Here is a 55,139-nt window from a genome sequence, read left to right as displayed (position 1 = left end):
CCGGTAGCCGCTGCCGAGCGAAACGTTGGCGTTGGCGCGAAGCTGCAGGACCAGTTTGCGCGGAAGCAGGGTCAGATCGTCATTGCCAGATACGGCCCCTTCTCCATTCAAGGCTTCCTGGTCTCTCAAAAAATCGGTGGCGGTGTCTGGCACCTGGTACAGGTCGCGCTCGTGCACCCATTGGATGAAGGCCTCGACATTCTCCTCGCAAGGGATGACGTCATCTCCTCCTTCGACGAGCTCGACCACGGCGTTGAACACGCTGCCGATCGTGGCGATGAAATCGCGAATGTAATTGGTGAAATCCCCGTCATAGACGGAGAACATGCAAATATTGTCGCCGACAATGACAAAGCGCGCGAAGTGCACCGTGCCGACATTGTTCAATCCGGCAAATATCGCATCCTTGTTTTGCGCGATCGCCAGCGCGGCTTCCGCTCGTCCGATCGGCGACTTAACCTTGAGCGGCATGATCAGATTCATCATGCACTGGACATTGTCACCGTGCTGAAACGACAAATGGGGGCCACCGGGCAGAGGCTTCACCGGCGTCAACCGCGCCCAGAGAGGCACCAAGGTCCATGACGCCACGCGCTTGAACACGAGCGTCTTGGGCAACCAGTCCACAACACGATCGAGCAAACCTTCGTCACCTGGCATCAACCTACCTCCACCTGAAGGGACACCCGCCGCGCATTTCACGCGAGACTTCATAGGCGCCCAGGCGAGCCTCGAGGATGGGATCCGCGGAGACCTCGATGCCGGGCACGAGACGGCAGGGATTGAAACTGATGCGTTCGCCATCCGCTTCCTGATCCTCCGCCACCTTGATAAGCGTGAGGGTACCCATGACGACCCGGATTCGTGTCCCCGGCCAGGGCTTTGTCGGATCGTCGAGCGCATCGCCCGCTTCGCCGATTGTCATCATCAGCATGAATCGGGCCGGCCATCGCCGCAGGCGGTTTTTGAGCTCCTCGAACAGATATTTGTCGCGCGGCACGGCTTTGGGATCGGTGTTGCGAACGCCTGCAACCGGCTGCCAGGAAAAGCGAACGGGGCGCCGAGCTCCGTCGGAACCTGTCACCCAGAAGGTATGGACAGCGTGATAGCTCGCGCGGGCATAGCTCACCGGGGCGCCGATCAGACTGACCTGGAATATTCCCAACTGGGCGAACCGGTGCCGATTAGCGTAACGGAGCGCTCCCGCATCGACACTCACGGTTTCGTTCGGGTACGGGTTGCGAGGAGGCACCTTAAGCTGCAGAAGGTCCCCAAGCTTCCGCCACCAGGCTCGTCTTTCATACTTCTCGAGCTTCGCGACGTCGGCGAACTCGAAAAAGTCTTCGACATTGCGGACGAAGAATTCGCCCAGCGTCGTGGCGATCAGGTCAGTTCCCCTGCCGTCCGGCAGGTGGAAGCGTGTCGCCATTCCCCGAACATCGGACCATCCATCATGCTGCTCCAGCCCTCCCAATCCGTTGGAGAATCTCACCGACACGGGAACGGGCTGTCCCTTGAAGTGCTCTGCGATGCAATAGGTGCGCGCCACGTCCGACGCCACGAACTCGCCCTTCACGCCGATGCCGATGGTGTGAACCGGCCTCTTCCCGGGGACCGGCTCCGGCAGATTGTCGATGATGGCCTGGACGAGTCGCTTTGCTACCGATGCATCGACCATGCCCCCTCCACTATGGACGGACCGCCGAGGATGCTGTTGGTGCATCCGGCGCGTTAGCGTTGTCGATCGAATTCAGCCCGTGCCCTGCACCAACACGTTACATTCGATCGCCGGCCAGATATGTGACGTAGTTCACAAAGTTAGCCGAATGAAGCGTCGCGTAATTCGAATCGAATAGCAGGGGTTCGACATCCCCGATGGTGCTCGCGCGCACTTATGAAGTGATCCGAGCCGAACAACGCATGAGCCACCACCGTGTCGGCTGTCTGCGGGAGACCGGACACGATTCGTTGCGTTGACCGCCGGATTTGACCAACTGCGGACTCATTTGCTCGCTTCACTTGAGCGGCTCCTGTCGTCGATCGGAAAGACGATCAGACATAGAAGCACGCCACATTATCGGCGTTGCGCCAGGTCCCGATCCAGGCTCCCTGAAAGCGCGCAATCTCGGGCGGCACGTCTGGCGCCGGCGTCTCCATGTCGAACTCGTCCGGCAACGGAACGATGGATTCTGGGTCGACGGTGAGAGGCTGGGCCAGAGCGTTTTGCATGAACATCAAGAACACTATCAAAAGAACAGCAGAAGCTCTGCGCATATTGTGCTCGAAACCCTATCGAATGCTGCGAAGTGATCGCGCTGTGAATACAGTGCGCCTAGCGACGCGCTCCCATCATGAGACGGTCGCCAAACCGCGCCACACCCCGATCTACCGAAATGTCCGCCCCCTCCGTTCTCGACCACGTGTCCTGCCGAAGCTCAGACTAGGGCCCGAACTCATGAAGCGCAATCTCTGCTTGTGGCCCGATGGCGAAGTTCGGTTGGGCACAGATATCGTCTGCTGATCGGGGGAGACCGGAAGTGACACGTCGCCAGTCAAACTGGCGCTGTTGACCCTGAACGAACCTCACGCTGCTTTGGCCAGGTGCAGAATCCAAGACATTGGAGCTTGACCGTTGGAATTTCAGAAAAATGCAACATGCGGTGTCGGTTCGGCGGGCCTTCAATCGTCTTTAAGCAGGGACTATCGCCGTTTGCGCCACTCGCTGGGGATTGGCATCCCAACAGAAGGAAAGGATGATGAGCAAGATGATTTTTGTGAGCCTGCCGGTCACCGACCTCAAGGCCTCCATGGCTTTCTACCAATCCATCGGTTTCAAGAACAATCCTCAGCTCACCGACGAGACGGCTGCGTGCATGGTGTGGAGTGAAGCAATCAAGTTCATGCTGCTCACCCATGCCAAATGGCGCACCTTTACGAGCCGCCCCATCCCACCAAAGACGTCGAGCGAAGTGATGCTGGCTCTGTCGTGCGACAGCCGCGACGCTGTCGATGCGATGAATCGCGCAGCCGCCGCAAATGGCGGTACCGCCGATATCAATCCAGTAGAGGACCATGGCTTCATGTACGCCCGCGACCTCGCTGATCCCGACGGCCATGCTTTGGGAGCGATGTGGATGGACACGTCCGCGATTGCTTCGGCCGACAAGGCGGGCTGATCGAGGTCACCCGATCCTCCTCTCGAAAAAAGAAATAACGCTGGCGCTGGTCGTTCCGTGCAGAACGGCGGCATGCATTGTCGGCGGCGGCAAAAGCCGGTTCAGCGCGGAGAGCGGCGACAACAACGGGCCTTTGACGCAATCGCCGCAGCGGTCCTGTCGGCATTCGGAAGCGGCGTTCGGAAAGCAGCAGGATACCGCCCCTTTCGCCCTCCTGCCCGCCGCATGGCTCGTCGTAGTGAACCATTTCGAAACCAAGGCAACGGATACTTTAGTTCCTTCTGATTGTGATTTCTGCCGTTCCGTTCACAATGGGAACGGTCGCAAGAGCCGAACGCAGGTAAGGTGGGCGAATGACCGAGGGATCGAACCGCGAGCGCGTGCTGGATTTCCTCAACGTCCTGTATTCCGGCGACGTCGAGGGCGCGCTGGAGCGCTGCACCGACGACGTCGAATCCCTCGCCAACGCCCCGATCGACATCCTGCCGCATATGGGCCATCGCCGCGGCAAGGCTGAGCTGCGCGAGATGTGGAATGCGGTGCGCGCACGCTATTCCGAGCTGCGCTGCGAGGTGCCGATGCTGGTCAGCGAGGGCGACAAGGCAGCCGCTTTCATCCGCGTGTTCTTCCGCAAGAGCATCAACCAGCGCATGGTGCAGTTCGACATCGCCGGCTTCTACACGCTGCGCGACGGCAAGATCAGCCATATCAGGGAAATCATCGATACCTTCGACCTGGTCCAGCAACTGCTCGAACGCGACGTCGCCGCGATCCTGACCGGCCGGCGCGCGGAGCCGATCTAGCGATTGCGAGCTGTCATTCCGGGGCGCCCGAAGTGCGAATCCGGAATCTCGAGATTCCGGGTTCGCACGCGCCCCGGAATGACAAGCCCTCAGTTTCTTCTGCGCCACATCGACAGCACTGACGAGAACCCCGCCATAATTTCGCAACAGAGCGAACGCATTCTAGGCGCGAGTTGGAATGCGGGCGGGCAATGATTCCGAAAATGCGATGTGGCTGGGCGCGGCTGCCAGTGCTGGTGGCCGGTGTAAGTTCGGCATGGATGCTGGCGGCAACGGCACAAACGCCGCCAACCAGCGACGAGCCGGAGATGCAGGAGGCCGAAGAGGCCGAGGCGGCACCCAGCGTCAACGATCCCGACATCATGAAGGACATCGACGTCGACAAGCTCGACTGGAGCCAGCTCAATGTCGATGCATCGACCCTCAGCGACTTGGTAGCGAAAGGAAGCGCCGCGAGGGCTGCGGCCAACGCGGAAGCTTCATGGTCCGCCAATGAAAGGCCGAACGGCACCGCCGCGGTGTCGGTCAAGCAATCGATCTCGCCGTTCTGGGATACGCGCATCGGCGCCGACATGACGGTTACACGGCAAGGCATCGCGACCACGTCCGAACAGCTTTCGGAAAGGCTCGCCAATGGCGGCAGCCTGCCGGAATCCTCGGGCACCGCCTGGGCGGCGATCACGGCGCCCGGCGTGGCCTCGATCTGGGACAAGACCGCGGTCGAAGCCCGCGTCGATCCCGGCTCCGAGCAGAGCAAGCTCGGGACCTCCTTGAGCAAATCGCTGCTGCTCAGCGAACAATATTCGCTGACGCTCAAGAACGACTACAACCTGATCCAGCAGGGCATCGTGCCGGTGCCCGGCATCATCAGCCATCCGGTGCGCAGCTATGAGACCGACCAGTCGGCGCGGCTCAGCATCGCCGATACCGGCACCAGCCTGATCGCCGGCCAGACGCTGTCGACCTCGGACGACAAGTGGCTGCGCAAGCTTGGCGCCGAGCAGAAGCTGTTGGACGGCGTCACCATCTCCGGCTCGATCGGCGAAACGCCCTCCGGCGCCGCGAGCAAGAGCCTCAGCGCCGGCTTCAAACGTAGCTGGTAGCAGCGAATCGGGCTGATTTGACAGGGTTTTCGAACCCAAATGGTTAACGCGCGAGAATGATCGACCATTGCCGCAGATTGGCCCAGATGCGGCCAAAATCGGCGGGACAGATGGACCCGCTCCACTTCGTCGTGCGGGGGACGTCCGCGCTCGCCTGAAAGCGAAACAGAGGAATAGCCGATGAACGCCACCATTCGTCCGGAACAGATTGATGAGACCCCGGAAGTAGACAACGATCTCGCTGCCGTATCGGAAGTCGAGGCCGGCATCCGCGATTTCGTTCGCAACGACATCGCCTATCTGCGCCGGCCCGCCGTGGCGCCCGACGCTGTGCCACTCGACGCCAACGCGGAAGCGACCGTCAACAACGTCAACTCGCTGATCCAGCGCGTCGCCGGCACGTCGCTTGCGGAAATCGAGAAGCTGATTTCCGAACTCGAAAGCCTCCGCGACCTGCTGCATGCCGAAGGCCAGCGTGTCCAGCGCGAGATCTCGGGCTACGCCCAGCTCAGCCAGGCTGCGATGAAGTCGACGCGCATGATCGCCGACAACGTCACGCAGTGGAAGCGCGCTGCCGACGGCCTGCGCAACGCCTAACTCGATCGTTGCAAAAATCTAACACTCCGCCGCCTTCCGCACGGAAGCGCGGCGGTTTTGTTTGGCTGTGTTCGATCTGAACCCTATAAGCACAGTCGCGTCCCAGGACGGATGTCTTCACGCGACAGCAGGCACCATTTTCAAGGACACAGCGGCGATGCAAAACGTTCAGAACGTTCAGCCAGACAACATGGATTCAATGCCGCTGCGGCAATCGTCCCACAGCATGGGCACGATCGTGATCCGCTTCGTCGGATTGCTGACGCTTGCGGTGGTGGCGATGACGCTGATCTGGAGTCGCTGAATCTTTCTCGATTCAGCGTCTGCGTTTTCGATCCGAAAACTAGTGACGGACGAACGCGGTATCTTCGATCGTGTAGACACCGTCCGCGTAGGATTTCACCACCATGCCGGCGGTCAGCATCACCGCCAGCGTGACGGTTGCGAAGACAAAGCCGACGAATTTCAGGCCGCTGTGATCTGCCATTTTCATCCCCTCGGTACTTCCCCTGAGACGCATTTGGCAGGCAGAAAGTTCAAAATGCGTTAGCGAAAATTCGGTTTCGTGGTGCCATGGATTACGAAGCACTAACGAAACAATTCGCTAACCATGTTTCGCTGGATGGGCCGAATTGATCTTAGGCCACGATTCTCAGGAACCCGCATTCCGTCGTGGCACGAAGGCGGTGGCGAGGAACGAGAACACCACTTCGCCGCGCTGATTGATGCCGGTATTGCGGGCCTGAAGGATGCCCCATCCCGGGCGCTTCTCCGAGGTCCGCTTGGTTTCGACCTGGTTGGAAAAGCTGACGATATCGCCCGCCAGCACCGGCCTGATCCAGCGCAGTTCGCGAAAACCCGGCGACGGCCCCCACACAGCGACCTTCTCCCCGCGTGCGAGAGCCTCGGTCGTCAATCGCTTGCCGTCGGCGACGAGGAGCTTCATGCATACCGCTGCGACGTGCCAGCCCGATGCAGCCAGTCCGCCGAACAGGGATTTGCGCCCCTCCTCCTCGTCGAGGTGAAAGCGCTGCGGATCGAACTGCGCGGCGAACCGCTTGATGTCGTCGGCGGTAAAGGTGAACGAGCCAAACTCGCGTTTCGCGCCGATCTCGATGTCCTCGAAGAAACGCATCGCTACGCCGCTCCTGCTTCAAGGCGCCGGCGCACGATGATCGGGGACTCCATCTCGCACAGCACCACGCCGGCCGCGTTACGGATCGTACCCTTGAAGGTCACGATGCCGGTCTCGGGCCGGCTGCGGGAAATCCTGGCCTCCGCCACGCTCACATCCAGCGTCAGGTCGTCGCCCGGACGCAGCGGCGCCAGCCAGCGCATCTCGTTGACGCCGGGCGAGCCGAGCGAGGCGGTGCGGCCGATAAAGCCGTCGAACAGCATCCGCATCATGAGCGAGCCGAGATGCCAGCCCGAACCGGACAGCCCCTTCAGCATCGATGCTTTGGCGGCGGCCTCGTCCAAATGCATCGGTTGCGGGTCGTACTCGGCGGCGAAGGCCAGTATCTCCTCGCGCGTGACGTGGCGCGGTCCGAACGTGCCGAAATGGCCGAGCGTGAAATCTTCGAATGTGAGTGTGTTCATGGATTGAGGATCGTGGTGGAGAAGCCCGATTGTGGCCGTTATTTGCGGCAATCTCAACCCGCCCACCCGCATGGCTCATTCGCCACGGGCGAGTACCGCCCGAGGGCGATCTCACCCGACTTGCTCGAAGCAATTTTCGGGGCTAGCGGTGTGCCGTCTGGAATCAGGCTTGTGACTCGCCGGAGAACGATCGATGTTGGATTTTCAGGATCTGTTTCAGTGGGATCGCTTCATCACCCCCACGATCATCAAGACTTTCTACTGGCTGGTCATCGGCTTGGTCGTGCTGTTCGGCCTGTCCGGGATCTTCTCGGCACTTGCGGCGATGGCGATCAGCCCGTTCGGCGGATTCATCCTGCTGCTGTCCTCGATCGCCGGCGTCGTGGTCGGCGTGGTGTTTTCGCGCATCGCCGCGGAATTCATCCTGATCGTCTTCCGCATCAACGAGCATCTCGGCGCGATCCGCGATCAAGGCGGGATGCGGTAACCTCATGTCCCGGACGCGGTGCAGCGTGTAACGCTGCTCCGCTCAGCCGGTACCCACGCCGGGTGTGGGCCCCGGCTCTGCAGCGCACCGCTAACGCGCTGCGCAGCGTCCGGGCACGCACACCGACTGCTCAAGTATTAAACCTGAAATGCATCACATCGCCGTCGGAGACGACATATTCCTTGCCTTCCAGGCGGAGCTTGCCGGCGTCGCGGGCGCCGGCTTCGCCGTTCAGCCCGACGTAATCGGCATAGGCGATGGTCTCGGCCCTGATAAAGCCCTTTTCGAAATCGGTATGGATCACACCGGCGGCCGCCGGCGCCTTGGTGCCGCGGTGGATGGTCCAGGCGCGGGCTTCCTTCGGGCCGACCGTGAAATAAGTGATGAGGTCGAGCAACTGGTAGCCGGCACGGATCAGGCGGTCGAGGCCAGCCTCTTCCAGGCCGAGCGTCTCCAGGAAATCGGCGCGCTCGTCGCGTGACAGCGTCGCGATCTCGGATTCGATCTTGGCCGAGATCACCACCGCCACCGCACCTTCCTTCATGGCGTGGTCGAACACCTGCTTCGAAAAGCTGTTGCCTTCCTTGGCCGAACCTTCCTCGACGTTGCAGACATACAGCACCGGCTTCGAGGTCAGGAGACCGAGCATGCCGAAGGCGCGCTCCTCCTCCGGCTTGCGCTCCAGCGCCCGGGCCGGTTTGCCCTCGCGCAGCAGCACGAGCGTGCGGTTGATGAGATCGAGCTGTTCCTTGGCGTCCTTGTCGTTGCCCTTGGCCTTCTTGGTGAGATTGTCGACGCGCTTCTCCAGGCTGTCGAGATCGGCGAGCATCAGTTCGGTTTCGATGGTCTCGATGTCGGCCAATGGCGCGATCTTGCCTTCGACATGGGTGATGTCGGAATCCTCAAAGCACCGCACCACATGCGCGACCGCATCGACCTCGCGGATGGTGGCAAGAAACTGGTTGCCGAGGCCTTCGCCCTTCGAAGCGCCGCGCACCAGCCCTGCGATATCGACGAAGGTCAGCCGCGTCGGAATGATCTGCGCCGAACCTGCGATCGCTGACAGCTTGTCGAGCCTGGGATCAGGCACGGCGACTTCGCCGACATTCGGCTCGATGGTGCAGAACGGATAATTCGCCGCCTGCGCCGCTGCCGTCTCGGTCAGCGCGTTGAACAGCGTCGACTTGCCGACATTGGGCAGGCCAACGATACCGCATTTGAATCCCATCGTGTCCTCAAAACCCTTTCGTCGTCATGGCCGGGCTTGTCCCGGCCATCCACGTCTTGGTTCTCGCTAGTTCGGAGAAAGACGTGGATGCCCAGGACAAGCCCGGGCATGACGGAGTGTGTGTTTCCCACTTGTGCGAGCGAGAGTTCAGCCCTGCTTCTCTCCGCCACACTTGTCAAAAATTCCCTTGGCCTGCAGCGCCAGATGCACCTTGTTCTGGAACGAGGAGTCGTGCCCTGCGGCCAGCAAACCGGCGTTGTCGGCCACCGCCGCGCACAAGGCTTCCACCCAGGCGCGGTCGCTCTTGGCGAAATCCGAGAGCACGTGGCTGTGCACCAGCTCCTTGATGCCGGGATGGCCGATCCCGAGCCGCACCCGGCGATAGTCGTTGCCGATATGCGAGGTGATCGAGCGCAGCCCGTTGTGGCCGGCGATACCGCCGCCGACCTTGACGCGGACTTTCGCGGGCGGCAATTCGAGCTCGTCCTGAAACACGGTGATGTCGGAGGCGCCGAGCTTGAAGAAATTCGCGGCTTCCTGAACCGCGCGCCCGGATTCGTTCATATAGGTGGTCGGCCGAAGCAGGACGACCTTCTCGCGATCGAGCGTGCCTTCGGACGTCTCGCCCTGAAAACGGCGGCGCCACGGTGCGAAACCGTGACGCCGTGCAATTTCATCGACGGCCATGAATCCGATGTTGTGCCGGTTGTTCGCGTATTTCGAACCGGGATTACCTAGGCCAACAAACAGGCGCATGGCGCGGCATCCTGCCGCTGACTACTTCTTCTTGTCGCCACCCGCCGGCGCCTTGGCGGCCGCCGCCGGAGCTGCAGCACCTGCCGCAGGCGCGGCAGCAGCCGGAGCCGCACCCGCCGCCGGAGCAGCCGTGCCAGCGGCCGCGGCAGCCGCCGCAGCCTTCTGCTCTTCGGCGTAGCCGGACGGCGGCACGATGGTCACCAGCGTTGCATCCTCACGCGACAGCGACTTCACGCCGGTCGGTAGCTTGATCTCCGACAGATGCAGCGAGTGGCTGATTTCCAGCGCGCCGACATCGGCCTCGACGTACTGCGGAATGTTGTCGACCGAGCACTCAAGTTCGAGGGCGTGGGTGACGATGTTGACGGTGCCGCCGCGCTTGACGCCGGGCGAGATTTCGCCGTTCACGACATGCAGCGGCACGCTGACGCGGATGGTCGCGCCTTCGCCGAGCCGCAGGAAGTCGACATGGAGCGGGAAGTCCTTCACCGGATCGAGGTGGAAGTCGCGCGGAATCACGCGGTGCTTCTTGCCCTCGAGATCGATGTCGTAAATCGTGGTCAGGAAGCGGCCGGCCAGGATGCGCTGGCGCAGTTCCTTATCGTCGACCGAGATGGTCACGGGGGCCTGGTTATTGCCGTAGATCACTCCGGGCACTCTCCCGGCGCGACGCTCTGCCCGGGCGGCCCCCTTGCCGCTCTTCGGACGCGCGGTCGCCTTCAATTCCTTGACGGTCGCCATCGTGCTAAGTCCTTGTTTTCCAAAAAGTTAAAGGCCGCATCGCGGCCCGTTGGCGTCCCACAGCAAGCCTCCAGGGGTGCGGGGGCTGCGGACGTGGCCGGCTTTTAGCCCCAAAGGGGCGAAATGACAAGGAAATGAAGGGATTTTTCTTGGTTGTTACCCTCCCCTGGAAGGGGAGGGGCGGATCGCATCGAGCGTAGCGAAATGCGAGACGGGGTGGGGTGATCTCTCCACTCGGGCACTGTTCACGTGGAGGGACCGTCACCCCACCCCGTCACGCGCTTCGCGCGCGTCGACCCTCCCCCTCCAGGGAGGGTGGACAAATCCCCTACCCGTCCGCCATGCTGCCGGCGGCCGGCGCGATGCCGAGCTTGGCTTCCAAAACAGCGATCCGGCTTTTCAGCGCCTCATTTTCCTCGCGGGCGAGGCGGGCCATGTCCTTGACCGCATCGAACTCCTCGCGCTTGACGACATCGAGGTCGCGCAGAATGCGTTCGGCCTGGTTGCGCATGACCGTATCGACCTCGCGCTTGACGCCCTGGGCGGCGCCGGCGGCGTCGTTCATCAAACGGCCGATCTCGTCGAAAAACCGATTGCTGGTCTGGGTCATCTGGAACGCTCCGGTCGCTGCAAATTGATCGTCACGACAAGACAATGGCAATCCCTGCAGCGCGGTTCAAGGCCATCGTGGTGGCCGTTTGCCTTGTCATATCAATCTTTCCTTGCAATCGTATCAAACGCCCAGCCAGACATCAGAATCACCAAGCAAAAAGAAGCGCCCATGATCGACCAACAGATCGATATTGCGACCAAGGACGGCAAGACCACGACTTTCATTACCCATCCCGAGCGCGGCGGTCCTTTCCCGGTCATCATCTTCTACATGGACGCGCCGGCCATTCGCGAAGAACTACGCGACATGGCGCGGCGGCTCGGCACGTCGGGCTACTACGTGATGCTGCCGAATATGTATTACCGCTCCGGCGTCATGGAGCTGGGGCCGATCCCGCCGGATCCCGAGGCGCCCGAGCGCAAGCGGATGTTCGGCTTCATGAACTCCATCAACATTCCCATGGTGATGGAGGACACCAAGGCGCTGCTCGCCTTCGCCGAGACCCAAGAAGCAGCGAATACGAAGATCGTCGGCACCGTCGGCTACTGCATGAGCGGCCGCTACGCGGTCAATGCGGCCACGCATTTTCCGGATCGTGTGAAGGCGGCGGCTTCCATTTACGGCACGCATCTCGCGACCGACCAACCAGACAGCCCGCATCTGGCTGCGTCGAAGACCAAGGCCGAACTCTATTTCGCCTGCGCCGAGACCGACATCTATGCGCCGCAGGAGATTATCGACGAGGTCATCGAGGGCATGAAGGGATCGAACAACGAGGTCGAGATCTATCCCGGCACCCATCACGGCTTCGCTTTTCCGAAGCGCCCGGTCTATCACCGCGACGCCGCGGAGCGGCATTGGGAGCGGCTATTGGCGCTCTTTCGCCGCAACCTCGTGCAGTAGACCTCTCGCCCGATGCCCTTTCTCACCATAACCTTCCCGGAAATCGATCCCGTCGCCATCTCGATCGGACCGTTCGCGATCCGATGGTACGCACTAGCCTATATCTGCGGCATCGTGATCGGATGGATCTACGCGCGAGCGCTGATCAGGAGCGAGAAATCATGGGGCGGGCCGGCACCGATCGCGCCGGTGCAGCTCGATGACTTCATCCTGTGGGTCACGCTCGGCATCATCATCGGCGGCCGCACCGGCTACGTGCTGTTCTACAACCCGGCCTTCTTCCTGCAGAATCCGGCCGCCGTTCTCAAGCTGTGGGAAGGCGGCATGTCCTTCCATGGCGGCTTTCTCGGCTGCGTCGCTGCGGTGATGCTGTTCGCGCTCAAGAACAATATCTCCATCCTGTCGCTTGGGGACATCACGACCGCCGTCGCCCCGATCGGAATATTCCTCGGGCGCCTCGCCAACTTCATCAAGGGCGAACTGTGGGGCCGGCCGGCGGATGCCAGCGTGCCCTGGGCCATGGTGTTCCCCGACGGCGGGCCGCTGCCGCGGCACCCGAGCCAGCTCTACGAGGCCGGCCTCGAGGGCATCCTGCTGTTTGCGGTGCTGGCTATCATGATCCGGATGGGCGCGTTGAAACGTCCCGGCCTGATCCTCGGCAGCTTCATCACGATTTATGCGCTTGCGCGCATCACCAGCGAGTTCTTCCGCGAACCCGATCCCCAGCTCGGATTTTTGTGGGGCGGGCTGACCATGGGTATGCTTTTGTCGGTACCAATGATCATTGCCGGGACCATCCTTATCATAATGGCATGGCGGCGCGAGACGCCGCGGCAAATAGAGAAGTCGATCTAAGGCAGGCCCTGTGACCGAATTTTCGCCGTTACAGTCGGAGATCCATAGACTGATCAGATCGTCAGGACCGATGCCGGTCTGGCGATACATGGAGCTGTGCCTGATGCATCCCGAGCACGGCTACTACGTGTCGCGCGATCCATTGGGCCGCGAGGGCGATTTCACCACAGCGCCCGAGGTCAGCCAGATGTTCGGCGAGCTGCTCGGCCTATGGGCGGCTTCGGTGTGGAAGGCGATCGGTTCGCCGCCGATGCTGCGGCTGGTCGAACTCGGTCCCGGCCGCGGCACCATGATGTCGGACGCGCTCCGTGCTGTCAGGGTGCTGCCGCCGCTCTATCAATCGGTCCACATCCATCTCATCGAGATCAATCCGGTGCTGCGCGAGAAGCAGCAGGCGACGCTATCCGGCGCCCACAACATCACTTGGCATGACAATATCGACGACGTGCCCGAGGGCCCCGCGGTCATTCTCGCCAACGAATATTTCGACGTGCTGCCGATCCATCAGGTGGTCAAGCGCGAGACCGGCTGGCACGAGCGCGTCGTCGACCTCGACGCCAACGGCAAGCTGGTATTCGCGGCCTCCGACGAGCCGATACCGCGCTTCGAGGTGCTGCTGCCGCCGCTGGTGCGCGCGGCTCCGATCGGCGCCGTGTTCGAATGGCGGCCGGATACCGAGATGATGAAGATCGCCGCGCGGGTGCGCGACCAGGATGGTGCGGCCCTGATCATCGATTATGGCCATCTGCGCAGCGACGCCGGCGACACCTTCCAGGCGATCGCCCGCCACAGCTTTGCCGATCCCCTGAAAAATCCCGGGCAGGCCGACGTCACTGCCCATGTCGATTTCCAGGCGCTGGCGCGCGCGGCGGAAGACGTCGGCGCGCGCGTCCATGGCCCGGTGACGCAGGGCGAATTCCTCAAGCGGCTCGGCATCGAGACCCGGGCCGTCACGCTGATGGCAAAAACCACGCCGGAAGTTTCCGCCGACATTTCCGCCGCGCTGAAACGCCTGACCGACAGCGGCCGCGGCGGCATGGGATCGATGTTCAAGGTGCTTGCGGTCACTGAACCAAATCTCACCTCGGTCGCGGGCCTCAGCGACGAACCGCCGGAAGCCGGAGACGAAAGCACATGACGTTCGGATCGTCGCTGCTCGCAGCCATTCCCGGGCTGCGCCACGCCTTCTTCACCCGCGAGGGCGGGGTATCGGGCGGAATCTACGAGGGCCTCAATGGGGGGCTAGGCTCCAAGGACGATCCGGCAAATGTCGCAGAAAACCGCCGGCGGATGGCCGTGTGGATGGGCGTTGCGCCCGAGCAACTTCTCAGCGTGCACCAGATCCATTCGCCGGATGCCGTGGTGGCGACCGGACCATGGCAAGGCGACAAACCGCGCGCCGACGCGCTCGTCACCCGCACCGAAGGCATCGCGATCGGCGTCACCACCGCGGATTGCGGTCCGATCCTTTTCGCTGACCCCGCCGCACGCGTGATCGGCGCCGCGCATGCCGGTTGGAAGGGCGCGCTGACCGGCATCCTTGAATCCACCATCGACGCGATGGAAAAGCTCGGCGCCGACCGCACCCGTGTCGTTGCCGCCATCGGCCCGTTGATCCGCCAGCACTCCTACGAAGTCGGCAGTGAGCTCGTTGAGCGCTTCATGGATGCCGATGCCGAGAATGGCGTGTTCTTCATCCCGTCGGTGCGTGCGGGTCATTCGATGTTTGATCTTCCCGGCTTCATCCGCATGCGGCTGGAGAATGCCGGCATCCTCATGATCGACGACCTCGGCGTCGATACCTATTCCGACGAGCGCTTCTACAGCTACCGCCGCTCGGTGCACCGCAATGAGCCGGACTACGGCCGCCACGTCCACGCGATCGCGCTGGCGAGCGAGTAAGCGCCTACTTCACCTTCAACACCACCTTGCCCCGCGCCTGGCCGGTTTCGAGATGGCCGAGCGCCGCGGCAATTGCTCGCATGGACCAATCCTGCGGGGCTGAAGAATTCTGGCAACAACAAGGTGAATCAGGGCGAGCGGGTCGCGATCTTTTTGGTGAGCAGGTACGCCCGCTGCCCTAGACCTTAACACATTTTAACGATATCGCAGGGAGCAATGAGGGACATCCTGATCGCTTCGTGCCTGCGAGCCCCGCGCGCCATGATCGCCGCGGCGCTGTTGGTCGTTTCCTGCGCGCTCGGTGGCTGCGCCGGCGGCGGCGCGGCCAGCGGCTCGTACGCCATGGCAACGAGCGCGGGTGGTGGCGCCACCGTGGCATTCGAATCAATCGACGGGCCGCCGCCGCAGGTGTTCGACCGCATGGTCAGCGTGCTCGACAGCGAATCGAAGCTGCGCAACCTCTCGATCGTCTCCCGCGAAGGCGGAGCTTCCTATCGCGTGCGCAGCTATCTCTCGGCGCAGGTGGTTCGTGGCAAGACCATGATCGCCTGGGTCTGGGACGTCTATGACAACAACCAGCAGCGCGCACTGCGCCTTTCTGGCGAAGAACCAGCCGGCAAGGCCGGCCGTGACGCCTGGGCGGCGGCCGACGACCTCGTCTTGCGGAAAATCGCGCAGGCCGGCCTTAGCGGTCTGTCAGGCATGATCAATGGCACGCCGGACGCGGCGCCCGCTCCGGCCCCGGAGCGCCGCGGGCCCGCGGTCGCGAGTGCGGATGAGATCATGCTCGCCCAGGATGCGGCTGGCGTCACCGCGCTGGGTTTCAGCGCCCAATAATCGGCCCCGTAAAGTCCGGTATCGGCCGATTTTTGACCGGGAAAACGACGTCAATGGGTTGCCAGCCGAGCCACCCGCCTGATATCTCCTCGCTCACAAAACGCGCTGGTTCCCGAGGATTTCTCGATATGCTGAACGTCGTATCCAGCAAGGCGCGAGGAGAAGCGTTGATGGCGGCCAAGAACGGCTCGATCAAGCTGGTCGCTGGCAATTCCAACCCCGCGCTGGCCCAGGAAATCGCGAACTGGCTGCACCTGCCGCTGACCAAGGCGACGGTCCGCCGGTTTGCGGACATGGAAATCTTCGTCGAAATTCAGGAAAACGTCCGCGGCTCCGACGCGTTCATCATCCAGTCGACCTCGTATCCGGCCAACGACCATCTGATGGAACTGTTGATCATCACCGATGCGCTGCGCCGGTCGTCCGCGCGCCGCATTACGGCGGTGATCCCGTATTTCGGCTATGCTAGGCAGGACCGCAAGGTCGGCTCGCGCGCGCCGATCTCGGCCAAGCTGGTCGCCAACATGATCACCCAGGCCGGCATCGACCGGGTGATGACACTCGACCTGCACGCCGGCCAGATCCAGGGCTTCTTCGACATCCCGACCGACAATCTCTTCGCCTCGCCGGTCATGGTGCGCGACATCAAGGAGCGCTTTGATCTCAGCAACGTCATGGTGGTATCGCCCGACGTTGGCGGCGTGGTGCGCGCGCGCGGGCTGGCCAAGCGCATCAATACCCCGCTCGCCATTATCGACAAGCGCCGCGAGCGCGCCGGCGAATCCGAAGTAATGAACGTGATCGGCGACTGCGCCGGCTTCACCTGCATCCTGATCGACGACATCGTCGATTCCGGCGGCACGCTGGTGAACGCGGCCGATGCGCTGATCGCCAATGGCGCCAAGGAAGTTTACGCCTATATCAGCCACGGCGTGCTCTCGGGCGGCGCTGCCGCGCGCATCGCCTCTTCGAAGCTGAAAGAGCTCGTGATCACCGACTCGATCCTGCCGACGGACGCGGTCAACAAGGCCGCCAACATCCGCACGCTGTCGATCGCCCCCTTGATCGCCGAAGCGATCAGCCGCACCGCCGCGGAAGAATCGGTGTCGAGTCTTTTCGATTAAGACAGACCCTGTAGGCGGGCAAAGGCGCGTACGCGCCGTGCCCACCGCGCAAATGTCAGACCTCATCCTGAGGAGCGCGAAGCGCGTCTCGAAGGATAAATGGCACCAGCGGGGCCGCATGGTTCGAGACGGCGCTAAAGCGCCTCCTCACCATAGGGTTTAGTAGACGTGCCTTGCTATTCGAACCCCGGTCGCGGCACCAAATTCATCAGCATATTGGCGTAGCCGCCGTCGACCATGATCTCCTCGCCGTTGATATAGGAGGCGCGGTCGCTCGCAAGAAACAGGATCGCGTCGGCCATGTCCTGCGGCATTCCGATTCGGCGCAACGGCACCACGGCGGAGCGCCGCTCGGTGACCCCTGGCGTATCGTAGAATGACTGGCTCATCGGCGTGATCACCATGCCGGGACTGACGACATTGCTGCGGATGCCGTGCGGGCCCCACTCATTGGCAAGCTGCCGCGACAGCATGATCACGCCGGCCTTGCTGACACTGTAGGCGCCGCTCTGCCCCTGCGCGTTACTGCCGGCAATCGAGGCCACATGAACGAGGCTGCCGCGGCCACGCGCGCGCATCTGCCGCCCGAACACCTGCGCGCAGACGAAATAGCCGGTGAGATTGACCGTGAGAACGGCGTTCCATTCGGCGAGCGTCAGGCTGTCGAGGGCGCCGGGCCGCAGCACCGCGGCGGTGTTCACCAGCACGTCGCATGGTCCCAACGATTTCTCGATGCTCGCAGCGGCGACGTTGACGCTCTCCACGTCAGAAGTATCGCAGCGGGCGATGACGTGATCGGTGCCGAGCTTGCCAAGCTCGGCACGCGTCACCTCAAGCCCACGCTCATCGAGATCGATCGCGGCGATGCGAGCGCCAGCCTGGGCAAAACTGAGGGCAACGGCGCGACCAATTCCGCCTCCCCCGCCCGTCACCACACAGGTCCGACCTGACAGGCCGAGCCAATCAGAAGATTCCCGCGAGCCGTTGACCATCGATAACTCCAATCGAGAGTTCATTCGTCATTGCGAGCCACCGGGTCGCGCGAATGCGCGCCCGATGACAGGCTCCGCGAAGCAATCCATCGAGCCGCAAGGAAGAATGGATTGCTTCGTCACTTCGTTCCTCGCAATGACGGGTTGAGCTACCCCACAATCCCCGCCGCCACTTGTCCGCGCAGCCGCTCCAAACTGTGCAGCGTGTTGGCGCAGGCTTCGGCGACCTCGATGCCCTTGATGACGAAATGCTTGCGGAAGAATTCGTGGTGCACGGCGCTGTCGTGGAATTGCTGCGGCGTCAACACCGCGGAGAATACCGGCACCTCGGTTCTGAGCTGCACGTCCATCAGCGCCTTGATCACGGTATCGGCGACGAATTCGTGGCGATAGATGCCACCGTCGACCACGAGCCCTGCCGCAACGATCGCGGTGTAGCGTCGCGTCTTGGCGAGCAGTTGCGCATGCAGGGGTATCTCGAACGAGCCCGGCACCTCGAACAGATCGACCTGCGCGCGCGTGATGTGGCGCGCCTCGATCTCTTCGAGGAAGGCGATGCGGCATTCCTCGACGACGTCGCGATGCCAGGACGACTGCACAAAGGCGATGCGCTGCGGCTTGACGAAACGCGGATGCACCGGTGCCGGCGGACGCTCAGGCACGTCAGGAACGTGATGGGCTTCGGCTGCTTGGGATTGGACTTCAGGCTCTTGCAACATCTGATTCATGGCTTTCCTCTTTCAGGACCAGAATCAGGGCATACGGAACGACGTCGGCCCACGCGCAAAACGTGCGCTGGCCGCCGCAAACCGTTCTCTTTCATCCGGACTGTAACCGTCGGCTTCGGATTCACACCGAATCTGCTGACCCTTCTGCTCAGGAGAGCCGAAGGCGCTCGCGGGCTTGGGCTACGTCACCCTTACCGCCGGTGGGGATTTTCACCCCGCCCTGAGAACATCGGCCGCCCGGAATGGACGACCTGTCCCAAGGATATGACCAACGCCGGGCAATCAGCAAGCGCCTTTGGCATGGGGAATCGGCATGTGCCCATGCCGCCGGAACAGGGCGCGACAAGCGTGATCCGCGGACGGCCTTACTCCGCGCGGTCCTGCAACCGTCATGGATGGTGCGACGCCAGAGAAGAGGCCTTAACTCGCGATTTGCGAACGGTCTGAAGACGGGTCGATGCACGGCGAAACATTCACGAATCCTTAAAGCCGACCTCCTAGACGTGTCTATCGTGCCCAACTCCAGATTGCCCCGGGCGACGCAAATGGAGCAAGCGTGATAGACGCCGCTGACGTTGTCGGCACGGATGCAGCAAGCCCCGCTTGTCGGGTCCGGCCAACGCCCGTTCTTCAGACCAATGTCCTGGTTGCGATGGCCATCGCACTCGGCTCGTTGCTGGCGGGCGCGATCTACACCTGGTTCGTCGGCGAGGACGTCAACTGGGATTGGCAGAACTACCACGAGTACAATGTCTGGGCCGTCATCACCGGCCGCTATGGCATCGATGCGCTGCCGCCCGGCTTCCAGACCTATTTCAATCCGACGGTCTACTTCCCGGTCTACTATCTGCGCCATTTGCTGCCCCTGCCCTACGGCCTGATGATCATCGGCGCGGTGCACGGCCTCAATCTGCTGCTGATCTATTTTCTTATCCGCGTCCTGCTGCGCGAGGCCGCGACGGTGAGCGCGATCGGCGCAGCGATCCTGGTTGCCGCGGTCGGGCCGATGACGCTTTCGGAAGTGGGCACGAGCTTCTCCGACATTCTCACCGCGCTTCCAGTTGTTGCAGGCTGCATCCTGATCCTGTCGGCGGATCGACGTTGCGGACGTTACGTTCTCGCAGGATTGTTGGTCGGCGCCGCCGTCGGCCTGAAGCTGACCAATGTCGTCTATGCGCTCGGCGCAGCCGCCGCCGTGCTCGCCGCCAGCCGACCGCTGCCGGCAACGTTCTGGCTCGCACTTGGCGGCGCCATCGGCGCGGTAGCGACCGGCGGCCCCTGGGGCGTCATGCTCTGGCGCGAGATGGGCAATCCGATCTTCCCGCTTTTCAACGCCGTGTTCCAGTCCCCCGAACTGATGCCGATGAACATCATGGACTGGCAGTTCTTGCCGCGCGGCATGCTGGATGCGCTGGCCTATCCGTTCTACTGGCTGGTCGGCGACAACAGGAGCTCGGAATATCCGTTTCGCGACGCGCGATTTGCGGCCGCGACGCTGCTCCTCGTTTTCGCTATCGGGAGATCCCTCGTCAGCCGCGTTACGATCTTCACGCAACGCGATATCCAGTTCCTGCTGTTCTTCATCGTCTCTTATGCAGCATGGCTCGCGGTGTTTTCGATTCAGCGCTACGCGATCGTGCTAGAGCTCCTGTGCGCGCCGCTAATCGTCCTGTTGATTTTCCGCGCACTGGCCGGGCCGCCGGGAGCACTCGCGCAAGGCGCATCGTCGCTGCGCGTCGATTCCGTAATGGTGGCAACAGCCCTCTTGATCGCATTATGGACCCAGCCGGGCGACTGGTTCCGTCGCCCCTGGTCCAATCCATTCAACCCCGCCATTCCCCAAGAGCTCCACCAGCCTGCAGACTATCTCATTATCGACAAGCCGATTGCCTACATCGCCCCGCTGCTGCCGGCACAGTCGCGCTTCTACCAGATCGCCGACATCGCCCTGCCCATCATGCCCGACGGCAGGTTCGACCGCCGCATTCGTGCCGGACTGAAATCTCCGTTGCCGGGCGGCGTATGGGAATTGCACATGCGGGGCAAACCGATCCGCGAACATTTGCTGGAGCGGTATGGTTTCCGGGTCGATGCTGCAAAGCCGTGCGTTGAAATCGAGGGCGCGCAGCTTGGGACCGCGATTGAAGCATGTCCGCTAACCGCGCGCGAGAGATAGGACCGGCGGCGGTTTCGCGGAAGCCGGTCGTCCCCGGTAAGAATTAACCAGAAATTAACCATTGTGGCAGACTGGCCCTATTTCGGCGGCGCGCCGGACTCCGGCGCGCTCGAATCCGATTCCGGTTTGTTCTCACATTAATAACTTTGGCCACGATCAACTGTGGACGACGCGGCTTTGGCCTGTGGACGGACTCAGGGGTCAGTTGCGCGGATTCCGCAAATCACATCACTTGAGCTTCGGCAGCCCCGGGATGATCCGCGACCGGGGGATTGCAGCCGGCGGCGGCGCATCAGTTCAACGCGTGCCGTGCTCCGTGTGTGTATCAGAAGAATTCAAGAAACAGGGTCGAGACGGCATGTCCCTCCTCGAAGGCACCATTGATTCCCGGAACAACCCGCTCGCGGTGGTCGAGGACATTGCCGCCAGTAACAATTGGCCATTCGAGCGCTCCGGCGAAGATGAAGTCACCATTGTCTCCAAGGGCAACTGGACAGACTACCAACTCTCCTTCACCTGGATGGCGGAGATCGAGGCCCTGCATTTGGCCTCCGCCTTTGACATGAAGATTCCGCCGGCGCGCCGCCCGGAAGTGCAGCGGCTGATCGCGGCGATCAACGAGCAATTATGGATCGGCCATTTCGACATCTGGAACCACACCGGCATGATCATGTACCGGCAGGCGCTGGTGCTGCCGGGCGGGCTGACTGCATCGACCGCGCAATGCGAGGTTATGCTGGCCGGCGCGATTCACGCCTGCGAGCGCTATTACCCCGCGTTCCAGTTCGTGGTCTGGGCCGGAAAGAGCGCCGCTGAGGCCATGACCGCCGCGATGTTCGATACCGAGGGCGAGGCGTAGCGTTTCCCGTGGTCCAGGCCAAGCGAAGCGCGAGCCGGGACCATACGCCGTGACAGCAATTGTCTCGTGCGGCGCTTGTTGCAAATATCCCGATCCACTAGAACCGCCTGTGGTTATGGGTTCCCGCTTTCGCGGGGACGACGGCACCTGTGGTGGCACCTATGGCTAACACCAACGCACTTCAAAACCTCCAGGGCACGATCGCGCTGGCCGGCGCCGGCAAGATGGGCGGCGCCATGCTGACGGGATGGCTGGCCGGCGGCCTCGATGCCAGGCGCGTCGTGGTGATCGAGCCGCAGCCGTCCCCCGAGATCAGCGCGCTCGCGGCCAAGGGCATTCGCCTCAATCCGAGCGACGCCGGCCCCGCCGACACGCTGGTAGTGGCGGTGAAGCCGCAGACGTTCCGCGAAGCAGGGCCGGCGCTGAAAAACCTCGTGGGAGCGTCCACGCTTGTCGTGTCGATCATGGCCGGCACGACGATTGCCGTGCTGGAAGAAGTCTGCGGCGGCATGGTGGTTCGCGCGATGCCGAACACGCCGGCCGCGATCAGCCGCGGCATCACGGTTGCGGTATCAGCGAAAACTGTCAGCGCCGCCCAACGCGCCACGGCAGATGCGTTGCTGCGCGCCATCGGCGCGGTCGAATGGATCGATGACGAAGACCTGATGGATGCGGTGACCGCGGTATCAGGCTCCGGCCCGGCTTACGTCTTCCTGCTTGCCGAAGAACTCGCGCGCGCCGGCGTCGAGGCCGGCCTGCCGGCGGAGCTTGCCACCAAGCTCGCGCGCGAAACCGTCGCCGGGTCCGGCGAATTGCTGCATCGCTCCGAGCTTGCCTCGGCCACGCTGCGCCAGAACGTCACCTCGCCCGGCGGCACCACGGCGGCCGCGCTGGAAGTGTTGATGGCCAAGGACGGCCTGCAGCCGCTGATGATCCGCGCGATTGCCGCAGCGACAAAGCGCTCGAAGGAATTGGCGAAGTAATGTTGCCATCATCCTCATGGTGAGGAGGCGCCTTAGCGCCGTCTCGAACCATGAGGCCCGCGGCCATCCTTCGAGACGCGCTACGCGCTCCTCAGGATGAGGTTGAGTGTGCGGCAGCTATCCGGGCTTTAGTCGCTTGGTAAAACTCGCGGCATTGACGAGGCCGCGGGCGTGGCGGCCGTCGCCGATCTTGCGGTCGCCCTCGAAGGCTTCGACCTCGAAGCGGATGACGCGGCGCTCGACGGCTGCGACCCTTCCCGTGACGCGCACCGTCGCGCCGACGAGCGACGCACCGAGATGGCGGATATCGACCTCGGTGACGACCGTAATCCAGCCCGGCTGAAGATGGCTGCGGATGGCGTCGCTCGAGGCCATCTCCATTTCCAGGATCATCATCGGCGTCGCATAGACCATCGGCATGCCCTGCATGCCCGACCGTACGCTCGGGTGGCACGACCAACGTCCGCTCGGCGCTCATGCCGACTTTGATGAAATCGCGTGCGTCCATTGGGCTTTCAACGATCGCCGTCATTCCGGGATGGTGCGTTAGCACCAGACCCGGAATCTCGAGATCCCGGGTTCGCTACGCGACCCGGGATGACCTTTCAGGTCACTTCTTCGCCGCAGCGGCGCGCTCCACAAACGTCTTGCCGCCCTTCATCTTATGCGTGAGCGGCGCCTCGTTGATCTGGATCACGACGGCTTCCGCATCGACGCCGAGATTTTTCACCAGCGCCTGGGTGATGTCGCGCATCATGCCGACTTTCTGTTCCTCGGTGCGGCCGGCGGCCATGCTGATGGTGATCTCAGGCATTCGCGTCTCTCCCGTTCTGTTTCCTGTCATGGCCGGACTTGTTCCGGCCATCCACGACTTCTTCTATCAAACAAGACGTGGATGCCCGGGACAAGCCCGAGCATGACGCCTGGAACGAATGGCTATCCCCACTTCACGTCATGGCGCGCGAGCACCTCGCGCACTTTTGCAACGATCTCGCCTTCGGCGCAGGAAAACTGCGCAGGCCGCGTCTCGCGCCATTCCTGGTTCGAGGCGATGGCGGCAGCCGCCTTGGCGCCTTCGATCAGGTCCTTGATCTGAATTTCGCCGCGCGCCTTCTCGTCCGAGCCCTGGATGATCACGCAAGGCGAATTGCGGCGATCGGCATATTTGAGCTGGTTGCCCATGTTCTTGGGGTTGCCGAGATAGAGCTCGGCGCGGAGGTTCGCATTGCGGAGCTCGGCGACCATCTTCTGGTAGTCGGCGACACGATCGCGGTCGAACACGGTAACCACGACCGGGCCAAACTCCGGTCGTGTGTCGAGCTTGCCAAGCATCGTCAGCGCAGCCTGCAGGCGGGACACGCCGATCGAAAAGCCCGTCGCCGGCACCGGCTCGCCGCGGAAGCGCGAGACGAGACCGTCATAACGGCCACCGCCGCCGACCGAGCCGAAGCGCACGGGGCGGCCTTTTTCGTCCTTGGTGTCGAGCAGCAGTTCGACCTCGTAGACGGGGCCGGTGTAGTACTCGAGGCCGCGCACGACGGAGGGATCGATCACGATACGCTCCGACCCATAACCTGACGCCGAAACAAGTCTGCTGATTGCGTCGAGTTCGTCGCGGCCTTCCTGCCCGATCTTGCTGTCGCGCAGTCGCGCATCGATCTGCGCGCCCTTCTCCATCGCGGCTATGACCAAATCGATGTCATCCTGCCTCAGACCAGCGCCCTTGGTGAAGTCGCCCGACTCATCCTTGCGGCCGTCACCGAGCAGTTGCTGCACGCCTGAAATGCCGAGCCGATCGAGCTTGTCGATCGCACGCATCACCGTCAGCCATTGCCCGTCATCCGCAATGCCGAGCGCGTCGCGCACCCCGTCCAGCACCTTGCGGTTGTTGACCTTCACCACATACGAGCCGCGGGGAATGCCGAGCGCTTCCATTGCATCGGCCGCCATCATGCACATCTCGGCGTCCGCCGCCGGCGAGGCGCTCCCAACGGTATCCGCATCGAACTGCATGAACTGGCGGAAGCGGCCGGGGCCCGGCTTCTCGTTGCGGAATACGTAGCCGAAGCGATAGGAGCGATACGGTTTCGGCAGCGCGTCGAAATTCTCCGCCACATAGCGCGCCAGCGGCGCGGTTAAGTCGTAGCGCAGCGAAATCCACTGCTCGTCGTCGTCCTGGAACGAGAACACGCCCTCGTTCGGCCGGTCCTGGTCGGGCAGGAATTTACCGAGCGCGTCGGTGAACTCCATCGCCGGCGTTTCCACCGGCTCGAAGCCGTACCGCTCATAGACCTCGCGGATCCTCTCGACCATTTGGCGCGTGGCCGCGATCGCGGCCGGGCCACGATCTTCCAGTCCACGCGGCAGCCGCGCCTTCAGTTTCTGGGGTTTTTTGGGTTTTTCAGGCATGGGCGGCTAGGTACCAGCCGGGGCCCGGCAGGGCAACCCGGACCCCATGCACCATGTCCTTGGACTTCTCTAAGGGGTTTCGAGCCTCACCCCGACCCAGAGCGGGCGAGGGAGCGGAGATTTCGCCATGCGCAAATTACGCCGCAGCCGCCTTCCCCTTCGGCTGCACTTCCGCGGTGTAATCCGCCATCAACTGCTCGGAGATCTTGCCGGGCGTGAACTTCCAGTTGGCGATCTCGGAGACCGGCGTCACTTCAGCAGCGGTGCCGGTGATGAAACACTCGGTGAAACCGTCGAGTTCATCGGGCATGATGCGGCGCTCGATCACCTCGATGCCGCGGCGCCTGGCGAGATCGATCGCGGTGGCGCGGGTGATGCCGGCGAGGAAGCAGTCGGCGATCGGCGTATGGATTTTGCCGTCCTTGATGAAGAAGATGTTGGCGCCGGTGCACTCGGCGACGCGGCCCTGCCAGTCCAGCATCATGGCATCGGCGTAGCCGGCGCGCTCCGCCTTGTGCTTACTGATGGTGCAGATCATGTAGAGGCCGGACGCCTTCGCCAGCGCCGGAGTTGTCGCCGGATCGGGCCGCCGATATTCGGCCATGCACATCCGGATGCCCTTCAGCTTCTCGGCGGGATCGAAATAGCTCGGCCAGTCCCAGGCGGCGATGGCGAGATGGATGGTGTTGGTCGGCGCCGAGACGCCCATCTTCTCCGAACCGCGCCAGGGCGATCGGCCGCAGATAGGCATCGGGAAGATTGTTCTTGTCGATCACGAGCTGTTTGGCGGCATCGATCTCGGCCACCGAATAGGGAATCTCGAAATCGAGGATATTGGCCGAATTCTTCAGCCGCTCGGAATGCTCCGTGCTCTTGAAGACCTTGCCGCCATAGGCACGCTCGCCCTCGAACACGCAGCTCGCATAATGGAGGCCATGAGTCAGGATATGCACGTTGGCATCGGCCCACGGCACCAGCCGGCCATCGTACCAGATGACGCCATCGATCTTGTGGAATGAAATTCCCATGGCTTCTCTCCCGGTTTAGCGCCTTTTCAATTGGCCGCGCGTCAGCGTCGCGCGACTCGATGAGACGCGTGCTGTCGAGCGCTAAAGTGATCTATCAAGCTAACGGCCGGATAATTCCGCCGCCGGTCACATGACCTTTCGGATCCAGTCGTGCGGGTCCGCCGCGCGACCGTACTGGATGTCGACCAGCTTCTTGCGCAGCCCCATGGCGACAGGCCCGGCGACGCCGCCGTTGATCTGGAAATCGCCGCTCGCCGAGCACACCTTGCCGATCGGCGAGATGACAGCCGCCGTGCCGCAGGCGAAGGCCTCTTTGAGCTTTCCGCTGGCGACATCCCTGCGCCACTGCTCGATCGTATAGGCCTCCTCGCGCACGGGCGTGCCCGAATCCTTTGCGAGGGCGATAATCGAATCGCGGGTGATGCCCGGCAGGATGGTGCCGAGCGGCGGCGTCGAGAGCGAGCCGTCCTCGAACACAAAGAAGACGTTCATGCCGCCGAGCTCCTCGATGTAGCGACGCTCGATCGCATCGAGGAAGACGACCTGGTCGCAGCCATGCTCGATCGCCTCAGCCTGCGCGCGCAGGCTCGCGGCGTAATTGCCGCCGCACTTCACGGCGCCGGTGCCGCCGATCGCAGCGCGCGTATAATTCTCCGACACCCAGATCGATACCGGTGCGGGTCCGCCCTTGAAATAGGAGCCGACCGGCGAAGCGATGACGGCAAAGATGTATTCGGCGGAAGGCTTCACGCCGAGAAAGACCTCGCTCGCGATCATGAAAGGCCGCAAATAGAGGCTGCCTTCGCCGCCCGGTATCCAGGCGCTGTCGATGCGCACGAGCTGCTCGACCGCTTCGATGAAGACAGGCTCGGGCAGCGGCGCCATGGCCATGCGCTCGGCCGAACTGCGGAAGCGCCTTGCATTGGCGTCGGGGCGGAACAGATTCACGCCATTGTCGCGCTTGTAGGCCTTGAGACCTTCGAAAATCTCCTGCGCGTAGTGCAGGACCGCCGTGGCGGGATCGAGCGGAAAATTCGCGCGAGCCTCGATACGCGCGTCATGCCAGCCCTTGGCATGGTTGTAGCGGACGATCGCCATGTGATCGGTGAAAATCCGGCCGAAGCCCGGGTCGACGAGCTTTGCCGCGCGCTCCCTCTCAGGCGTCGGATTCGCTGCTGGCTGGATTTCGAATTTCAAACTCATTCCCCTGCTTCCCGCTGGTCGAAATCGGCGCGCTTTGGCGCCGGCCTGCCCTCCCTGGGCCTGCTGGCTTGATAGGTCCGGGCTTCCATCTCCACCGGCCTTGCGGCCGGTTTCCGTCGCCGTCATGCCGGTTGAGGACATGCTTTTGCGGAATGCCGAAGTCCAGTATGTTTGCCGAAATGCCGCTCGACAATCGCACGGTAGTCCAATTTGCGGCCGTTGCCGCCATCGCTGGCTTTTTTCGGCTGCCTGACACGTCACCAGTTATAAACGACTTAAAGTTTCGTCGTGGCTGGCAGTTTTGTAACATTGAACCCAAGATATGTCAACATGACTGACATAAATTTCTCAAGGGGCGCCGCCCACCCTGATTCGCATGGAAATGCGGGCACGTCCCCTGCCCCGCGCGAGATGCGCTGGGACATCATCGAACTGCTGTTCTTCGCCTATCGCGACTTCGTCGGCGACGCCGACCACGAGCTCGAGGCGTTCGGATTCGGCCGCGCCCATCACCGCGTGATGCATTTCGTCTACCGCTACCCCGGCCTCAAAGTGGCCGACCTCCTGGACGTCTTGCGGATCACCAAGCAGTCTCTCGGCCGGGTGCTCAAACAGTTGCTCGATGAGGGCTACATCATCCAGAAAACCGGCAATAACGACCGCCGACAGCGCCTTCTTTACGCCACCCCGAAGGGCGAAGCGTTGGTGGCAAAGCTCGCAGGGCTGCAGACCGATCGCATCACCCGGGCGCTGCGGGACATCAATCCCGACGGCGTCGCGGCGATCGGCCAGTTCCTGCGTGCGATGATCGATCGCGACGACCCCGACAAGGTGTTGGAGGCGATCTTCGGGACCGGCAGCAAGAAGCCGAGGGAGTGACCGTGCCGCAAGCAGCAACCATCGCGACAGCCACCGCGCGCGCGCCGCGGCAACTGGCCGACGACGCCCCGCATCTGCTCCTGGTCGATGACGACCGCCGCATCCGCGATCTATTGTCGCGGTTTCTCTCCGGCGAGGGCTATCGTGTCACGACCGCGTCGAGCGCCACCGACGCACGCGCCAAGCTGCTCGGCCTGCATTTCGATCTCCTGATCCTCGACGTCATGATGCCCGGCGAAACCGGCTTCGACCTGGCGCGGTTCATCCGCACCTCGTCCGCGGTGCCGATCATCATGCTGACGGCGCGCCATGAGGCGGAAGCACGGATCGAGGGGCTGCAGATCGGCGCCGATGACTATGTCGCAAAACCGTTCGAGCCGCGCGAACTGGTCTTGCGGATCGGCAACATCCTCAAGCGCTCGGCGCCGCCGCCGGTGGAAGCGCTCGAACAGATCGCATTCGGCCCTTACATTTTTCATCTCGACCGCGGCGAACTGCGCCAGGGCGAGGAGATCATTCACCTGACCGACCGCGAACGCGAAATGCTGCGCATTCTGGCTGCGAGCCCCGGCGAAACCGTGCCGCGCGCGGCGCTGACCGGCGGCGGTACGGTCAATGAGCGCGCCGTCGACGTGCAGATCAACCGCCTGCGCCGCAAGATCGAACAGGATCCCGCCAATCCGCTGTTCCTGCAGGCGGTGCGCGGCATCGGCTACCGCCTGGTCGCGTCGCCCTGAGCAACTGATGAGCACGCTCGATACCGGCCTGACCTTCATCCGCAATGCGTCGCAACGCGTCTCCAAGGCCAATGGCTGGATGGGGAACGCGTTCAAAGGCTGGATGCCGACCGGCCTCTATGCGCGGGCGCTGCTGATTATGATCGTGCCGATGGTGATCCTGCAGACGGTGGTCGCGTTCGTGTTCATGGAGCGCCACTGGAACACGGTGACGCGGCGCCTGTCGGCTGCCGTGGTGCAGGACATCGCCAGCCTGATCGACGTCTACAAGGCATTTCCGCAGGACAAGGACCGCGCGCAGTTGCGCCGCATCGGGCAGCGGTTGCAATTGGTCGTCGATTTCCTTCCCGTCGGCGACATGCCGCAGCCCGGACCAAAACCGTTCTTCTCGCTGCTCGACCAGACCTTGTCGGTGCAGCTCGGCCGGCAGATCGGCCGTCCGTTCTGGATCGACACCGTCGGCAAATCCAATCTGGTCGAAATCCGTATCCAGCTCGACGATGCCGTGATGCGCGTATTCGCACAGCGCAGCGCAGCCTATGCCTCCAATTCGGAGATCTTCATTTTCTGGATGCTCGGCACCTCCTCGATCCTGCTGATCGTCGCGGTCTTGTTCCTGCGCAACCAGATCAGGCCGATCCTGCGGCTGGCGGAAGCCGCCGAAAGCTTTGGCAAGGGCCGCGAGGTGCCGAACTTCCGGCCGCGCGGCGCGCGCGAGGTGCGGCAGGCGGCACAGGCGTTCCTGGAGATGAAGGCGCGCGTCGAACGTTCGATCGATCAGCGCACCGCGATGCTCGCCGGCGTCAGCCACGACCTGCGCACTATCCTGACCCGCTTCAAGCTCGAGCTTGCGCTGATCGGCGACAGCCCGGAAGTCGACGGCATGCGCAAGGATGTCGACGAAATGTCGGGCATGCTGGAGGCCTATCTTGCCTTCGCACGGGGCGACAGCGGCGAGATCGCGCAACCGACCGATATGGCGATGGCGCTGGAAGAATTGCGCAGCGATGCCGAACGCCACGGCCATACGGCAACGGTGACGTTCCACGGCCTGCCAGTCGTGACGGTGAAACCAGCCTCGTTCAAGCGCTGCATCGCCAACCTCGTCTCCAATGCGGCGCGCTACGCCAGGACGGTCGCCATCACCGGCCATCGCGATCACCGCTATCTGACAGTGACGGTCGATGACGACGGCCCAGGCATTCCCGCCAACATGCGCGAGGAGGTGTTCAAGCCATTCCTGCGGCTCGACGACGCCCGAAACCAGGACGAGGGCGGCACCGGCCTGGGGCTCGCCATCGCCCGCGACATCGCGCGCTCGCATGGAGGCGACATTACGCTCAGCGACAGCCCAATGGGCGGATTGCGCGCGGCAGTCAGGGTGCCGGTGTAGATTTTCGAGAGATCCGGGCCTTCATCCTTCGAGACGCGCGAAGTCGCGCTCCTCAGGCTAAGGATCTATCTCCTCATGTGAGGAGCGCAGCAAAGCTGCGCGTCTCGAACCATGTGGCCTGACTGCAATCGCTATGAACGGAGCTACTTCTTTGGGATCAGCGCCTTCAGCTTTTCCATGTCCTTGATATTCATCTTCATACCGCCGGGCATCATGATGTCGCCGGGCTTCTGATCGGCCTTACAGGCGCCGATCCATTTGGCCTCGATCGTCGTGGTGGTATCGCGCGGAGCACCGGCGATGCCGCCCTCGCTGTGCGATGTCGATTTCACGGTGTAGGCGGAATTGAAGTCACCGGTGATTTCGGCACGTGACTTGACCGTGATGCCGGCCATGCCGCAGACGGAATCGGTGACGTAGCCAGTCGCGGTCTTCTGGATGTCTTGCTTCGAGCAAATCTGCTTGGCCATCGGCGACATGGCGGTGCTCATGTCCTTGTCGGTGGTCTCATCGGTGCATTGCTGCATCGTCATATCGGGCGATGGCGAATCCGTGCTCACCACCTTCATCTCCCACAGGCCGGCCTTGCGCACCGGCAGCTCTACGGCAGCGGCGCCGCTCGCCGGCAGCAGGGCAAGCAGGCCAACGGTCGACCAGGATACAATAAGCAGTCGTCTCATGCGTGTGCTCCGCTGAACTGTCAACGCTTTCGTGCGCGCGCAGAGTGAACACACGCTTTGCGTGGCAAAAGCATGTCCAGCGGGGAAAGGTAGCGGGTCGCGGTCAGTAAAGCGTGCGCAGCGGCCGCTCGGCTGCACCATAGGGCACCCAGCGGCAGGCAAAGGAAAGATAACCGCCATAGTTGGGCTGCACGCCGAGGAATTTCACCACCTTGCCGTAGCGGGAGCAGTGATCGACGGCGAGCTGGCGGGCATCGGCCTGCATCGCCAGCTGATAGGCGATGATGCCGCCGGTGTCATTGCCCTTGAAGGCCGGCACCGTGTCGATATCCCACCACTGCGCCTGCGCCGGCGCCCCGGCCAGCATTCCGCTCATGGCAATCAGGCTCGCGGCCAGAATTCTTCGCATCGCAGACTCCGTTTCGCTCGAAGCCCACCATAGTGTGCGCCGACGGCCGTGAAAAGAATGGTTGCAGCACGAGGCGGACTTGGCCGTCAGGTGTTGCCCCCCTGCACTTGACCTTGTCGGGGCTTCGCGGCACCGTCCCGTGCGTTGGCTTACCGGCGGATTCCCATGCGCAACCTGTTCACATCATTGAGAGCACTCGGTCTGATGACGGCGGCGCTCGCCCTGCTGGTCTCCAGCCATGCCGTCCAGGCGGCCAATCCCCTGGAATTGAATTTCTGGCTGTCCGGGCCGCGCTATGACGGCGGGGTCGCCGAATGCGAGCGGGCACTGTCGACCATCGCGTCACAATTCCAGGAGAAAGAGGGCAAGTTCTGGAATTCGGCGCTTGTCATTACCGGCTTTGGCCGGATCCATGAGACGGCGTTTCGGCCCTGGCAGTCCGACAACATTCCGCGCCGCTACTGCAGCGGCGACGTGATGCTGAGCGACGGCAAGATGCGCTCCGTGCACTACTCGATCATTGAGGATGGTGGCTTCGCCGGCTTCGGCCAGGGTGTCGAATGGTGCGTGACCGGGCTCGATCGCAACTGGGCCTATGGCCCGCGCTGCCGGGCCGCCCGGCCCTAATCCAGCCAATCGCGCCATGCGACCAAGCTCCTCGCAGCCTGTCTGCGGGATCATCGAATTTTGTTCTTGAAATGTTCCGGTTCCCTGCTAGGCTCCCGGTAGTTGAGTAGAAGGGGCATCGATGCACCGGTCCATTATGTCGCGGCTTCTGATTTCGCTGGCTCTTGTTGTCGTCTTTGCCGCGATGGCGTCCGCACAGGACCGCCGGCAGAACGCCCCGGGCGAGTTCGATTTTTATGTTCTCGCCCTTTCATGGTCGCCCTCGTTCTGCGAGGCGGCGGCCGAGCGCGGCAATAGCGGACGTTCGCAGGCCCAATGCAGCCGTCCCTATTCCTTCGTGGTTCACGGGCTGTGGCCGCAATATGAGCGCGGCTTTCCCGAATACTGCCAGCGGCCTGCCCCGCGGCTCGATCGCAACATCATGACCTCCATGCTGGACCTGATGCCGGCGCCCGGCCTGATCTTCAACGAGTGGGACAAGCACGGCACCTGTTCGGGCCTCGGCGCACGAGCCTATTTCGAGGGCATCCGCAAAGCGCGGGCCGCGGTGAAGATCCCCGAGGAATTCCTGCAATTGTCCGAAGAAAAGACCATCGCTCCCGGCGATCTCGAAACGGCCTTCATCAAGATCAACCCGGGCCTGAGCAGTTCGGCGATCTCGGTGACCTGCTCGAGCCGGCGCCTGAGCGAGGTGCGGATCTGCCTGAGCAAGGACATGCAATTCCGCGCCTGCGAGGAAATTGACCGCCGCGCCTGCCGGCGTGACGAAGTGGTGATGCCGCCGGTGCGGGGCGGCTGAAGAGCCTTTCCGCCATGCCAGGGCATGGCGGCCCGCTTTGCGCAGACTGCCCGAGGTTGTCTGCGTTCCCGGCCATCCACGGCTTTATCGTCATCTGCAAGACGCGTGGATGGCCGGGACTTCCCTCTGCGCCAACGCATCATTGCCATTTCGCCTGATCCGGCGACGTTTGCGAGCGGGACAAGCCTGGCCATGACGAGTAGAAGACGCTTTCGTCTTCTCCAACTGGTCGGCCGACTGCCATGAATTACCGACATGCCTTTCACGCCGGCGGCTTTGCCGATGTCATCAAGCACATCGTGCTGGTGCGCATGGTGACCTATCTGCAGGAGAAGCAGGCGCCGTTTCGCGTCATCGATACCCATGCCGGCGCTGGGCGCTATGACCTCACAGGTGAGGAAGCGCGCCGCGGCGGCGAATGGCTGACCGGCATTGCGCGGGTGATGCAGGCACGGTTTTCGGAAAATGTGCTGTCGCTTGTGGCCCCCTACCTCGATATCGTCAGGGCATTCAACGCGCCGGGCAAACTCGACGCCTACCCCGGGTCGCCCTTGATCGCCCGCGCCCTGTTGCGGCCGCAAGACCGTCTAACGGCCTGCGAAATCGAGCCCGGCGCCCGCAAGCAACTGATCGATGCACTGCGCCGCGACAGCCAGGCCCGGGTGGTGGATCTCGACGGCTGGACTGCACTGCCGGCTTTCGTGCCGCCCAATGAGCGGCGCGGTTTGGTGCTGATCGATCCCGCGTTCGAGCAGAAGGACGAATTCGAAAGGCTGGCGGCCGGATTCGCCGAAGCCTACGCGAAATGGCCGACCGGCAGCTATTTGATCTGGTATCCGGTGAAGAGCCGGCGCGCCACAGACGCCCTGGCGCGGCTGGTCGCGGGCGCCGCCGCCGCCAGCAAGCCGGCCGGGAAATGCCTGCGGCTCGAATTCAGCGTCGCGCCGCAGGAGCCCGGCGGTCCCCTCGCCTCTACCGGCCTCCTGATCGTCAACCCGCCCTGGACGCTGGCGGGTGAATTGAAGACAATTCTACCCGAGCTCGAAAAGCCGCTCGGCCAGGGCGGCGCCGGCCGGTTCAGGCTGGAGACGCCCAAGCCCTGAGGGTAGCCGCACAGCCGGTGAAAAGTGCGAATCGCCGTAGGCAATTCGCGTAAAACCGTATTATGCTCAGGCCATTGGGACTGGCTTTACGTTCCGCTTCCGCGAATGGTTGCGGCGGAGTGATCAAGGCCGAAGAAAAATCCTGGTCGGTCGGCGGCGTGAACCCGATCGGCTGAGGTGGCCAAGCTTCCGGCAGCGAATGTCCGGTCAGCCGATACGCGAGATGCGCGTAGCGGCGGAGCAATACGGGGGAGGAGTTTCCCGATGGCCATGACTGGAACAGTCAAGTTCTTCAATGGAGAACGCGGCTACGGCTTCATCAAGCCCGATGATGGCGGCCGCGATGTGTTCGTGCACATCACCGCCGTCGAGCGGGCCGGATTGAAGGATCTGACAGAAGGACAGCGCATTACGTTCGAGGTCGAACCGGACAAGAAGGGCAAAGGCCCCAAGGCGGTCAACCTGGTGATTTCATCGTGAGCTGACGCTCACGTCTGAAACGGACTTTTTTGCGTGCAATGGTTCGGCTGGGGCGGCATCGCCGCTCAAAGCGTCGATGCGTGATGATGTAGCCGCGCGGCGCCGATCGTTTGGCGTCGAAGCCCGCAGCTTCGAGCCTTTCAGACAACGTTTCACGTTCGAAATCCACCGCGACGCAAGTCAAGGATTCCGGCACGGCAATCGTTGCCGCGGCCAGCATTTCGCGGTTGGTTGCCTGCGCGGCCGGATGGCCGGCCTCCAAAATCCGCAAACGATCCGCCAGCGGCGTGCAATAAGCCAGCAACGCAAAAAAAATCCCGGCGGCTTTCCGCCGCCGGGAGGTGGTAGTCGACAGTTTCTTTGTTCTCAGAAGCGATAATTTATCCCGGCCCGTATCAGGCCGAACCGATAGCCATTCGACGCGCCTGTCATGACGAAGTTGCTGTTGGCCAGATCGACATAGAGATATTCGATCTTGGCGCTCCAGTCGGGCGCAAGGCCCATCTCGGCGCCGGCGCCTAATGTCCAGCCCGCATTGGTATGGGATTCGGTCAGGCCGAACGTCGTGGCGCGCAGCTCGCCGAAAGCGAGACCACCCGTACCAAAGAACAGAACGTTGTTGAAGGCGAAACCGGCGCGGCCGCGAACCGTGCCGAACCAGGGGTTGGAGAATTTCCACGGCGCGAAGGTTTCTTCGGCGCCGGTCACCTGGATGTCACCTTCAAGACCGAACACAAACGACCCGCTCTGCCAATTGTAGCCGGCTTGGACGCCGCCGACGAAACCCGACGGCTTGGTCGGATTGTTGGCGACCGAGCCCCAGGCGTAGCCGAGGTTGCCGCCGAGATAGGGACCGGCCCAGCTATAGGCGTTGAGCGGCTGGTTGACGGTATAGGGCGCGCGCGATCCGTAGAGGTCGGCGGCCCCTGCCGACATGGTCCAGCCTGCAGCGATCAGCGCCAACGCGCTCAACACCAACCTGCCCATCACGCAACCCCACGCAACTGCCGCGACCACGCCGCGCGAGAAACCGGCCTGGTTACGGAACTCCACTTTTTCGCTAAGATTTATCGAGAGTTTTAAGTTAAAGGCCTGTTAAGCCGGTTTACCGCCCGCTCATCAGTCTTAAGGAAGCGTTACCGGCGTCTGCCGGGGAGAGCGCGCCAGCGGCGCTGGCGATGCCGCCTTGCAGCGCTTAATTTACGGACATGGATCACGATTCTACCGACCACCCGAAGCCCCTACGCAAGGCGCGGCGGGGTTCCCAGCCGGATTTGCCGCCGCAAGACCTGCCCCCTGCCGACCTCGATCCCGCGACAACGGCCGCCGAGGAGGACGACGAGGCGCGCCTGCCGGAAAGTCCTGAGGAGCCCTCTGATGCGATTGCCGAAGGCCCGCTGGCGGTCGGCCACGCGGCCATCGAAAACGCGGTGCGGCTGGCGCCGACCTCGCCCGGTGTCTATCGCATGCTCAATGCCGCAGGCGACGTGCTGTACGTCGGCAAAGCGAAAAGCGTCCGCAAGCGACTCACCTCCTACGCCCGCGCCAACGCCCCGCTGCCGGCGCGCATCCTGCGGATGATTGCGGCAACGGTAACCGTCGAGATCGTCTCGACCACGACCGAAACCGAAGCGCTGCTGCTGGAAGCGAACCTGATCAAGCAGCTGCGTCCGCGCTTCAACGTGCAACTGCGCGACGACAAGTCGTTTCCCTATATCCTGATCACCGGCGACCATTGGGCGCCGCAGATCCTCAAACATCGCGGCGCGCAAACCAGGCCAGGCCGATATTTCGGGCCGTTCGCATCCGCAGGCGCCGTCAATCGTACGATTACGGCGCTACAGCGCGCCTTCCTGATCCGCTCCTGCACCGACGGCTTTTTCGAGAGCCGCACGCGGCCGTGCCTGCTCTATCAGATCCGTCGCTGCTCCGGCCCCTGCACCCGCGAGATCGACTTCCCAGGCTATAGCGAGCTGGTGCGCGAGGCGACCGATTTCCTGTCCGGCCGAAGCCACGCGGTGAAGGAGCTGCTCGCCGCCGAGATGGAGAAGGCGTCGAACGAACTCGAATTCGAGACCGCCGCGCTCTATCGCGACCGCCTCGCCGCGCTGTCCGCAATCCAGTCGCAGCAGGGCATCAATCCGCGCACCGTGGAAGAGGCAGACGTGTTCGCCATCCATCAGGAAGGCGGCTATTCCTGTGTCGAAGTGTTCTTCTTCCGCACCGGCCAGAACTGGGGCAACCGCGCTTATTTTCCGCGCGCGGAGAAGTCGTTCACGCCGGAGGAGGTGCTGGCCTCGTTCCTCGCGCAGTTCTACGACGACAAGCCGCCGCCGAAACTCATCCTGCTGTCGCATGACATCGAGGAATGCGCGCTGCTGGCCGACGCCCTCTGCGTGAAGGCCGGTTACAAAGTTGAAATCTCCGTGCCGAAGCGCGGCGAGAAAAAGGAATTAGTCACGCACGCACTGACCAATGCGCGCGAAGCACTTGGCCGCAAGCTCGCTGATACGGCGACGCAGAGCCGACTCCTGGAAGCGATGGCCGGCACGCTCGGGCTGCCACAGGTGCCCAAGCGCATCGAGGTCTACGACAACAGCCACATCCAGGGCACCAACGCAGTCGGTGCTATGATTGTGGCGGGGCCGGATGGCTTCATCAAAAACCAGTACCGTAAGTTCAACATCAAGTCCGAGGGACTGACGCCCGGCGACGATTATGCGATGATGCGCGAGGTGCTGGAACGCCGCTTCAAGCGGCTGTTGAAGCCGCCGGAGGGCGACGCGGCCAAGGTCAAGGCCGACGATGATTCGTTTCCGCAATGGCCTGACCTCGTCATCATCGACGGCGGCCGCGGCCAGCTCAACGCCGTCAGCGAGATTTTCGCAGGCCTGGGGCTGACCCAGGTCTCGCTGATGGCGGTGGCGAAAGGTCCTGACCGCGATGCCGGCCGGGAGACGCTGTTCATGCCGGGCCGCGAGGCCATCAAGCTCGAACCGCGGGATCCGGTGCTATATTTCATTCAGCGGCTGCGCGACGAGGCACATCGCTTCGTGATCGGCTCGCACCGCAAGCTGCGGAAAAAAGACATCAGGGAAGCCGGCCTGCAGGAAATTCCGGGCATCGGCCCGTCACGCAAACGTGCCTTGCTGCATCACTTCGGAACGCTGAAGGAGATCGAGCGGGCCTCGATCGCGGACCTCGGCAAAGTTCCGGGCGTTAGCGCCGAAAGCGCCCGCAAGATCTTCGAGTTCTTCCATGCTCAGCCGGGTTAGGGACTTTGAGCCGGAAGGCATGTCATTTGGGCGTCGCCTGCGACAGATGATCTAGGTCTGCATGGTTGACCTTCACGCTCCAGCGGTATTGGTAAGACGGATGAACATCGCAACAACCAGGGGACAGGGCAAAACCCTGTCGATACCGAATATCCTGACCTACGCCCGCATTGCCGCCATTCCGGTGGTGGTCGGCTGCGTTTTTGCCCAATCAATCCTCGACGGGCCGCTTTGGCTGCGCTGGGTGGCCCTGGCCGTCTTCATTGCCGCCGCGGTGACGGACTACCTCGATGGCTACTATGCGCGAATTTGGGACCAGCAGTCCGCGTTTGGCCGGATGCTCGATCCGATCGCCGACAAGCTCCTGGTCGCGTCCTGCCTCTTGATGCTGGCAGCCGATAGCAGCATCCATGGCTGGACGCTGTGGGCGGCCATCGTGATCCTGTGCCGTGAAATCCTGGTCTCGGGCTTGAGGGAATATCTGGCGGCGTTGCGGGTCAGTGTACCCGTGACCAAGCTGGCGAAGTGGAAAACCACGATCCAGCTGGTCGCGATCGGCTTCCTGATTGCAGGCGAAGCGGGCGAGCAGTTGCTGCCCGCGACCACCCTGATCGGCATCGTCCTGCTGTGGATGTCGGCGATCTTCACGATCTACACCGGCTGGGATTATTTCCGCGCCGGCATCCATCACCTCATCAAGGAGGATGAGGGATGAAGGTCAAATATTTCGCCTGGGTGCGCGAGCGTATCGGTGTGGCGGAAGAGATCATCGAGCCGCCGGCCGACGTGCGCACAGTGGACGACTTGATCGGCTGGCTTTCCCAGCGCGGCGACGCCTATGCCTACGCCTTCGAAAAGCCGAAGGTGATCCGCGCCGCGATCGACCACGCCCATGTCAAGGCGGACGCCGCGATATCCGGCGCACGCGAGATTGCGTTCTTCCCGCCGATGACCGGCGGCTGACCTCAACCATGTCTGTCACCGCCACGATCCGTATCCAGGAAGGCAACTTCGACGTTGCGCAGGAAATCGCGGCGCTCACCAGAGGCCGCACCGACATTGGCGCCGTCGTCACGTTCAGCGGCATCTGCCGCGGCAGCGAGAACGGCGAGCCGATCGCAGCGCTGACACTCGAACATTATCCCGGCATGGCCGAAGCCGAGATCGGGCGTCACGCTGACGAGGCGCTGTCGCGCTGGCTGTTGCAGGGTCTCACCATCATTCATCGGTTCGGCCGCATCGCGCCGGGCGAGAACATCGTGCTGGTAGTGACCGCATCGCCGCATCGGGAGGCAGCCTTTGAAGCGGCGGAATTCCTGATGGACTACCTGAAGACCAGCGCGCCGTTCTGGAAACGCGAGGAAAGCGAAAAAGGCACGAGCTGGATCGAGGCACGCGACCACGATGATGTTGCCGCCGCGCGCTGGACCAAATCCTGATGGCCAAAGCTGGAAAACCGGCGGCAAAGCGCGGTGCTCGCCAAACGAAACTGGCCAAGATCGGCGCGGGCGAACTGCTGACGCTCATCGATTTCGTCCGCTACGCCGTCAGCCGCTTCGCCGAGGCCGAGCTGGTTTTTGCGCACGGCACCACCGATCCGGTTGCCGAGGCCGCCTTCCTGGTCTGCGAGGCGCTGCATCTGCATCCCGACCAGTTCGAGACGTTTGCAACCGCGCGCGTCACCGCAGCCGAAGGCCGTAAGATTCTCGACCTGATCGGGCGCCGCGTGATGACGCGAAAACCCGCTGCCTATCTCGTCAATAAGATCTACATGCGCGGCCTTCCCTTCTATGTCGACGAACGCACCATCGTGCCGCGCTCCTTCATCGGCGAATTGCTCGACCAGCATTTCGGCGGCGACGGCGACGAGGAGGCCGGCTCGCTGATTTCGGAGCCGCGCGCGGTGGAAAGCGTGCTCGACCTCTGCACCGGCTCGGGCTGCCTTGCCATTCTGGCCAGCCGGAATTTTCCGAATGCCGAAATCGACGCGGTGGACATTTCAAAGGATGCGCTCGAGGTCGCCGCGCGCAATGTCGGCAATTACGGGCTTCAGGACCGGCTCACGCTGTACCGCGGCGATCTGTTCGAGCCGCTTGGCGGCAAGCGCTACGACCTCATCATTTCCAATCCACCCTATGTCGACGCCGATGGCATGGCCGGCCTGCCGCGCGAATGCCGCGCCGAGCCGAAACTCGCCCTCGACGGCGGCACCGACGGGCTCGACATTGTCCGCCGCATCCTCGACGAGGCCGCCGCGCACCTCAACCCACAGGGCGGGCTGTTATGCGAGATCGGCCGGTGCCGCCCGCAACTCGAAGCGACCTATCCGCAACTGCCGCTGCTCTGGCTCGACACCGAGGATTCCGAGGGCGAAGTATTCTGGATTGCCGCGGCCGATCTCTGAATAATTGCGCGGAAATATCACGGCGCACCGGCGTTCCCGTCCCGGGGCGAAACTGATAGTTTGACGTCAGCAGAACGCTTCAAACATCAAAGAGGCCTCCCATGCTGGACAAGAGCCCCCACCCGACTCCTGTAGCTGTTCCGAACGATCTCGCCGCGCATTGGATGCCGTTCACCGCGAACCGGGCGTTCAAGAAGAATCCGCGGCTGCTCGCCGGCGCCAAGGACATGCATTACTTCACCGTCGACGGCCGCAAGATCCTCGACGCCGCTGCCGGCATGTGGTGCACCAATGCCGGCCACGGCCGCACGCAAATTTCGGACGCCATCGCCAAGATGGCCGCGACGCTGGACTACGCGCCACCATTCCAGTTCGGCATCCCGCAGGCGTTCGAGCTTGCCAGCCGCATCGCCGAGCTGGCGCCGAAGGGCCTTGACCACGTTTTCTTCTGCAACTCCGGGTCGGAGGCGGCGGATACCGCGCTGAAGATCGCGCTCGCCTATCACCAGATCAACGGTCAGGGCGCCCGTTCGCGCCTGATCGGCCGCGTGCGCGGCTATCACGGCGTCGGCTTTGGCGGCACGGCCGTTGGCGGTATCGTCGGCAACCGCAAGATCTTCGGCTCGCTGCTGTCCGGCGTCGACCATCTGCCGGCGACCTATGACCGCGAGAAGCAGGCGTTCACCAAGGGAGAGCCGGAATATGGTGCGCATTTCGCCGATGCGCTGGAGGACCTCGTCAATCTGCATGGCGCCAACACCATCGCCGCCGTGATCGTCGAGCCGATGGCAGGATCGACCGGCGTGCTGGCGGCGCCGAAGGGCTATCTCAAGCGGCTGCGCGAGATCACCCAGAAGCACGGTATCCTCCTGATCTTCGACGAGGTGATCACCGGCTTCGGCCGGCTCGGCTTCGCCTTTGCAGCCGAGCGCTACGGCGTGCTGCCGGACATGCTGACCTTCGCCAAGGGTGTCACCAATGGTGCGGCCCCGATGGGCGGCGTGCTGGTGCGCGACACCATCCATGACGCCTTCATGACCGGACCCGAGCACATGGTCGAGCTGACCCATGGCTACACCTATTCGGCGCATCCGCTCGCTTGCGCCGCAGCTCTTGCCACCCTCGATATCTACCGCGACGAGAAGCTGTTCGAGCGGGCCAACAAGCTCGAGGCAAAATTCGCTGACGCCGTGATGTCGCTGAAGGACTTGCCCAACGTGCTCGACATCCGCACCATCGGTTTGACCGCCGGCATTGACCTCGCGCCGTCTGCGGACGGGATAGGCAAGCGCGGCTTTGCCGGGCTCAACAGCGCCTTCCATGACAATGACATCATGCTCCGCGCCGTCGGTGACACGCTGGCGCTGACCCCGCCCCTGATCGTCACTGAAGAGCAGATCGGCGAGATCATGGACAAGGTCGGCAAGGTCATCCGGGCGGTCACGTAAGACTCACGCCTCGTGCCCGGCCTTGAGCCCGGGCCCATTCCGCGGCACTTCGGGTTCCTGACATGGGTTCCGGCTCTGCGGGGCAACGTTACCGGACGATGCAGCGCATCGCCTAGGCTGCACCGCGTTCGGGACACGCGACGTTCCAATTCCGTCCACTGTCCAAAGAACACTAGCTCTGCGAATCAACATTAATGCTAAGGTTGCTGGGCTTGGGCGAGCGCAAGTTCGACGGCGCCTGAAACTTCCGTGTTTTCCCGGAGTCAAGACAGTTCGGACCTGAAGGCATAGCGCGCGACATGATTCGCATTTCGACGATTTTCATCGCCATCTGCATGGTCCTGGTTGCAGCCTCCCTCGGGCTCGCGCTCCATGCGCTGGCAGGCTTCAACGGCACCGAATCCGCGATCGTGGCGCTCACCGCGCTGACCTTCCTGATCCTCTACAATGCCGTGTCGATGCGGCTGCGCGACCGCTCCGACGTCGGTGGCCAGATCGCCGATCTTTCCCGCGGCACCGCCGACCTCGCCCGGCAGGTCGCCGAATTCGGTCGCCGGCTCGCCGCCGTCGAGGGGCGGGTTGTATCGGCGAACTCCGCAAGCTCTGACCGCATCCAGGCCGTTCTCGGCGAAATCAACGAACTCGGCGTGCTGGTCAAGCAATTGGCCGTCTCGGTGGCGAGCCATGAAGATCTGCTGGCCGCGGGCGCGGCGGCGGCTTCCGCTCCGGCCGACAGGCAGGAGCCCGAACCGCAGAACGAGCCGGCGATCGCCGCGCCGCCCATGGCACCTGCCGTCCGGCCCGCGCCGGTTGCGGCTGCGGTTGCCGCGGACGCCGCTTCGCGTGGCCAGCCGCACCTACTTGCCGCGGTAAAGAACGCTATCGAGGAAAACCGGCTCGACATCTACCTGCAGCCCATGGTGACGCTGCCGCAGCGCAAGGTGCGGTTCTACGAGGCGGTGACTCGGCTACGCGACGAGAAGGACCAGATCATCGCCGCCGACGATTTCATCGCCACCGCCGAAACCGGCGGACTGATCGGCAAGATCGATCACATGGTGATGCTGCGCTGTGTCCAGGTGTTGCGCCGCCTGATGGTGCGCAACAAGGACGTCGGCGTGTTCTGCAACGTTTCGGCGGCCACCCTCGGCAATCCCGTCAATTTCGCGCAGTGCCTCGATTTCCTCGAAGCCAATCGGGCGCTGGCGCCGTCCTTTGTGCTCGAATTCAAGCAGGCAATGTTCCGCCGTCTCGGACCGATCGAAATCGAGCATCTCGCCGCGCTATCGCAGCGCGGCTACCGTTTCTCGATCGATCACGTCACCGATCTCAGGGTCGAGCCGCGCGAGCTCGCCGACCGCGGCGTTCGTTTCATCAAGGTGCCGGCGGCCTTGCTGCTCGATCCCAAGCAGAGCTCGAGCTCGGATATCCACCCATCCGACCTTTCCGATCTGCTGGGCCGCTTCGGCATCGACCTGATCGCCGAAAAGATCGAGGGTGAGCGCGCGGTCGTGGACCTGCTCGACTATGACGTGCGCTTTGGCCAGGGCTTTCTGTTTGCGCCGCCGCGGCCGTTGCGGCCCGAGGGGGCATCTGCTACCGGCGGGACGACAGCGAATAAGGAATCCGGCACTCCCAATGGTTCCAGCACCCCCGTTCCGATGGCAAGCCAGCCCTTGCAGCCCCCGGCCCGGGCGACCGGCAATGCCGCGCTGGTGCGCCGTGCCGCAGGCCCGGGCTAACAGGCATCGGAAATCATGACTTCATTGCGGTTCGTCGAGCGGCTGCGCGACCTCGTGGATGGCGTCGAGGTCGTCCTCTCGGACATCTGGGGCGTCGTGCATAACGGGCTGGAGTCCTTCCCCGAAGCGTGCGAGGCGCTGCACACCTACCGCCGGCGCGGCGGTATCGTCATCATGATCACCAACGCGCCGCGGCCGGCCGATTCCGTGCAGCGTCAGTTGCGCAAGCTCGGCGTCGCCGACCAAACCTACGACGCGATCGTCTCGTCCGGCGATCTGACGCGGCACTTCGTCGCCGATCACCCCGGCAAGAAGATTTACTGGATCGGCCCGGAGCGGGACTCATCGATCCATCGCGGGCTCAACGCCGTGATGGCGCCACTGGAGCAGGCCGACTACATCATCTGCACCGGCCTGTTCGACGACGAAACCGAGACGGCGGAAGACTATCGCGCGATGATGCTGCAGGCGCGCGAGCACAAGCTGCCGCTGGTTTGCGCCAACCCGGATATAGTCGTCGAACGCGGCGACCGGCTGATCTATTGTGCGGGCGCGATCGCCGAGCTCTATCGCGAGCTCGGCGGCGAGGCGATCTTCTACGGCAAGCCGCACCGCCCAATCTATGAACGTGCGATGGCGTTGGCCGCCGAGCGTCGCGGCCATCCGGCGCCGCTCGACCGTGTGCTGGCGATCGGTGATTCGGTGCGGACCGATCTCACCGGCGCGCACGGCTTCGGGATCGATTGCCTTTTCCTCACCCGCGGCATCCATTCCGAGGAATTCGAGGGCATCGACCAGCTCGATCCGGCCTCGGTGAAGGAGCTGTTCGGCCACCCGCCCCGCGCGCTGATGCGCGAGCTGCGGTGGTAGACGCGCGTTCCCCGGACGCAGCGCAGCGCCATAAGCGGGTTCACGCGCGTCTTCGACGCGCTATTGTGGTGCGCTGCTGATCCGGGGTCCATCGTGGGTGGATGCAATAGGTCCCGGCTCTGCGGCGCATCGCCAAAGAGGCGCTGCACCGCGTCCGGGACGCGAAACCTTACGCCGTCGCCATGTCCGGGAAGACCGCTTCGATCTTGGTTTTCAACGTCGCCGCATTGAACGGCTTGACGATATAATTGTTCACGCCGGCCTTCTTGGCCGCGATCACGTTCTCGGTCTTGGATTCTGCCGTGATCATGATGAAGGGCGTGGTGGCCAGATTGGGATCGGCGCGGACTTCCTTGAGCAGGTCGTAGCCGGTCATCGGCTCCATGTTCCAGTCGGAGATCACGAGCCCGTATTTCTTGCTGCGCATCTTGTTCAGCGCGGCCGAGCCGTCGCTGGCGTCGTCGATGTTGTCGAAGCCGAGCTGCTTCAAAAGATTTCGGATGATGCGGATCATGGTGCTGTAATCATCAACCACCAGAACCGGCATGGACAAATCAACCGCCATCTTTTCCCCCACTCAACGCTGACGCCACAAAAAATCGACAGGCCTGCGGGACCCGCAGTCCTTCCGCCAACCTCTAGCATCAGCCGTTAAACAGCCCGTTAACCGGGCGGCGCCGGATACGTCCGTTTTGGCTCGATCCGCCCGCTTGACTTCCACGGCGCCGCCGCGTCACGGTCCCGCCGCGTTCATCGAGCCCTACGAATTCCTGAAGAATCCCTAAATGACAACTGGTTTTACCGTTATCCGAGATACCACCCCGGCCGCCGAGATCCCCCGGGGTGCGGTGGTCGCCATGGGCAATTTCGACGGCGTCCATCTGGGCCACCGGGCCGTGATCGACGCTGCCTTGCGGATGGGCCGCGCCCACGGCAAACCGGCCCTTGCCGTTACGTTCGAGCCGCATCCGCGCAGCTTTTTCAGTCCGAACAGCCCGCAATTCCGGCTTTCCGACGAGACCAACAAGCTGCGGTTGCTGGCGGCGACGGGCTTGGCCGGCGCGGTCGTGATGACCTTCGACAAGGCCCGGGCCGGAACCTCGGCGCAAGATTTCATTCACCACGACCTGATCGGGCGCCTCGGCGTCAGCGGCATTGCCGTCGGCTACGACTTTCATTTCGGCAAGGGCCGTGCCGGCTCGCCGAGCCTTCTGGTCAGCGAGGGGCCGCGGCTCGGCATCGAGGTCGACGTCCAGGCCCATGTCGATATCGAGGAGCGGCCGGTGTCCTCGAGCGCGATCCGTATGGCACTGGCGGAGGGCCAGATTGATGAAGCGACCGCCATGCTGGGCGGACCGTGGTTCGTGAGCGGCGCAGTGATCCACGGCGACAAGCGCGGCCGTGACCTCGGCTATCCCACCGCCAATATCCGCCTCGACAAGAATTGCAGCCTCAAGCACGGCATCTATGCAGTGCGGGTCGGCCGCGGTGCCGAACGGTTCGACGGAGTCGCCAGCTTCGGCCGGCGCCCGACCTTCGACAATGGCGCGCCGCTCTTGGAAGTGTTCCTGTTCGACTTCAAGGGCGATCTCTATGGCAATGTGATCGACGTCGCCTTCATCGGCTTCATCCGCGACGAACTTAAATTCGACTCGATCGACGCCTTGATACGGCAGATGGACGACGACAGCGCCCGCGCCCGCGCGCGGCTAGCCGCGGCGCCCGACGCGTTTCCGAAGCTTGGAGTGATCGGTTGAGCAGGACCGAAAAGCAGAAAATGCTGGCGGGCGAACTCTATCGCCCTGGAGATCCCGAACTGCAGGCGGATGCCGCCGCCAACAAGGCCTGGCTCGCGCGCTACAATGCGGCGCTCGCAGCCCCCGTGGCCGAACGTCACGCCCTGTTATCGGCCCATCTGGGCCGCGTCGGCACCGGCGCGGTGATCCGTCCGCCATTCTTTTGCGATTACGGCTACAACATCCGGCTCGGCCACGAGGTGTTTCTCAACTTCAACTGCGTCATCCTCGACGTGGTCGAGGTCGTCATCGGCGACCGCACCCAGATCGGACCGGCGACGCAAATCTACGCCGCCGACCACCCACGCGACGCCGAAACGCGACGGACCGGTCTCGAATTCGGTCGCCCGGTGCGGATCGGCAGCGACGTCTGGATCGGCGGCGGCGCCATCATCCTGCCCGGCGTCACGGTCGGCGACGGCGCGGTGATCGGCGCCGGCAGCGTGGTCACACGGGACGTCGCCCCAGGCGTCACCGTCGCCGGAAACCCGGCCCGGCTACGGCGCACGTGATGCCGCGCCTCCAGCGGGCTTTGCGATTTTCGCAGCCCCCTGCTATGGAAAGCCCCATGTTTGCGCGGCGCACCATCAGCATTAGGAGCCCGGCTTCCGCCTGAGCGTTCGCTCGGCGCAAGACCGGGATTTTCCTGTTTCAGCCGCTATTCCCCCGCGTCAGCGCCGTCTTCGAGCCAAACCAGAGCATTCATGTCCCAAAACCCGCAAAAGTCCGACGTATCAGACTATTCGAAAACCCTGTTCCTGCCGCAGACGGCATTCCCGATGCGCGCCGGCCTGCCCCAGCGCGAGCCGGAGATCCTCAAATACTGGAACGAGATCGACCTCTATGGGAAGCTGCGCGAGAGCGCGCAGGGCCGTGCCAAATTCGTGCTGCATGACGGCCCGCCCTACGCCAACGGTAACATCCATATCGGCCACGCCCTAAACAAGATCCTCAAGGACGTGGTGACCAAGAGCCAGCAGATGCTCGGCTTTGATTCCAACTACGTGCCGGGCTGGGACTGTCACGGCCTGCCGATCGAGTGGAAGATCGAGGAAGAGAACTATCGCGCCAAGGGGAAGCCGAAGCCGGACTTCCGCGATTCCACGGCCATGGTGGCGTTCCGCAAGGAGTGCCGCGCCTATGCAACCCACTGGCTCAACGTACAGCGGGAAGAGTTCAAGCGGCTCGGCATCATCGGCGACTGGGATCATCCCTACGCCACCATGAGCTATCCGGCCGAAGCCCAGATCGCGCGCGAACTGATGAAATTCGCCGCCAACGGCACGCTCTATCGCGGCTCCAAGCCGGTGATGTGGAGCGTGGTCGAGAAGACCGCGCTGGCAGAGGCCGAGGTCGAATACGAGGACTACACCTCCGACATGGTGTGGGTGAAATTCCCGGTCACCTCGCCGGCGCATGGCGCACTAGCCGAGGCGTCGGTCGTGATCTGGACCACGACGCCATGGACACTGCCGGGCAACCGCGCCATCTCGTTCTCGCCGAAGATCGCCTATGGGCTCTATAAAGTTACCGACGCGCCCGCTGACAACTGGGCAAAGGCTGGTGATCTCCTGATCCTCGCCAATGCGCTCGCGGAAGAAGTGTTCAAGCAGGCGCGCGTCGCCGCTTATGAGAAGTTGCGCGACCTGTCGGCAGATACGCTCGACGCGGTGGAATGCGCCCATCCCTTGAGAGGTTTCAACGGCGGATACGAATTCACTGTGCCGCTATTACCCGGCGACCACGTCACCGACGACACCGGTACCGGCTTCGTCCATACCGCGCCCGGCCACGGCCGCGAGGACTTCGACGTCTGGATGGCACACGCGCGCGATCTGGAGCCGCGCGGCATCAACACCGCAATCCCGTACACCGTCGACGAGAATGGCGCCTTCACCGACCATGCCCCCGGCTTCACGGGAAGGCGCGTGATCAACGACAGGGGCGAGAAGGGCGACGCCAACGATGCCGTGATCAAGGCGCTGATCGAGGCCGGCAAGCTCTTGGCGCGCGGCCGGCTCAAGCACCAGTATCCGCATTCCTGGCGCTCGAAGAAGCCGGTGATCTTCCGCAACACGCCGCAATGGTTCATCGCGATGGACAAGGACATTGCGACGGACGGCAAGACCAAGTCCGGCGACACGCTCCGCGCCCGCGCGCTGCATGCAATCTCCGTAACGCAGTGGGTGCCGCCTGCCGGCCAAAACCGCATCAATGGCATGATCGCCGGCCGCCCGGACTGGGTGATCTCGCGCCAGCGCGCCTGGGGCGTGCCGATCGCCGTCTTCGTGCGCGAGAAGAGTGACGGCTCCGCCGAGATCCTGCAGGACGAGGTCGTCAACCAGCGCATCGTCGAAGCCTTCATGGAGGAAGGCGCCGATGCCTGGTACATGGACGGCGCCCGCGAACGTTTCCTCGGAGATCGCGCCGGCGAAGACTGGAACAAGGTCGACGACATCCTCGACGTCTGGTTCGATTCCGGCTCGACGCACGCCTTCGTGCTGGAGGATCGCCAGAATTTTCCCAATCTCGGCAACATCGTCCGCAAGGTCGATGGCGGCGACGATACCGTGATGTATCTCGAGGGAAGCGACCAGCATCGCGGCTGGTTTCATTCCTCGCTGCTGGAAAGCGCCGGCACCCGCGGCCGCGCGCCATATGACGTGGTGCTGACCCACGGCTTCACGCTGGACGAGAACGGCCGCAAGATGTCGAAGTCGCTCGGCAACACCGTCGAGCCGCAAAAGGTGATGAAGGATTCCGGCGCCGATATCCTCCGCCTCTGGGTCTGCGCCACCGACTATGCCGACGACCAGCGCATCGGTCCCGAGATCCTCAAGAACACCGTCGAGACCTACCGCAAGCTGCGCAACTCAATCCGCTGGATGCTCGGCACGCTACATCATTTCAATCCGGCCGACGCGGTTGCCCATGCCGACATGCCCGAGCTCGAACGCTTGATGCTGCACGAGCTCGCCAAACGCGCCTCCATCGTGCACCAGGCCTATGCCGATTTCGACTACAAGACGGTAGTCGCGACGCTATCGGCATTCATGAACGCCGAATTGTCGGCGTTCTATTTCGACATCCGCAAGGACACGCTCTATTGCGACCCGCCGTCTTCGGTCGCGCGCAAGGCGGCGCTGACCGCGATCGACATCATCTGCGATGCGATCCTGCGCTGGCTGGCGCCTGCGCTGAGCTTCACCTGCGAAGAGGCGTGGCGGATGTACAAGCCCGATGCGGAAGCCTCGGTGCACCTGACGCTGTTCCCGGATGGTCTTGAACAATTCCGCGACGAGCAGCTCGCCGCGAAGTGGGAGACCATTCGCGAGGTCCGCCGCGTCGTCACCGGCGCGCTCGAGCTCGAACGCGCGGCCAAGAATATCGGCTCCTCACTGGAGGCTTCGCCGCTAGTCTACGTTTCGGATGAGAACATCTTCAACACGTTGTTCGACGTCGATCTGGCCGAGGTCTGCATCACGTCGAACGCGATGGTAACCAACGAAGAGGCGCCGGCCAGCGCATTCACCCTTGCTGACGTGCCGGGCGTTGCCGTCGTGGTCGAAAAAGCGGTGGGTAGCAAATGCGCGCGGTCGTGGAAGATCCTGCCGACCGTCGGCGAGGACCCTGAATATCCCGACGTCTCCCCGCGTGACGCACAGGCCCTGCGGGAATGGAAGGCGCTTGCCGCAGGCGAGAGGCCGGTTGATTCCGTCGAAGGGCGCGCCAGTCCTGTCCGATTGGTCGAGAAGCAATCGTTAGAACAGGATCGGCGAACGAAAGAAGCACCGCAGCAGGTTGGCTTAGCAGAGCCGACCGCGAGCAAACCTGACAAGAGAGCAACGAAGGCTTTGGAAGGCGCGGAGGCTGAGGAAGCCGAAAGACCGGTCAAAGCCAGGAAGGTCGCCGCGACCAAGAAGGCCGTCGAAGCCGAGACGGCTATCGAAGCCGAAGCCAAGAAGTCCAATGTCAAAAGGGCAAAAACTACGAAGGCCAAAGCGGCGAAAGCAAAGGCCAAGAAAGCCATAGCCAAGAAAGCCAAAAAGGCTGCCAAATCCAAGAAAGCTTCCTCGGCAACGAAGAAGACTAAAAAGGCATCTACAAAGACGGCGGCCAACAAGGCGAAGAAGAAAAAGGCGCCCAGGAAGCAGGGAAACAAAGCGTCGGCGGCTAAGGCCAAAAAGAAGAAAAAGAAGGCCAGATAAGTGTCTGGCCTCGAACACTCTCGCAGCCCTCATCTTCGCGCCGGCGTCATTGCCGCGGTCGCGACGCTGGTGATCGACCAAGCCTCAAAACTCTGGCTGCTCTATGTGTTCGACCTCGCCAATCGCGGCGCGGTCCGGGTCACGCCGTTCTTCGATCTGGCGCTGGCCTGGAATGTCGGAATCAGTTTTGGCTGGTTTCAGAGCGATAACCAGCTCACCCAGATCGCGCTGATGGCAATCAAGGCGATTGCCGTGATCGTGCTGGGGATCTGGATGGCGCGCTCCAGCACGCTCCTGGCGACGCTGGCCCTCGGCCTGATCATCGGCGGCGCGGTCGGCAATGGCATCGACCGTTTCCTGTATGGCGCGGTGGTCGATTTCGCCCTGTTCCATATCGAGATCGGGGGAAAAACCTTCAATTGGTACGTGTTTAATCTCGCGGATGTGGCCATTGTTGCCGGGGTAGCAGGCCTATTGTATGACTCGTTCCTCGGGGTACCCGCCGCAAAAGCGCCCTGATCCCGGCCGATACGAACCCCTCGCGGCATGGAGCGCCAGGCGTCCCAGGCCGGCCCGTATGTTGCAGAAATTGTGAATGGGAACAGCGCGATGCGCGAGACCGAAGCCCGCTTCTGGATGGTGCAGACTAGCTCGCTGAGCCGGGCGGTGCGGTTCGCCGCCTTTGCCCTCGGCGTCGGCCTCGTGATGGCCGCAGGCCCGGTGCGCGCGGCTGACGACGAGGACGAGGACGACAAGACCTTCGAGGAAAAGATCATCGAAGGCATCATGCGCGGCATCGGCGGCACCAACATGGAGAACCGCGGCATCGACTACCGCGAGCGTTCGCCGCTGGTGGTTCCCCCGAAGCTCGATTTGCCGCCGCCATCCGAGACCGCGGCCGAAGCGAAGGTGCCGAACTGGCCGAAGGACCACGACGAGCAGCGTCGCAAAGCGGCCGCCGCCGCGCGCAAGAAAGAGAATAAGGACCCGCGTGAGGCGTCCCGCATCCTGACGCCGGCCGAACTCGCGGTCGGCAAGACTGCGGCGACCGCGCGCAAGGACAATGATCCGATCCAGCCCGGCACCACGAACTACAATCCGATCCTGAGCCCGTCGCAACTCGGCTATAGCGGCGGCTTTAGCGGCCTGTTCGGCGGCAACAAGACCGAGACGGCGCCGTTCAAGGGCGAGCCGACGCGGGAATCGCTCACGCAGCCTCCACCCGGCTACCAGACGCCGTCGTCGAACTATGCTTACGGCACGGGACCGAAGGAATCGCTGAACAAGGAATATAATCCGGCCGCCGGCAAATATGGCGAATAGTTAAGCCGATCTCTCGCCTTCGTGAGGATGGACGATACGGGCGCGGTGTACGATGCCGCAGCTTGATCCCGAGCGGTTTTGTCGGGTTGTTGCTTCTAACATTTTGCGCGAATTCCTGCCGCAGGACCGGTAACCAGTTTTGCGGAACAAGCGCCAGATAGGTCATGATGTCCTCACACCGCTTTGCCGTTTCTCTCGTTGCAGCTTTCATCTCGACGTTTGCTTTCTCCGCCGGCAGCGCATTTGCCCAGACCACGGTCACGTCGGAACGTCCCGCCAGCTTCACCCTCGACAACGGCCTGCAGGTGGTGGTGATCCCGGATCACCGTACACCCGTCGTCACGCAGATGATCTGGTACAAGGTCGGCTCCGCCGACGAGACTCCGGGCAAATCGGGACTGGCGCATTTCCTCGAACACCTGATGTTCAAGGGCACGGCCAAACACCCCGCCGGTGAATTTTCGCAGACCGTGCTGCGGATCGGCGGCAACGAGAATGCCTTCACCTCGCTCGATTACACCGGCTACTTCCAGCGCGTGCCGCGCGAGCAACTGACGAAAATGATGGAGTTCGAGGCCGACCGCATGACAGGCCTCATCCTCAAGGACGAGAACGTGCTGCCCGAGCGCGATGTCGTGCTCGAGGAATTTAACATGCGGGTGGCCAATAATCCTGAAGCGCGGCTGAGCGAGCAGATCATGGCCGCGCTATACCTCAATCATCCCTATGGCCGCCCGGTGATCGGCTGGCGGCAGGAAATCGAAAAGCTGGATCGCGAGGATGCGCTGGCGTTCTACAAGCGCTTCTACGCGCCGAACAACGCAATCCTGGTGATTGCAGGCGACGTCGATGCCAAGGAAGTTCGTCCGATGGTGGAAAAGGCCTATGGCGGCATCCCCGCGCAGCCGGCCATCGCTGCGCATCGCATCCGTCCGCAGGAGCCGGTGCCCGCGGCGCCGCGCACGGTGACTCTGTCCGATCCGCGCGTCGAGCAGCCCGCCCTGCGCCGCTCCTACCTCGTCCCCTCCTCCGCGACCGCCGCCGCAGGCGAAGGTCCGGCGCTCGACGTGCTCGCGCAACTGATGGGCGGCGGCTCCAACTCCTATCTTTATCGCGCACTGGTGATCGATCGTCAGCTCGCGATCAGCGCCTCTGCCGGCTATCAGGGCACCTCGCTGGATCCCACGCAGTTCTCGATCTCGGTTTCGCCGAAGCCCGGCGTGGAGTTTTCGCAAGTGGAGCAGGTGATTGACGGCGTGATTGCGGAGGTGATCCAAAATCCCGCCCGCGCCGAGGACCTCGAGCGGGTCAAGACCCAGTTGATCGCAGAGGCGATCTACGCGCAGGACAACCAGGCCACGCTGGCACGCTGGTATGGCGGCGCGCTGACCACGGGACTGTCGATCGACGATATCAGGAGCTGGCCGGACCGGATTCGCGCCGTCACCGCCGAGCAGGTAAGTGACGCCGCGCAGAAATGGCTCGACAAGAAACGCTCGGTAACCGGCTATCTGATCAAGGATACGACAGCGAAACGCGAGGAGAAGCGCTCGTGATCCGTTTTTCGATTCCCGCGCAGCGCCTCGGATCCACCCTGATCGTCGGCGCCGTGGCGCTGTTGCTGGCGGCGACGCCGTCACACGCCGCGGCAAAAATCCAGCGGCTGGTCTCCCCTGGCGGCATCGAGGCCTGGTTCGTGCAGGACGCCACCGTGCCCCTGATCGCGATGGAATATGCCTTCGCCGGCGGCGCCGCCCAGGACCCTTCGGACAAATCTGGCGTCGGCAACATGGTCGCCGGCCTGCTCGACGAGGGCTCGGGCGATCTCGATTCCAAGACCTTTCACGAACGCCTTGAGCGGCGCGCAATCGAGCTGAGCTTCTCATCGACCCGGGATAATTTCCGCGGCTCGCTGCGCATGCTCAAGGATAACAAGGATGAAGCCTTCGGCCTCTTGCATCTGGCACTGACCTCGCCGCGTTTCGACGGCGCCGACGTCGAGCGCATTCGCGCCCAGGTGCTCTCCGGGCTGCGACGCGACACCACCAGCCCGACTGCGCTGGCGAGCCGCAAATTTCTGGAAGTCGCCTTCGGCGATCATCCATATGGCCGTCAGGGCAACGGCACACTCGACAGCGTGCCGAAGATCGACGTCGCCGATATGAAAGATTACGTTCGCCGCGTGATCGCCAAGGATACGCTGCGAATCGCTGTGGTCGGCGATGTCGATGCCGACACGCTCGGCAAGCTCCTGGACCAGACATTCGGTGGGCTGCCGGCGAAGGCCAGCCTGGTCCCGGTGCCAGAGGTTGAGGCGTCGCGGCCGCCGCAGCGCGCGTTCGTGCCGCTCGACGTGCCGCAGACCGTGGTGACGTTCGGCGGCCCCGGCGTTCGCCGCCACGATCCGGATTTCATGGCCGCCTATGTCGTGAACCACATCCTTGGCGGCGGCGGGTTGTCATCGCGGCTCTACAAGGAGGTGCGCGAAAAGCGCGGCCTCGCATATTCGGTCTATGAATCCCTGCTCTGGATGGATCGCTCCGCCGTGTTCATCGGCAATACCGGCACCCGCGCCGATCGCGCGGGCGAGACCGTCGACGCGATCGAGAAGGAAATCCGTCGCATCGCCGAGGAAGGCCCGACCCAGAAGGAGCTGGACGAGGCCAAGTCCTACCTCAAGGGCTCGCAGATGCTGGCGCTCGATACTTCTTCGAAGCTTGCGCAGGCGCTATTGCAATACCAGCTCGACAAGCTGCCGATCGATTACATCGAGAAGCGCAATGCCCTCGTCGACGCCGTCACGCTTGATGATGCCAGGAAGGCCGCGCGGAAGCTGTGGGGCCAGGGCCTGCTCACCGTCATCGTCGGCCGCGCCCCGCAAGCCGCCGCCCAGCCCGCCGCAGCGCCGCCAAAGGCGAACTGAACTCACGATTATCGTCATCATGGTCGGGCAGGCAGCCGTCCGAGGGCGGCGTCGCTTGCGCTTGCGCTCGCCCACGCCCCGCCATCCACGTGTTTTTCCCGACGGACACTGATAAGACGTGGATGCCCGGGAAAAGCCCGGGCATGACGATTTCGGTGAACGCCATGCTGCGGGTTTCCCGCGACCTTACGATCGACGACGACGACATCGAGATCGGCTTTGTCCGCGCCTCCGGCCCGGGCGGGCAGAATGTCAATAAGCTCGCGACCGCAGCCCAGCTCCGCTTCGACACGCGCAAGATCGCGCTGCCGGAGGATGCCGCCGCGCGGCTCGTCCGGCTCGCCGGCCAGCGCATGACCAAGGAGGGCGTCATCGTGATCCACGCCCAGCGCTTCCGTACCCAGGAGCGCAACCGGGCCGACGCGATCGACCGCCTGCTCGAACTGTTGCGCGAGGCCTTGATCCGCCCGACGCCGCGGCGGCCGACCAAGCCGACCTTCGGATCGAAACAGCGGCGGCTGGAAGGCAAGAAGCGCCGCAGCGACGTCAAGGCCAAGCGCAACGTCCGCTTCGACGATTGATCCTGCTCCGGCCATGTCTCAATCCCGGATCAGATATTCCCGGATCATCAGCCGCGCACGATGAATGCGAGCCTTGACGCTTTCGCGAGTCAGGCCGAGCACTTCAGCGATCTCGTCAATGGACAATTCCTCGATATCGCGCAGCAGGATCACCTCACGGTAATGGTCGGGCAGCGACTGGATGGCGCGCGACAGATCGATGCGAATGTCCTCGGGCGCAAGAAGCGCCAGGCGTGCCTCCACATCGTCAATGGGCGATGCCGACAAGCCCGTACGCGACCATGAGCGCGCCCCCGATCGTCCGCATCACCCGCTCCCCGCCCGGCAAATTCTTGCGATAAAACATAGCAGCTCCTTTTG

General features: G+C 63.0%; 57 protein-coding genes, 4 pseudogenes and 1 riboswitch (1 of these 62 only partly in view). Of the genes and pseudogenes, 38 read left to right on the top strand and 23 right to left on the bottom strand.

Going from position 1 to position 55,139, the window contains the following annotated elements:
• The 3 genes from HCN50_RS13260 to HCN50_RS13250 form a co-directional block, all read right to left on the bottom strand.
• Nucleotides 1-702, bottom strand: partial view of a hypothetical protein gene (locus tag HCN50_RS13260; RefSeq protein WP_171710115.1) — the 5' portion only. Its footprint begins 57 nt before the window's first position; 702 of the gene's 759 nt are visible here — the first part of the coding sequence; its start codon is at nt 700-702; its stop codon lies beyond the left edge, outside the window.
• On the bottom strand, nt 665-1,678 hold the full coding sequence (locus tag HCN50_RS13255; RefSeq protein ID WP_171710114.1) for a catalase: 1,014 nt from the start codon (nt 1,676-1,678) through the stop codon (nt 665-667). Before HCN50_RS13255 ends, HCN50_RS13260 begins: the two co-directional genes overlap by 38 nt.
• 374 nt (nt 1,679-2,052) lie before the next feature.
• Nucleotides 2,053-2,274, bottom strand: a complete 222-nt coding sequence (locus HCN50_RS13250) for a hypothetical protein (RefSeq protein ID WP_210264915.1) — start codon at nt 2,272-2,274, stop codon at nt 2,053-2,055.
• Between the two features lie 482 nt (nt 2,275-2,756).
• Here HCN50_RS13250 and HCN50_RS13245 point away from each other — a divergent pair, with 482 nt between their 5' ends.
• The 5 genes from HCN50_RS13245 to HCN50_RS13225 all read left to right on the top strand — a co-directional run bounded on the left by HCN50_RS13245 (nt 2,757) and on the right by HCN50_RS13225 (nt 5,983).
• Nucleotides 2,757-3,176, top strand: a complete 420-nt coding sequence (locus HCN50_RS13245; protein ID WP_171710113.1) for a VOC family protein — start codon at nt 2,757-2,759, stop codon at nt 3,174-3,176.
• A 353-nt stretch (nt 3,177-3,529) separates the two neighbouring features.
• The gene (locus HCN50_RS13240; protein ID WP_171710112.1) at nt 3,530-3,979 is read left to right on the top strand and encodes a nuclear transport factor 2 family protein; all 450 of its coding nucleotides are present in this window, start codon (nt 3,530-3,532) and stop codon (nt 3,977-3,979) included.
• 191 nt (nt 3,980-4,170) lie between these two features.
• Nucleotides 4,171-5,082, top strand: a complete 912-nt coding sequence (locus tag HCN50_RS13235; protein WP_376700283.1) for a hypothetical protein — start codon at nt 4,171-4,173, stop codon at nt 5,080-5,082.
• Nucleotides 5,083-5,262: 180 nt separating this feature from the next.
• Nucleotides 5,263-5,679: a hypothetical protein gene (locus HCN50_RS13230; protein WP_171710111.1), complete on the top strand. Its 417-nt coding sequence runs from the start codon at nt 5,263-5,265 to the stop codon at nt 5,677-5,679.
• A gap of 157 nt (nt 5,680-5,836) precedes the next feature.
• Nucleotides 5,837-5,983, top strand: coding sequence for a hypothetical protein (locus HCN50_RS13225; RefSeq protein ID WP_171710110.1), 147 nt, complete (start codon nt 5,837-5,839; stop codon nt 5,981-5,983).
• Nucleotides 5,984-6,022: 39 nt separating this feature from the next.
• Here the strand turns inward: HCN50_RS13225 and HCN50_RS13220 are convergent, their stop codons facing one another.
• From HCN50_RS13220 to HCN50_RS13210, 3 genes are all read right to left on the bottom strand, one after another.
• The gene (locus tag HCN50_RS13220) at nt 6,023-6,166 is read right to left on the bottom strand and encodes a hypothetical protein (protein WP_171710109.1); all 144 of its coding nucleotides are present in this window, start codon (nt 6,164-6,166) and stop codon (nt 6,023-6,025) included.
• A gap of 165 nt (nt 6,167-6,331) precedes the next feature.
• A complete protein-coding gene (locus HCN50_RS13215) occupies nt 6,332-6,814 on the bottom strand; it encodes a MaoC family dehydratase (RefSeq protein ID WP_171710108.1) in 483 nt (160 codons plus the stop codon).
• Nucleotides 6,815-6,816: 2 nt separating this feature from the next.
• A complete protein-coding gene (locus tag HCN50_RS13210; RefSeq protein ID WP_171710107.1) occupies nt 6,817-7,278 on the bottom strand; it encodes a MaoC family dehydratase in 462 nt (153 codons plus the stop codon).
• A 193-nt stretch (nt 7,279-7,471) separates the two neighbouring features.
• Here HCN50_RS13210 and HCN50_RS13205 point away from each other — a divergent pair, with 193 nt between their 5' ends.
• Nucleotides 7,472-7,765 (top strand): DUF4282 domain-containing protein, encoded by a 294-nt coding sequence (locus HCN50_RS13205; protein WP_171710106.1) that lies wholly within the window; start codon nt 7,472-7,474, stop codon nt 7,763-7,765.
• Nucleotides 7,766-7,895: 130 nt separating this feature from the next.
• On the opposite strand, the gene ychF is transcribed toward HCN50_RS13205, so the two are convergent.
• The 4 genes from ychF to HCN50_RS13185 all read right to left on the bottom strand — a co-directional run bounded on the left by ychF (nt 7,896) and on the right by HCN50_RS13185 (nt 11,100).
• Nucleotides 7,896-8,993: a redox-regulated ATPase YchF gene (gene ychF / locus HCN50_RS13200; protein WP_171710105.1), complete on the bottom strand. Its 1,098-nt coding sequence runs from the start codon at nt 8,991-8,993 to the stop codon at nt 7,896-7,898.
• Nucleotides 8,994-9,140: 147 nt separating this feature from the next.
• Nucleotides 9,141-9,749 (bottom strand): aminoacyl-tRNA hydrolase, encoded by a 609-nt coding sequence (gene pth, locus HCN50_RS13195; RefSeq protein ID WP_171710104.1) that lies wholly within the window; start codon nt 9,747-9,749, stop codon nt 9,141-9,143.
• A 21-nt stretch (nt 9,750-9,770) separates the two neighbouring features.
• Nucleotides 9,771-10,490, bottom strand: a complete 720-nt coding sequence (locus HCN50_RS13190; protein ID WP_171710103.1) for a 50S ribosomal protein L25/general stress protein Ctc — start codon at nt 10,488-10,490, stop codon at nt 9,771-9,773.
• 328 nt (nt 10,491-10,818) lie between these two features.
• Nucleotides 10,819-11,100 (bottom strand): accessory factor UbiK family protein, encoded by a 282-nt coding sequence (locus HCN50_RS13185; protein ID WP_171710102.1) that lies wholly within the window; start codon nt 11,098-11,100, stop codon nt 10,819-10,821.
• A gap of 171 nt (nt 11,101-11,271) precedes the next feature.
• On the opposite strand from HCN50_RS13185, the gene HCN50_RS13180 reads away from it, so the two are divergent.
• The 6 genes from HCN50_RS13180 (at nt 11,272) to HCN50_RS13155 (ending at nt 16,724) form a co-directional block, all read left to right on the top strand.
• Nucleotides 11,272-12,006: a dienelactone hydrolase family protein gene (locus tag HCN50_RS13180; protein WP_171710101.1), complete on the top strand. Its 735-nt coding sequence runs from the start codon at nt 11,272-11,274 to the stop codon at nt 12,004-12,006.
• 12 nt (nt 12,007-12,018) lie between these two features.
• Complete coding sequence (gene lgt, locus HCN50_RS13175) at nt 12,019-12,861, top strand: prolipoprotein diacylglyceryl transferase (protein WP_171710100.1); 843 nt, start codon at nt 12,019-12,021, stop codon at nt 12,859-12,861.
• A 10-nt stretch (nt 12,862-12,871) separates the two neighbouring features.
• A complete protein-coding gene (locus tag HCN50_RS13170) occupies nt 12,872-13,999 on the top strand; it encodes a class I SAM-dependent methyltransferase (protein WP_171710099.1) in 1,128 nt (375 codons plus the stop codon).
• Nucleotides 13,996-14,763: a peptidoglycan editing factor PgeF gene (pgeF, locus tag HCN50_RS13165; protein WP_171710098.1), complete on the top strand. Its 768-nt coding sequence runs from the start codon at nt 13,996-13,998 to the stop codon at nt 14,761-14,763. The genes HCN50_RS13170 and pgeF overlap by 4 nt, the downstream gene beginning before the upstream one ends.
• A gap of 216 nt (nt 14,764-14,979) precedes the next feature.
• Nucleotides 14,980-15,600 (top strand): hypothetical protein, encoded by a 621-nt coding sequence (locus HCN50_RS13160; RefSeq protein ID WP_171710097.1) that lies wholly within the window; start codon nt 14,980-14,982, stop codon nt 15,598-15,600.
• Between the two features lie 170 nt (nt 15,601-15,770).
• Nucleotides 15,771-16,724, top strand: a complete 954-nt coding sequence (locus HCN50_RS13155) for a ribose-phosphate pyrophosphokinase (RefSeq protein WP_171710645.1) — start codon at nt 15,771-15,773, stop codon at nt 16,722-16,724.
• Nucleotides 16,725-16,900: 176 nt separating this feature from the next.
• On the opposite strand, the gene HCN50_RS13150 is transcribed toward HCN50_RS13155, so the two are convergent.
• Nucleotides 16,901-17,716, bottom strand: coding sequence for an SDR family NAD(P)-dependent oxidoreductase (locus HCN50_RS13150; protein ID WP_171710096.1), 816 nt, complete (start codon nt 17,714-17,716; stop codon nt 16,901-16,903).
• A gap of 149 nt (nt 17,717-17,865) precedes the next feature.
• Nucleotides 17,866-18,444: a 6,7-dimethyl-8-ribityllumazine synthase gene (locus tag HCN50_RS13145; RefSeq protein ID WP_065731409.1), complete on the bottom strand. Its 579-nt coding sequence runs from the start codon at nt 18,442-18,444 to the stop codon at nt 17,866-17,868.
• Between the two features lie 79 nt (nt 18,445-18,523).
• A riboswitch (FMN riboswitch) is annotated at nt 18,524-18,676 on the bottom strand.
• A gap of 324 nt (nt 18,677-19,000) precedes the next feature.
• Between HCN50_RS13145 and HCN50_RS13140 the strand changes: the two genes are divergently transcribed.
• The 3 genes from HCN50_RS13140 to proC all read left to right on the top strand — a co-directional run bounded on the left by HCN50_RS13140 (nt 19,001) and on the right by proC (nt 22,462).
• The gene (locus HCN50_RS13140; protein ID WP_171710095.1) at nt 19,001-20,620 is read left to right on the top strand and encodes a glycosyltransferase family 87 protein; all 1,620 of its coding nucleotides are present in this window, start codon (nt 19,001-19,003) and stop codon (nt 20,618-20,620) included.
• A gap of 358 nt (nt 20,621-20,978) precedes the next feature.
• On the top strand, nt 20,979-21,479 hold the full coding sequence (locus HCN50_RS13135; protein WP_171710094.1) for a type III secretion system chaperone family protein: 501 nt from the start codon (nt 20,979-20,981) through the stop codon (nt 21,477-21,479).
• Between the two features lie 161 nt (nt 21,480-21,640).
• Nucleotides 21,641-22,462 carry a pyrroline-5-carboxylate reductase gene (gene proC, locus HCN50_RS13130; protein ID WP_171710093.1) on the top strand — a complete coding sequence of 274 codons (822 nt, stop codon included), beginning with the start codon at nt 21,641-21,643 and terminating at the stop codon, nt 22,460-22,462.
• Between the two features lie 117 nt (nt 22,463-22,579).
• Here the strand turns inward: proC and HCN50_RS13125 are convergent.
• The 5 genes and pseudogenes from HCN50_RS13125 to HCN50_RS13105 all read right to left on the bottom strand — a co-directional run bounded on the left by HCN50_RS13125 (nt 22,580) and on the right by HCN50_RS13105 (nt 27,102).
• A pseudogene (locus HCN50_RS13125) lies at nt 22,580-22,970 on the bottom strand (thioesterase family protein).
• A 102-nt stretch (nt 22,971-23,072) separates the two neighbouring features.
• Nucleotides 23,073-23,276 carry a tautomerase family protein gene (locus HCN50_RS13120; protein ID WP_171710092.1) on the bottom strand — a complete coding sequence of 68 codons (204 nt, stop codon included), beginning with the start codon at nt 23,274-23,276 and terminating at the stop codon, nt 23,073-23,075.
• Nucleotides 23,277-23,520: 244 nt separating this feature from the next.
• A pseudogene (gene hisS, locus HCN50_RS13115) lies at nt 23,521-24,871 on the bottom strand (histidine--tRNA ligase); the annotation flags it as partial.
• Nucleotides 24,872-25,007: 136 nt separating this feature from the next.
• Nucleotides 25,008-25,899: pseudogene (locus HCN50_RS13110) on the bottom strand (branched-chain amino acid aminotransferase).
• 126 nt (nt 25,900-26,025) lie between these two features.
• A complete protein-coding gene (locus HCN50_RS13105) occupies nt 26,026-27,102 on the bottom strand; it encodes a branched-chain amino acid aminotransferase (protein ID WP_171710090.1) in 1,077 nt (358 codons plus the stop codon).
• A 330-nt stretch (nt 27,103-27,432) separates the two neighbouring features.
• Between HCN50_RS13105 and HCN50_RS13100 the strand changes: the two genes are divergently transcribed.
• From HCN50_RS13100 to HCN50_RS13090, 3 genes are read left to right on the top strand one after another with little or no spacing between them, the layout of a single operon-like run.
• Nucleotides 27,433-27,981, top strand: a complete 549-nt coding sequence (locus tag HCN50_RS13100; RefSeq protein WP_171710089.1) for a MarR family winged helix-turn-helix transcriptional regulator — start codon at nt 27,433-27,435, stop codon at nt 27,979-27,981.
• The gene (locus HCN50_RS13095) at nt 27,978-28,718 is read left to right on the top strand and encodes a response regulator (protein WP_171710088.1); all 741 of its coding nucleotides are present in this window, start codon (nt 27,978-27,980) and stop codon (nt 28,716-28,718) included. Before HCN50_RS13100 ends, HCN50_RS13095 begins: the two co-directional genes overlap by 4 nt.
• A 7-nt stretch (nt 28,719-28,725) precedes the next feature.
• Nucleotides 28,726-30,111 carry an ATP-binding protein gene (locus HCN50_RS13090; RefSeq protein ID WP_171710087.1) on the top strand — a complete coding sequence of 462 codons (1,386 nt, stop codon included), beginning with the start codon at nt 28,726-28,728 and terminating at the stop codon, nt 30,109-30,111.
• A gap of 143 nt (nt 30,112-30,254) precedes the next feature.
• Here HCN50_RS13090 and HCN50_RS13085 read toward each other — a convergent pair whose 3' ends face one another.
• The gene (locus HCN50_RS13085) at nt 30,255-30,791 is read right to left on the bottom strand and encodes a DUF3617 domain-containing protein (RefSeq protein ID WP_171710086.1); all 537 of its coding nucleotides are present in this window, start codon (nt 30,789-30,791) and stop codon (nt 30,255-30,257) included.
• 103 nt (nt 30,792-30,894) lie between these two features.
• Nucleotides 30,895-31,200 (bottom strand): hypothetical protein, encoded by a 306-nt coding sequence (locus HCN50_RS13080; RefSeq protein WP_171710085.1) that lies wholly within the window; start codon nt 31,198-31,200, stop codon nt 30,895-30,897.
• A gap of 165 nt (nt 31,201-31,365) precedes the next feature.
• Here HCN50_RS13080 and HCN50_RS13075 point away from each other — a divergent pair, with 165 nt between their 5' ends.
• The 4 genes from HCN50_RS13075 (at nt 31,366) to HCN50_RS13060 (ending at nt 34,209) form a co-directional block, all read left to right on the top strand.
• Nucleotides 31,366-31,827 (top strand): hypothetical protein, encoded by a 462-nt coding sequence (locus HCN50_RS13075; RefSeq protein ID WP_171710084.1) that lies wholly within the window; start codon nt 31,366-31,368, stop codon nt 31,825-31,827.
• A gap of 121 nt (nt 31,828-31,948) precedes the next feature.
• The gene (locus HCN50_RS13070; protein WP_171710083.1) at nt 31,949-32,626 is read left to right on the top strand and encodes a ribonuclease T2 family protein; all 678 of its coding nucleotides are present in this window, start codon (nt 31,949-31,951) and stop codon (nt 32,624-32,626) included.
• 242 nt (nt 32,627-32,868) lie between these two features.
• Entirely contained in the window at nt 32,869-33,729 is an 861-nt protein-coding gene (locus tag HCN50_RS13065; RefSeq protein WP_171710082.1) for a 23S rRNA (adenine(2030)-N(6))-methyltransferase RlmJ, read from the top strand.
• A 264-nt stretch (nt 33,730-33,993) separates the two neighbouring features.
• Nucleotides 33,994-34,209, top strand: coding sequence for a cold-shock protein (locus HCN50_RS13060; protein WP_028350729.1), 216 nt, complete (start codon nt 33,994-33,996; stop codon nt 34,207-34,209).
• Here the strand turns inward: HCN50_RS13060 and HCN50_RS13055 are convergent.
• Together HCN50_RS13055 and HCN50_RS13050 are read right to left on the bottom strand one after the other, a co-directional pair.
• Nucleotides 34,187-34,513, bottom strand: a complete 327-nt coding sequence (locus HCN50_RS13055; RefSeq protein ID WP_171710081.1) for a class I SAM-dependent methyltransferase — start codon at nt 34,511-34,513, stop codon at nt 34,187-34,189. The genes HCN50_RS13060 and HCN50_RS13055 overlap by 23 nt on opposite strands.
• A gap of 62 nt (nt 34,514-34,575) precedes the next feature.
• Nucleotides 34,576-35,196 carry an outer membrane protein gene (locus tag HCN50_RS13050; RefSeq protein WP_171710644.1) on the bottom strand — a complete coding sequence of 207 codons (621 nt, stop codon included), beginning with the start codon at nt 35,194-35,196 and terminating at the stop codon, nt 34,576-34,578.
• A 221-nt stretch (nt 35,197-35,417) separates the two neighbouring features.
• Here HCN50_RS13050 and uvrC point away from each other — a divergent pair, with 221 nt between their 5' ends.
• From uvrC to HCN50_RS13010, 8 genes are all read left to right on the top strand, one after another.
• Complete coding sequence (gene uvrC / locus HCN50_RS13045) at nt 35,418-37,484, top strand: excinuclease ABC subunit UvrC (RefSeq protein ID WP_171710080.1); 2,067 nt, start codon at nt 35,418-35,420, stop codon at nt 37,482-37,484.
• A 100-nt stretch (nt 37,485-37,584) separates the two neighbouring features.
• Nucleotides 37,585-38,199 (top strand): CDP-diacylglycerol--glycerol-3-phosphate 3-phosphatidyltransferase, encoded by a 615-nt coding sequence (gene pgsA / locus HCN50_RS13040; protein ID WP_171710079.1) that lies wholly within the window; start codon nt 37,585-37,587, stop codon nt 38,197-38,199.
• Nucleotides 38,196-38,447 carry a molybdopterin converting factor subunit 1 gene (gene moaD / locus HCN50_RS13035; RefSeq protein WP_171710078.1) on the top strand — a complete coding sequence of 84 codons (252 nt, stop codon included), beginning with the start codon at nt 38,196-38,198 and terminating at the stop codon, nt 38,445-38,447. The genes pgsA and moaD overlap by 4 nt, the downstream gene beginning before the upstream one ends.
• An 8-nt stretch (nt 38,448-38,455) precedes the next feature.
• A complete protein-coding gene (locus HCN50_RS13030; protein ID WP_171710077.1) occupies nt 38,456-38,923 on the top strand; it encodes a molybdenum cofactor biosynthesis protein MoaE in 468 nt (155 codons plus the stop codon).
• Nucleotides 38,923-39,888, top strand: a complete 966-nt coding sequence (gene prmB, locus HCN50_RS13025) for a 50S ribosomal protein L3 N(5)-glutamine methyltransferase (RefSeq protein ID WP_171710076.1) — start codon at nt 38,923-38,925, stop codon at nt 39,886-39,888. The genes HCN50_RS13030 and prmB overlap by 1 nt, the downstream gene beginning before the upstream one ends.
• Before the next feature lie 101 nt (nt 39,889-39,989).
• Nucleotides 39,990-41,336, top strand: a complete 1,347-nt coding sequence (gene aptA / locus HCN50_RS13020) for an omega-aminotransferase AptA (protein WP_171710075.1) — start codon at nt 39,990-39,992, stop codon at nt 41,334-41,336.
• A 299-nt stretch (nt 41,337-41,635) separates the two neighbouring features.
• Entirely contained in the window at nt 41,636-43,078 is a 1,443-nt protein-coding gene (locus tag HCN50_RS13015) for an EAL domain-containing protein (RefSeq protein ID WP_171710074.1), read from the top strand.
• Nucleotides 43,079-43,093: 15 nt separating this feature from the next.
• Complete coding sequence (locus HCN50_RS13010; RefSeq protein ID WP_171710073.1) at nt 43,094-43,948, top strand: TIGR01459 family HAD-type hydrolase; 855 nt, start codon at nt 43,094-43,096, stop codon at nt 43,946-43,948.
• Between the two features lie 169 nt (nt 43,949-44,117).
• Here the strand turns inward: HCN50_RS13010 and HCN50_RS13005 are convergent, their stop codons facing one another.
• The gene (locus tag HCN50_RS13005) at nt 44,118-44,513 is read right to left on the bottom strand and encodes a response regulator (RefSeq protein ID WP_028350718.1); all 396 of its coding nucleotides are present in this window, start codon (nt 44,511-44,513) and stop codon (nt 44,118-44,120) included.
• Nucleotides 44,514-44,733: 220 nt separating this feature from the next.
• On the opposite strand from HCN50_RS13005, the gene HCN50_RS13000 reads away from it, so the two are divergent.
• The 8 genes and pseudogenes from HCN50_RS13000 (at nt 44,734) to arfB (ending at nt 54,779) form a co-directional block, all read left to right on the top strand.
• Nucleotides 44,734-45,705 (top strand): bifunctional riboflavin kinase/FAD synthetase, encoded by a 972-nt coding sequence (locus tag HCN50_RS13000; protein WP_171710072.1) that lies wholly within the window; start codon nt 44,734-44,736, stop codon nt 45,703-45,705.
• On the top strand, nt 45,702-46,256 hold the full coding sequence (locus HCN50_RS12995) for a sugar O-acetyltransferase (RefSeq protein ID WP_171710071.1): 555 nt from the start codon (nt 45,702-45,704) through the stop codon (nt 46,254-46,256). The genes HCN50_RS13000 and HCN50_RS12995 overlap by 4 nt, the downstream gene beginning before the upstream one ends.
• A gap of 192 nt (nt 46,257-46,448) precedes the next feature.
• A pseudogene (gene ileS, locus HCN50_RS12990) lies at nt 46,449-49,433 on the top strand (isoleucine--tRNA ligase); the annotation flags it as partial.
• 519 nt (nt 49,434-49,952) lie between these two features.
• Nucleotides 49,953-50,471: a signal peptidase II gene (gene lspA / locus HCN50_RS12985; protein ID WP_171710070.1), complete on the top strand. Its 519-nt coding sequence runs from the start codon at nt 49,953-49,955 to the stop codon at nt 50,469-50,471.
• A 90-nt stretch (nt 50,472-50,561) separates the two neighbouring features.
• Nucleotides 50,562-51,275: a hypothetical protein gene (locus tag HCN50_RS12980; RefSeq protein WP_171710069.1), complete on the top strand. Its 714-nt coding sequence runs from the start codon at nt 50,562-50,564 to the stop codon at nt 51,273-51,275.
• Nucleotides 51,276-51,439: 164 nt separating this feature from the next.
• Entirely contained in the window at nt 51,440-52,831 is a 1,392-nt protein-coding gene (locus HCN50_RS12975) for a M16 family metallopeptidase (protein ID WP_376700282.1), read from the top strand.
• A 38-nt stretch (nt 52,832-52,869) separates the two neighbouring features.
• Nucleotides 52,870-54,198, top strand: a complete 1,329-nt coding sequence (locus HCN50_RS12970; RefSeq protein ID WP_376700287.1) for a M16 family metallopeptidase — start codon at nt 52,870-52,872, stop codon at nt 54,196-54,198.
• Nucleotides 54,199-54,362: 164 nt separating this feature from the next.
• Entirely contained in the window at nt 54,363-54,779 is a 417-nt protein-coding gene (gene arfB / locus HCN50_RS12965) for an alternative ribosome rescue aminoacyl-tRNA hydrolase ArfB (protein ID WP_171710642.1), read from the top strand.
• Between the two features lie 18 nt (nt 54,780-54,797).
• Here the strand turns inward: arfB and HCN50_RS12960 are convergent, their stop codons facing one another.
• Nucleotides 54,798-55,046, bottom strand: coding sequence for a sigma-70 family RNA polymerase sigma factor (locus tag HCN50_RS12960; RefSeq protein WP_171710067.1), 249 nt, complete (start codon nt 55,044-55,046; stop codon nt 54,798-54,800).
• Nucleotides 55,047-55,139 lie beyond the last annotated feature (93 nt).

It is taken from the genome of Bradyrhizobium archetypum (assembly GCF_013114835.1).
Classification (GTDB): domain Bacteria; phylum Pseudomonadota; class Alphaproteobacteria; order Rhizobiales; family Xanthobacteraceae; genus Bradyrhizobium; species Bradyrhizobium archetypum.
The sequence above is the reverse complement of the archived record's forward strand: the minus strand, read 5'-3'. Positions and strand labels throughout refer to the sequence as shown.

What these genes read in the sequence shown, in the direction of transcription:
- HCN50_RS13255 (WP_171710114.1), bottom strand. Translation starts at nt 1,678, where the DNA reads ATGGTCGATGCATCGGTAGCAAAGCGACTCGTCCAGGCCATCATCGAC.
- HCN50_RS13250 (WP_210264915.1), bottom strand. Translation starts at nt 2,274, where the DNA reads ATGCGCAGAGCTTCTGCTGTTCTTTTGATAGTGTTCTTGATGTTCATG.
- HCN50_RS13245 (WP_171710113.1), top strand. Translation starts at nt 2,757, where the DNA reads ATGAGCAAGATGATTTTTGTGAGCCTGCCGGTCACCGACCTCAAGGCC.
- HCN50_RS13240 (WP_171710112.1), top strand. Translation starts at nt 3,530, where the DNA reads ATGACCGAGGGATCGAACCGCGAGCGCGTGCTGGATTTCCTCAACGTC.
- HCN50_RS13235 (WP_376700283.1), top strand. Translation starts at nt 4,171, where the DNA reads ATGATTCCGAAAATGCGATGTGGCTGGGCGCGGCTGCCAGTGCTGGTG.
- HCN50_RS13230 (WP_171710111.1), top strand. Translation starts at nt 5,263, where the DNA reads ATGAACGCCACCATTCGTCCGGAACAGATTGATGAGACCCCGGAAGTA.
- HCN50_RS13225 (WP_171710110.1), top strand. Translation starts at nt 5,837, where the DNA reads ATGCAAAACGTTCAGAACGTTCAGCCAGACAACATGGATTCAATGCCG.
- HCN50_RS13220 (WP_171710109.1), bottom strand. Translation starts at nt 6,166, where the DNA reads ATGGCAGATCACAGCGGCCTGAAATTCGTCGGCTTTGTCTTCGCAACC.
- HCN50_RS13215 (WP_171710108.1), bottom strand. Translation starts at nt 6,814, where the DNA reads ATGCGTTTCTTCGAGGACATCGAGATCGGCGCGAAACGCGAGTTTGGC.
- HCN50_RS13210 (WP_171710107.1), bottom strand. Translation starts at nt 7,278, where the DNA reads ATGAACACACTCACATTCGAAGATTTCACGCTCGGCCATTTCGGCACG.
- HCN50_RS13205 (WP_171710106.1), top strand. Translation starts at nt 7,472, where the DNA reads ATGTTGGATTTTCAGGATCTGTTTCAGTGGGATCGCTTCATCACCCCC.
- ychF (WP_171710105.1), bottom strand. Translation starts at nt 8,993, where the DNA reads ATGGGATTCAAATGCGGTATCGTTGGCCTGCCCAATGTCGGCAAGTCG.
- pth (WP_171710104.1), bottom strand. Translation starts at nt 9,749, where the DNA reads ATGCGCCTGTTTGTTGGCCTAGGTAATCCCGGTTCGAAATACGCGAAC.
- HCN50_RS13190 (WP_171710103.1), bottom strand. Translation starts at nt 10,490, where the DNA reads ATGGCGACCGTCAAGGAATTGAAGGCGACCGCGCGTCCGAAGAGCGGC.
- HCN50_RS13185 (WP_171710102.1), bottom strand. Translation starts at nt 11,100, where the DNA reads ATGACCCAGACCAGCAATCGGTTTTTCGACGAGATCGGCCGTTTGATG.
- HCN50_RS13180 (WP_171710101.1), top strand. Translation starts at nt 11,272, where the DNA reads ATGATCGACCAACAGATCGATATTGCGACCAAGGACGGCAAGACCACG.
- lgt (WP_171710100.1), top strand. Translation starts at nt 12,019, where the DNA reads ATGCCCTTTCTCACCATAACCTTCCCGGAAATCGATCCCGTCGCCATC.
- pgeF (WP_171710098.1), top strand. Translation starts at nt 13,996, where the DNA reads ATGACGTTCGGATCGTCGCTGCTCGCAGCCATTCCCGGGCTGCGCCAC.
- HCN50_RS13160 (WP_171710097.1), top strand. Translation starts at nt 14,980, where the DNA reads ATGAGGGACATCCTGATCGCTTCGTGCCTGCGAGCCCCGCGCGCCATG.
- HCN50_RS13155 (WP_171710645.1), top strand. Translation starts at nt 15,771, where the DNA reads ATGGCGGCCAAGAACGGCTCGATCAAGCTGGTCGCTGGCAATTCCAAC.
- HCN50_RS13150 (WP_171710096.1), bottom strand. Translation starts at nt 17,716, where the DNA reads ATGGTCAACGGCTCGCGGGAATCTTCTGATTGGCTCGGCCTGTCAGGT.
- HCN50_RS13145 (WP_065731409.1), bottom strand. Translation starts at nt 18,444, where the DNA reads ATGAATCAGATGTTGCAAGAGCCTGAAGTCCAATCCCAAGCAGCCGAA.
- HCN50_RS13135 (WP_171710094.1), top strand. Translation starts at nt 20,979, where the DNA reads ATGTCCCTCCTCGAAGGCACCATTGATTCCCGGAACAACCCGCTCGCG.
- proC (WP_171710093.1), top strand. Translation starts at nt 21,641, where the DNA reads ATGGCTAACACCAACGCACTTCAAAACCTCCAGGGCACGATCGCGCTG.
- HCN50_RS13120 (WP_171710092.1), bottom strand. Translation starts at nt 23,276, where the DNA reads ATGCCTGAGATCACCATCAGCATGGCCGCCGGCCGCACCGAGGAACAG.
- HCN50_RS13105 (WP_171710090.1), bottom strand. Translation starts at nt 27,102, where the DNA reads ATGAGTTTGAAATTCGAAATCCAGCCAGCAGCGAATCCGACGCCTGAG.
- HCN50_RS13100 (WP_171710089.1), top strand. Translation starts at nt 27,433, where the DNA reads ATGACTGACATAAATTTCTCAAGGGGCGCCGCCCACCCTGATTCGCAT.
- HCN50_RS13090 (WP_171710087.1), top strand. Translation starts at nt 28,726, where the DNA reads ATGAGCACGCTCGATACCGGCCTGACCTTCATCCGCAATGCGTCGCAA.
- HCN50_RS13085 (WP_171710086.1), bottom strand. Translation starts at nt 30,791, where the DNA reads ATGAGACGACTGCTTATTGTATCCTGGTCGACCGTTGGCCTGCTTGCC.
- HCN50_RS13080 (WP_171710085.1), bottom strand. Translation starts at nt 31,200, where the DNA reads ATGCGAAGAATTCTGGCCGCGAGCCTGATTGCCATGAGCGGAATGCTG.
- HCN50_RS13075 (WP_171710084.1), top strand. Translation starts at nt 31,366, where the DNA reads ATGCGCAACCTGTTCACATCATTGAGAGCACTCGGTCTGATGACGGCG.
- HCN50_RS13070 (WP_171710083.1), top strand. Translation starts at nt 31,949, where the DNA reads ATGCACCGGTCCATTATGTCGCGGCTTCTGATTTCGCTGGCTCTTGTT.
- HCN50_RS13065 (WP_171710082.1), top strand. Translation starts at nt 32,869, where the DNA reads ATGAATTACCGACATGCCTTTCACGCCGGCGGCTTTGCCGATGTCATC.
- HCN50_RS13060 (WP_028350729.1), top strand. Translation starts at nt 33,994, where the DNA reads ATGGCCATGACTGGAACAGTCAAGTTCTTCAATGGAGAACGCGGCTAC.
- HCN50_RS13050 (WP_171710644.1), bottom strand. Translation starts at nt 35,196, where the DNA reads ATGGGCAGGTTGGTGTTGAGCGCGTTGGCGCTGATCGCTGCAGGCTGG.
- uvrC (WP_171710080.1), top strand. Translation starts at nt 35,418, where the DNA reads ATGGATCACGATTCTACCGACCACCCGAAGCCCCTACGCAAGGCGCGG.
- pgsA (WP_171710079.1), top strand. Translation starts at nt 37,585, where the DNA reads ATGAACATCGCAACAACCAGGGGACAGGGCAAAACCCTGTCGATACCG.
- moaD (WP_171710078.1), top strand. Translation starts at nt 38,196, where the DNA reads ATGAAGGTCAAATATTTCGCCTGGGTGCGCGAGCGTATCGGTGTGGCG.
- HCN50_RS13030 (WP_171710077.1), top strand. Translation starts at nt 38,456, where the DNA reads ATGTCTGTCACCGCCACGATCCGTATCCAGGAAGGCAACTTCGACGTT.
- prmB (WP_171710076.1), top strand. Translation starts at nt 38,923, where the DNA reads ATGGCCAAAGCTGGAAAACCGGCGGCAAAGCGCGGTGCTCGCCAAACG.
- aptA (WP_171710075.1), top strand. Translation starts at nt 39,990, where the DNA reads ATGCTGGACAAGAGCCCCCACCCGACTCCTGTAGCTGTTCCGAACGAT.
- HCN50_RS13015 (WP_171710074.1), top strand. Translation starts at nt 41,636, where the DNA reads ATGATTCGCATTTCGACGATTTTCATCGCCATCTGCATGGTCCTGGTT.
- HCN50_RS13010 (WP_171710073.1), top strand. Translation starts at nt 43,094, where the DNA reads ATGACTTCATTGCGGTTCGTCGAGCGGCTGCGCGACCTCGTGGATGGC.
- HCN50_RS13005 (WP_028350718.1), bottom strand. Translation starts at nt 44,513, where the DNA reads ATGGCGGTTGATTTGTCCATGCCGGTTCTGGTGGTTGATGATTACAGC.
- HCN50_RS13000 (WP_171710072.1), top strand. Translation starts at nt 44,734, where the DNA reads ATGACAACTGGTTTTACCGTTATCCGAGATACCACCCCGGCCGCCGAG.
- HCN50_RS12980 (WP_171710069.1), top strand. Translation starts at nt 50,562, where the DNA reads ATGCGCGAGACCGAAGCCCGCTTCTGGATGGTGCAGACTAGCTCGCTG.
- HCN50_RS12975 (WP_376700282.1), top strand. Translation starts at nt 51,440, where the DNA reads ATGATGTCCTCACACCGCTTTGCCGTTTCTCTCGTTGCAGCTTTCATC.
- arfB (WP_171710642.1), top strand. Translation starts at nt 54,363, where the DNA reads ATGCTGCGGGTTTCCCGCGACCTTACGATCGACGACGACGACATCGAG.